62 protein-coding genes (1 of these 62 running past the window's edge) are annotated in these 54,569 nt (G+C 67.0%); 35 read left to right on the top strand and 27 right to left on the bottom strand.

The genetic code is table 11. The annotated features are described in order from the left end of the window. Positions 1-252: 252 nt before the first annotated feature. The 4 genes from V6D00_15430 to V6D00_15445 all read left to right on the top strand — a co-directional run bounded on the left by V6D00_15430 (position 253) and on the right by V6D00_15445 (position 3,220). A complete protein-coding gene (locus V6D00_15430) occupies positions 253-1,710 on the top strand; it encodes a sugar transferase (GenBank protein ID HEY9900568.1) in 1,458 nt (485 codons plus the stop codon). Between the two features lie 74 nt (positions 1,711-1,784). Continuing rightward, complete coding sequence (locus V6D00_15435) at positions 1,785-2,219, top strand: excisionase family DNA-binding protein (protein ID HEY9900569.1); 435 nt, start codon at positions 1,785-1,787, stop codon at positions 2,217-2,219. Between the two features lie 343 nt (positions 2,220-2,562). Then, entirely contained in the window at positions 2,563-2,820 is a 258-nt protein-coding gene (locus V6D00_15440) for an AbrB/MazE/SpoVT family DNA-binding domain-containing protein (protein ID HEY9900570.1), read from the top strand. Beyond that, positions 2,798-3,220 carry a type II toxin-antitoxin system VapC family toxin gene (locus V6D00_15445; GenBank protein ID HEY9900571.1) on the top strand — a complete coding sequence of 141 codons (423 nt, stop codon included), beginning with the start codon at positions 2,798-2,800 and terminating at the stop codon, positions 3,218-3,220. The genes V6D00_15440 and V6D00_15445 overlap by 23 nt, the downstream gene beginning before the upstream one ends. A 17-nt stretch (positions 3,221-3,237) precedes the next feature. On the opposite strand, the gene V6D00_15450 is transcribed toward V6D00_15445, so the two are convergent. Genes V6D00_15450 through V6D00_15460 form a run of 3 tightly spaced genes read right to left on the bottom strand, consistent with a single transcriptional unit; the run spans position 3,238 to position 4,873 of the window. Continuing rightward, positions 3,238-4,332, bottom strand: coding sequence for a hypothetical protein (locus V6D00_15450; GenBank protein ID HEY9900572.1), 1,095 nt, complete (start codon positions 4,330-4,332; stop codon positions 3,238-3,240). Positions 4,333-4,338: 6 nt separating this feature from the next. After that, positions 4,339-4,620, bottom strand: coding sequence for a type II toxin-antitoxin system RelE/ParE family toxin (locus V6D00_15455; GenBank protein ID HEY9900573.1), 282 nt, complete (start codon positions 4,618-4,620; stop codon positions 4,339-4,341). Further along, positions 4,613-4,873 (bottom strand): hypothetical protein, encoded by a 261-nt coding sequence (locus V6D00_15460; protein ID HEY9900574.1) that lies wholly within the window; start codon positions 4,871-4,873, stop codon positions 4,613-4,615. Before V6D00_15460 ends, V6D00_15455 begins: the two co-directional genes overlap by 8 nt. 151 nt (positions 4,874-5,024) lie before the next feature. Between V6D00_15460 and V6D00_15465 the strand changes: the two genes are divergently transcribed. From V6D00_15465 to V6D00_15475, 3 genes are read left to right on the top strand one after another with little or no spacing between them, the layout of a single operon-like run. Next, positions 5,025-5,210, top strand: coding sequence for a hypothetical protein (locus V6D00_15465; GenBank protein HEY9900575.1), 186 nt, complete (start codon positions 5,025-5,027; stop codon positions 5,208-5,210). Positions 5,211-5,264: 54 nt separating this feature from the next. Then, positions 5,265-5,519 (top strand): type II toxin-antitoxin system HicA family toxin, encoded by a 255-nt coding sequence (locus V6D00_15470; GenBank protein HEY9900576.1) that lies wholly within the window; start codon positions 5,265-5,267, stop codon positions 5,517-5,519. After that, a complete protein-coding gene (locus V6D00_15475; protein HEY9900577.1) occupies positions 5,519-5,890 on the top strand; it encodes a type II toxin-antitoxin system HicB family antitoxin in 372 nt (123 codons plus the stop codon). Before V6D00_15470 ends, V6D00_15475 begins: the two co-directional genes overlap by 1 nt. A 76-nt stretch (positions 5,891-5,966) precedes the next feature. On the opposite strand, the gene V6D00_15480 is transcribed toward V6D00_15475, so the two are convergent. After that, positions 5,967-6,356, bottom strand: coding sequence for a type II toxin-antitoxin system death-on-curing family toxin (locus V6D00_15480; protein ID HEY9900578.1), 390 nt, complete (start codon positions 6,354-6,356; stop codon positions 5,967-5,969). Further along, complete coding sequence (locus V6D00_15485; protein ID HEY9900579.1) at positions 6,353-6,580, bottom strand: AbrB/MazE/SpoVT family DNA-binding domain-containing protein; 228 nt, start codon at positions 6,578-6,580, stop codon at positions 6,353-6,355. Before V6D00_15485 ends, V6D00_15480 begins: the two co-directional genes overlap by 4 nt. 195 nt (positions 6,581-6,775) lie before the next feature. Between V6D00_15485 and smc the strand changes: the two genes are divergently transcribed. The 3 genes from smc to scpB are packed head-to-tail and all read left to right on the top strand — an operon-like array spanning position 6,776 to position 11,569. After that, positions 6,776-10,267 (top strand): chromosome segregation protein SMC, encoded by a 3,492-nt coding sequence (gene smc / locus V6D00_15490; protein ID HEY9900580.1) that lies wholly within the window; start codon positions 6,776-6,778, stop codon positions 10,265-10,267. After that, on the top strand, positions 10,258-11,040 hold the full coding sequence (locus V6D00_15495) for a segregation/condensation protein A (GenBank protein ID HEY9900581.1): 783 nt from the start codon (positions 10,258-10,260) through the stop codon (positions 11,038-11,040). The genes smc and V6D00_15495 overlap by 10 nt, the downstream gene beginning before the upstream one ends. Then, positions 11,018-11,569, top strand: coding sequence for an SMC-Scp complex subunit ScpB (scpB, locus tag V6D00_15500; GenBank protein HEY9900582.1), 552 nt, complete (start codon positions 11,018-11,020; stop codon positions 11,567-11,569). Before V6D00_15495 ends, scpB begins: the two co-directional genes overlap by 23 nt. A gap of 136 nt (positions 11,570-11,705) precedes the next feature. Here the strand turns inward: scpB and V6D00_15505 are convergent, their stop codons facing one another. After that, on the bottom strand, positions 11,706-12,380 hold the full coding sequence (locus V6D00_15505; GenBank protein ID HEY9900583.1) for a YkgJ family cysteine cluster protein: 675 nt from the start codon (positions 12,378-12,380) through the stop codon (positions 11,706-11,708). Positions 12,381-12,485: 105 nt separating this feature from the next. Between V6D00_15505 and V6D00_15510 the strand changes: the two genes are divergently transcribed. Next, positions 12,486-13,427: an alpha/beta hydrolase gene (locus tag V6D00_15510; GenBank protein ID HEY9900584.1), complete on the top strand. Its 942-nt coding sequence runs from the start codon at positions 12,486-12,488 to the stop codon at positions 13,425-13,427. 6 nt (positions 13,428-13,433) lie between these two features. On the opposite strand, the gene V6D00_15515 is transcribed toward V6D00_15510, so the two are convergent. From V6D00_15515 to hemC, 4 genes are all read right to left on the bottom strand, one after another. Beyond that, positions 13,434-13,802, bottom strand: a complete 369-nt coding sequence (locus tag V6D00_15515) for a hypothetical protein (GenBank protein ID HEY9900585.1) — start codon at positions 13,800-13,802, stop codon at positions 13,434-13,436. Beyond that, positions 13,803-14,327 carry a hypothetical protein gene (locus tag V6D00_15520; GenBank protein ID HEY9900586.1) on the bottom strand — a complete coding sequence of 175 codons (525 nt, stop codon included), beginning with the start codon at positions 14,325-14,327 and terminating at the stop codon, positions 13,803-13,805. A 78-nt stretch (positions 14,328-14,405) separates the two neighbouring features. Further along, a complete protein-coding gene (locus tag V6D00_15525; GenBank protein HEY9900587.1) occupies positions 14,406-15,173 on the bottom strand; it encodes a uroporphyrinogen-III synthase in 768 nt (255 codons plus the stop codon). Positions 15,174-15,231: 58 nt separating this feature from the next. Beyond that, entirely contained in the window at positions 15,232-16,158 is a 927-nt protein-coding gene (hemC, locus tag V6D00_15530) for a hydroxymethylbilane synthase (GenBank protein ID HEY9900588.1), read from the bottom strand. Positions 16,159-16,280: 122 nt separating this feature from the next. Here hemC and V6D00_15535 point away from each other — a divergent pair, with 122 nt between their 5' ends. Then, positions 16,281-16,697: a hypothetical protein gene (locus V6D00_15535; GenBank protein ID HEY9900589.1), complete on the top strand. Its 417-nt coding sequence runs from the start codon at positions 16,281-16,283 to the stop codon at positions 16,695-16,697. Here the strand turns inward: V6D00_15535 and V6D00_15540 are convergent. The 5 genes from V6D00_15540 to V6D00_15560 all read right to left on the bottom strand — a co-directional run bounded on the left by V6D00_15540 (position 16,694) and on the right by V6D00_15560 (position 20,781). After that, positions 16,694-16,993, bottom strand: coding sequence for a late competence development ComFB family protein (locus V6D00_15540; GenBank protein ID HEY9900590.1), 300 nt, complete (start codon positions 16,991-16,993; stop codon positions 16,694-16,696). The genes V6D00_15535 and V6D00_15540 overlap by 4 nt on opposite strands. 48 nt (positions 16,994-17,041) lie before the next feature. Then, entirely contained in the window at positions 17,042-18,019 is a 978-nt protein-coding gene (locus V6D00_15545) for a bifunctional riboflavin kinase/FAD synthetase (GenBank protein ID HEY9900591.1), read from the bottom strand. A gap of 47 nt (positions 18,020-18,066) precedes the next feature. Further along, on the bottom strand, positions 18,067-18,918 hold the full coding sequence (gene aroE, locus V6D00_15550) for a shikimate dehydrogenase (GenBank protein HEY9900592.1): 852 nt from the start codon (positions 18,916-18,918) through the stop codon (positions 18,067-18,069). Continuing rightward, entirely contained in the window at positions 18,911-19,192 is a 282-nt protein-coding gene (locus V6D00_15555) for a hypothetical protein (GenBank protein ID HEY9900593.1), read from the bottom strand. The genes aroE and V6D00_15555 overlap by 8 nt, the downstream gene beginning before the upstream one ends. Positions 19,193-19,287: 95 nt before the next feature. After that, positions 19,288-20,781, bottom strand: coding sequence for a hypothetical protein (locus V6D00_15560; GenBank protein HEY9900594.1), 1,494 nt, complete (start codon positions 20,779-20,781; stop codon positions 19,288-19,290). 153 nt (positions 20,782-20,934) lie between these two features. Here V6D00_15560 and V6D00_15565 point away from each other — a divergent pair, with 153 nt between their 5' ends. Beyond that, positions 20,935-21,423 carry a rhodanese-like domain-containing protein gene (locus V6D00_15565; GenBank protein ID HEY9900595.1) on the top strand — a complete coding sequence of 163 codons (489 nt, stop codon included), beginning with the start codon at positions 20,935-20,937 and terminating at the stop codon, positions 21,421-21,423. Here V6D00_15565 and purB read toward each other — a convergent pair. Both purB and V6D00_15575 read right to left on the bottom strand, forming a co-directional pair. Next, positions 21,420-22,820, bottom strand: a complete 1,401-nt coding sequence (gene purB / locus V6D00_15570) for an adenylosuccinate lyase (protein HEY9900596.1) — start codon at positions 22,818-22,820, stop codon at positions 21,420-21,422. The two genes, V6D00_15565 and purB, sit on opposite strands and share 4 nt — an antisense overlap. Continuing rightward, positions 22,817-23,236, bottom strand: a complete 420-nt coding sequence (locus V6D00_15575; protein HEY9900597.1) for a hypothetical protein — start codon at positions 23,234-23,236, stop codon at positions 22,817-22,819. The genes purB and V6D00_15575 overlap by 4 nt, the downstream gene beginning before the upstream one ends. A gap of 129 nt (positions 23,237-23,365) precedes the next feature. On the opposite strand from V6D00_15575, the gene V6D00_15580 reads away from it, so the two are divergent. After that, positions 23,366-24,643, top strand: coding sequence for a HAMP domain-containing sensor histidine kinase (locus V6D00_15580; protein ID HEY9900598.1), 1,278 nt, complete (start codon positions 23,366-23,368; stop codon positions 24,641-24,643). A gap of 163 nt (positions 24,644-24,806) precedes the next feature. Here V6D00_15580 and V6D00_15585 read toward each other — a convergent pair whose 3' ends face one another. From V6D00_15585 to dnaA, 4 genes are all read right to left on the bottom strand, one after another. Continuing rightward, positions 24,807-25,376: a hypothetical protein gene (locus V6D00_15585; GenBank protein ID HEY9900599.1), complete on the bottom strand. Its 570-nt coding sequence runs from the start codon at positions 25,374-25,376 to the stop codon at positions 24,807-24,809. A 96-nt stretch (positions 25,377-25,472) separates the two neighbouring features. Further along, the gene (gene recF, locus V6D00_15590; GenBank protein ID HEY9900600.1) at positions 25,473-26,591 is read right to left on the bottom strand and encodes a DNA replication/repair protein RecF; all 1,119 of its coding nucleotides are present in this window, start codon (positions 26,589-26,591) and stop codon (positions 25,473-25,475) included. Positions 26,592-26,675: 84 nt separating this feature from the next. Next, the gene (dnaN, locus tag V6D00_15595; GenBank protein HEY9900601.1) at positions 26,676-27,779 is read right to left on the bottom strand and encodes a DNA polymerase III subunit beta; all 1,104 of its coding nucleotides are present in this window, start codon (positions 27,777-27,779) and stop codon (positions 26,676-26,678) included. 883 nt (positions 27,780-28,662) lie between these two features. Next, positions 28,663-30,021, bottom strand: a complete 1,359-nt coding sequence (gene dnaA, locus V6D00_15600) for a chromosomal replication initiator protein DnaA (GenBank protein HEY9900602.1) — start codon at positions 30,019-30,021, stop codon at positions 28,663-28,665. A 1,010-nt stretch (positions 30,022-31,031) separates the two neighbouring features. On the opposite strand from dnaA, the gene rpmH reads away from it, so the two are divergent. The 8 genes from rpmH to V6D00_15640 all read left to right on the top strand — a co-directional run bounded on the left by rpmH (position 31,032) and on the right by V6D00_15640 (position 36,572). Further along, positions 31,032-31,181, top strand: coding sequence for a 50S ribosomal protein L34 (gene rpmH, locus V6D00_15605; GenBank protein HEY9900603.1), 150 nt, complete (start codon positions 31,032-31,034; stop codon positions 31,179-31,181). Between the two features lie 20 nt (positions 31,182-31,201). Next, the gene (gene rnpA / locus V6D00_15610) at positions 31,202-31,579 is read left to right on the top strand and encodes a ribonuclease P protein component (protein ID HEY9900604.1); all 378 of its coding nucleotides are present in this window, start codon (positions 31,202-31,204) and stop codon (positions 31,577-31,579) included. Between the two features lie 25 nt (positions 31,580-31,604). Beyond that, positions 31,605-31,865 carry a membrane protein insertion efficiency factor YidD gene (gene yidD, locus V6D00_15615; protein ID HEY9900605.1) on the top strand — a complete coding sequence of 87 codons (261 nt, stop codon included), beginning with the start codon at positions 31,605-31,607 and terminating at the stop codon, positions 31,863-31,865. Beyond that, positions 31,862-32,644: a YidC/Oxa1 family membrane protein insertase gene (locus V6D00_15620; protein ID HEY9900606.1), complete on the top strand. Its 783-nt coding sequence runs from the start codon at positions 31,862-31,864 to the stop codon at positions 32,642-32,644. Before yidD ends, V6D00_15620 begins: the two co-directional genes overlap by 4 nt. A gap of 25 nt (positions 32,645-32,669) precedes the next feature. Next, positions 32,670-33,281, top strand: a complete 612-nt coding sequence (locus V6D00_15625) for a R3H domain-containing nucleic acid-binding protein (protein HEY9900607.1) — start codon at positions 32,670-32,672, stop codon at positions 33,279-33,281. A 7-nt stretch (positions 33,282-33,288) separates the two neighbouring features. Continuing rightward, the gene (gene mnmE / locus V6D00_15630; GenBank protein ID HEY9900608.1) at positions 33,289-34,683 is read left to right on the top strand and encodes a tRNA uridine-5-carboxymethylaminomethyl(34) synthesis GTPase MnmE; all 1,395 of its coding nucleotides are present in this window, start codon (positions 33,289-33,291) and stop codon (positions 34,681-34,683) included. A gap of 271 nt (positions 34,684-34,954) precedes the next feature. Beyond that, positions 34,955-35,698, top strand: coding sequence for a sigma-70 family RNA polymerase sigma factor (locus V6D00_15635; protein HEY9900609.1), 744 nt, complete (start codon positions 34,955-34,957; stop codon positions 35,696-35,698). Positions 35,699-35,837: 139 nt separating this feature from the next. Next, positions 35,838-36,572: a C39 family peptidase gene (locus V6D00_15640; protein HEY9900610.1), complete on the top strand. Its 735-nt coding sequence runs from the start codon at positions 35,838-35,840 to the stop codon at positions 36,570-36,572. A gap of 3 nt (positions 36,573-36,575) precedes the next feature. On the opposite strand, the gene V6D00_15645 is transcribed toward V6D00_15640, so the two are convergent. The 3 genes from V6D00_15645 to V6D00_15655 all read right to left on the bottom strand — a co-directional run bounded on the left by V6D00_15645 (position 36,576) and on the right by V6D00_15655 (position 38,350). Beyond that, positions 36,576-37,508, bottom strand: coding sequence for a mechanosensitive ion channel family protein (locus V6D00_15645; GenBank protein ID HEY9900611.1), 933 nt, complete (start codon positions 37,506-37,508; stop codon positions 36,576-36,578). Between the two features lie 77 nt (positions 37,509-37,585). Further along, positions 37,586-38,122 carry a hypothetical protein gene (locus V6D00_15650; protein HEY9900612.1) on the bottom strand — a complete coding sequence of 179 codons (537 nt, stop codon included), beginning with the start codon at positions 38,120-38,122 and terminating at the stop codon, positions 37,586-37,588. Positions 38,123-38,128: 6 nt separating this feature from the next. Next, positions 38,129-38,350, bottom strand: coding sequence for a hypothetical protein (locus tag V6D00_15655; protein HEY9900613.1), 222 nt, complete (start codon positions 38,348-38,350; stop codon positions 38,129-38,131). A 113-nt stretch (positions 38,351-38,463) separates the two neighbouring features. On the opposite strand from V6D00_15655, the gene V6D00_15660 reads away from it, so the two are divergent. The 3 genes from V6D00_15660 to V6D00_15670 all read left to right on the top strand — a co-directional run bounded on the left by V6D00_15660 (position 38,464) and on the right by V6D00_15670 (position 40,334). Then, on the top strand, positions 38,464-39,378 hold the full coding sequence (locus V6D00_15660) for a hypothetical protein (GenBank protein HEY9900614.1): 915 nt from the start codon (positions 38,464-38,466) through the stop codon (positions 39,376-39,378). A gap of 172 nt (positions 39,379-39,550) precedes the next feature. After that, positions 39,551-39,925, top strand: coding sequence for a helix-turn-helix transcriptional regulator (locus V6D00_15665; protein ID HEY9900615.1), 375 nt, complete (start codon positions 39,551-39,553; stop codon positions 39,923-39,925). Beyond that, on the top strand, positions 39,918-40,334 hold the full coding sequence (locus tag V6D00_15670) for a putative toxin-antitoxin system toxin component, PIN family (GenBank protein ID HEY9900616.1): 417 nt from the start codon (positions 39,918-39,920) through the stop codon (positions 40,332-40,334). The genes V6D00_15665 and V6D00_15670 overlap by 8 nt, the downstream gene beginning before the upstream one ends. Before the next feature lie 48 nt (positions 40,335-40,382). Here the strand turns inward: V6D00_15670 and V6D00_15675 are convergent, their stop codons facing one another. After that, positions 40,383-41,630 carry a S8 family peptidase gene (locus tag V6D00_15675; GenBank protein ID HEY9900617.1) on the bottom strand — a complete coding sequence of 416 codons (1,248 nt, stop codon included), beginning with the start codon at positions 41,628-41,630 and terminating at the stop codon, positions 40,383-40,385. A 214-nt stretch (positions 41,631-41,844) separates the two neighbouring features. On the opposite strand from V6D00_15675, the gene hutU reads away from it, so the two are divergent. From hutU to V6D00_15725, 10 genes are all read left to right on the top strand, one after another. After that, complete coding sequence (hutU, locus tag V6D00_15680; GenBank protein HEY9900618.1) at positions 41,845-43,554, top strand: urocanate hydratase; 1,710 nt, start codon at positions 41,845-41,847, stop codon at positions 43,552-43,554. Between the two features lies 1 nt (position 43,555). Continuing rightward, on the top strand, positions 43,556-44,857 hold the full coding sequence (gene hutI / locus V6D00_15685) for an imidazolonepropionase (GenBank protein ID HEY9900619.1): 1,302 nt from the start codon (positions 43,556-43,558) through the stop codon (positions 44,855-44,857). A gap of 22 nt (positions 44,858-44,879) precedes the next feature. Next, a complete protein-coding gene (gene ftcD / locus V6D00_15690; GenBank protein HEY9900620.1) occupies positions 44,880-45,815 on the top strand; it encodes a glutamate formimidoyltransferase in 936 nt (311 codons plus the stop codon). After that, entirely contained in the window at positions 45,808-46,470 is a 663-nt protein-coding gene (locus V6D00_15695; GenBank protein ID HEY9900621.1) for a cyclodeaminase/cyclohydrolase family protein, read from the top strand. Before ftcD ends, V6D00_15695 begins: the two co-directional genes overlap by 8 nt. Before the next feature lie 14 nt (positions 46,471-46,484). Beyond that, a complete protein-coding gene (gene hutH / locus V6D00_15700; protein ID HEY9900622.1) occupies positions 46,485-48,032 on the top strand; it encodes a histidine ammonia-lyase in 1,548 nt (515 codons plus the stop codon). A gap of 3 nt (positions 48,033-48,035) precedes the next feature. Continuing rightward, entirely contained in the window at positions 48,036-48,734 is a 699-nt protein-coding gene (locus tag V6D00_15705; GenBank protein ID HEY9900623.1) for an N-acetylmannosamine-6-phosphate 2-epimerase, read from the top strand. Then, positions 48,715-49,683, top strand: coding sequence for an ROK family protein (locus V6D00_15710; protein ID HEY9900624.1), 969 nt, complete (start codon positions 48,715-48,717; stop codon positions 49,681-49,683). The genes V6D00_15705 and V6D00_15710 overlap by 20 nt, the downstream gene beginning before the upstream one ends. Before the next feature lies 1 nt (position 49,684). Continuing rightward, positions 49,685-51,058 carry an AMIN domain-containing protein gene (locus V6D00_15715; GenBank protein ID HEY9900625.1) on the top strand — a complete coding sequence of 458 codons (1,374 nt, stop codon included), beginning with the start codon at positions 49,685-49,687 and terminating at the stop codon, positions 51,056-51,058. 168 nt (positions 51,059-51,226) lie between these two features. After that, the gene (locus tag V6D00_15720) at positions 51,227-51,541 is read left to right on the top strand and encodes a type II toxin-antitoxin system RelE/ParE family toxin (GenBank protein HEY9900626.1); all 315 of its coding nucleotides are present in this window, start codon (positions 51,227-51,229) and stop codon (positions 51,539-51,541) included. Beyond that, positions 51,432-51,722 carry a HigA family addiction module antitoxin gene (locus V6D00_15725; GenBank protein HEY9900627.1) on the top strand — a complete coding sequence of 97 codons (291 nt, stop codon included), beginning with the start codon at positions 51,432-51,434 and terminating at the stop codon, positions 51,720-51,722. The genes V6D00_15720 and V6D00_15725 overlap by 110 nt, the downstream gene beginning before the upstream one ends. A gap of 42 nt (positions 51,723-51,764) precedes the next feature. On the opposite strand, the gene V6D00_15730 is transcribed toward V6D00_15725, so the two are convergent. Together V6D00_15730 and V6D00_15735 are read right to left on the bottom strand one after the other, a co-directional pair. After that, positions 51,765-53,948, bottom strand: a complete 2,184-nt coding sequence (locus V6D00_15730; protein ID HEY9900628.1) for a cyclic nucleotide-binding domain-containing protein — start codon at positions 53,946-53,948, stop codon at positions 51,765-51,767. Positions 53,949-54,036: 88 nt separating this feature from the next. Next, on the bottom strand, positions 54,037-54,569 hold the end of the coding sequence (locus V6D00_15735; GenBank protein ID HEY9900629.1) for an alpha-amylase family protein. 1,762 nt of this gene lie beyond the right edge of the window; 533 of the gene's 2,295 nt are visible here — the last part of the coding sequence; the start codon falls outside the window, past its right edge; its stop codon occupies positions 54,037-54,039.

Here is a 54,569-nt window from a genome sequence, read left to right on the forward strand (position 1 = left end):
TTCAGGGGAGGAGATTCGCCCAGACCCCATTCTTCACGGACTCATCACGAACTCACGACGCTACGCTCGGCCCGAAGCGCCCATGGCAAGCGCTCCTCGGGAATGTTTAACTATATAATATCAATGAGAGTGAATAATATAAGCAAATACCACTACATCGCCTCTAAGCAAGGGAGCGCATAGGATAGCGGCTCGCATGGGTATTGATCCTGTGGTTCTTCCTCACCCTCGGCCAAGGACCTCCGAGCACCGATGAATTCCCTTCTCAAGCAAGACGTCCGCCACCCCGCCCCGACCAAGCTGCCGAGGCGGCTCTCGCGCACCCTGTACCGCAGGCTTCGCGTGGCGATCCTGGCCCTGCTCGACATGGGCCTGCTGGCCGCTTCGGTCGTCGTGGCCCACGCGGTGCGATCCACGCTCTTCGTCACCTGGTTCGGACCCCCGAGCCTCGATCTCGCGCAGCGCCTCAGGCTCTTCCCCGTCTACTGGGTCATCCAGGCCCTGCTCTTCTCGCAGGTCGGGCTCTACGGGGCGGGCGATCGCAGGCGAAACCTCCTCGCCATCCTGAAGGGAGTCTCGCTGGGCGCCCTCATCCTCTACCTGGGCAGCCGCATCTATCCCCCCCACGCCCACCCCAGCTTCCTCGTGCTGCTCTGGACCTTCAGCTTCGCCCTCGTCGCCCTCGGCCGGATCGGCATCGACCACCTGCTTCAAGCCCTGCGCATGGGCGGCTTCGCGCTGAGCCACAGCCTGGTCATCGGGAAGGACGAGCAGGCGATCATGCTCTTCCATCGCCTGAAGCGCCCCTCCTATCACCTGCTGGGGCAGGTCTACCCGGGCCACCTGAAAGCCCCGATGCACGACGGCTACATGGGGGGCATCAATCACCTCGAGGCGATCCTCGAGCGCCATCACGTGCACGAGATCCTCCTGGCCGAGGACATGCCCGCCAGGGAGCGCGCCGAGGTCCTGGACGCGTGCATGAAGTTCGGAGTGCCCCTGCGGGTCGCCCTCTCGGGCTTCACGAACACCACCAACCCGATCGCCCTTCAGACCCACAACGGCCACGGGGTGCTCGAGGTGGTCCAGCCGCGGCTGCGCATCTCCCAGTTCGCGCTCAAGCGCGCCTTCGACGTCTCGGCGACCACCCTCGGCATCGTGGCGCTCAGCCCGTTCCTGCTCCTGATCGCCCTTGCGATCAAGCTCGACTCGCCAGGCCCCGTCCTGTTCAAGCAGCAGCGCGTGACCGTCAAGGGCCGGACCTTCTGGATGTACAAGTTCCGCAGCATGCGCGTGAACGCCGAGGCCGAGCTCGACAAGATCGTCCACCTCAACGAGCGCAAGGACGTCCTCATGTTCAAGATGGATCGCGACCCGCGGGTGACCCGCCTGGGCCGCCTCCTGCGCCGCACCAGCCTGGACGAGCTGCCCCAGCTGATCAACGTCCTGCGCGGCGAGATGAGCCTGGTCGGGCCGCGCCCGCCCCTGCCCCGCGAGGTGGAGCTCTACAGCCCCCACCACCGCCAGCGGCTGGAGGTCCTGCCGGGCCTCACCGGCATGTGGCAGGTCTCGGGGCGCAGCGACATCACCGACTTCGAAGAGGTGGTGCGCCTCGACCTCTCCTACATCCGGAACTGGTCCCTCTGGCTCGACTTCCAGATCCTCTTCAAGACCATCCCCGCGGTGCTCCAGTCCAGGGGCGCCCGCTAGTTTTTCGAATATTGCGATTATTTTGATATGCTGATACAGTGAACTCCCACCCCGTTCACCGAGAGGACGAGCCCATGAGCAAGCCCGCCATGACGGAACCGATTCTCGCGCCCGAGCAAGAGCACGATGCGCTCCAGGGCATGGTGAAAATCCTTGAGTTCCCGGTGCGCCCCAAGCTCGTGGGCCCGGATGGCACCGCCCATGAGTTGACCGAGACCGTCTACGAGGTGCTCACCAACCTGGTCGCCCTGCTGGCCGCCGGCAAGGCCGTGACGGTCATGCCTTATGATCAGGAGCTCACCTCGCAACAGGCAGCCGATATCCTGGGCGTATCACGGCCCCACTTCATCAAGTTGCTGGACGAGCGAAAGATTCCCTACACCAAGACCGGCACGCACCGGCGAATCAGGTTCGTCGATGTCCTGAACCTCAAGCATCAACGCAACGCGGATCGATTCCGAGGGCTCGACGAGCTCGAGAAGCTCGGCCAGGACCTGGAGCTCTACTGAGCGGTGTCTGCCTTCCTGGTCGTCCTGGACACCTGCGTCCTGTACCCGTCGCTCGTCCGGAACATCCTGTCTCGCTAACGAGAACCGCTTCGTTGGTTGAGCCAGGCTCGGGAAAAGACATCGGAAACGTGGTACCCGCCATCTGCTTTCAGTTCGATGAGTTCCCGCTCCTTCAGGCGTTGCAGTGCCCGCTGGACCATCGTTCCAGATTATACAAATAAGCGTTACGCTGTTTTGTATAATCAACAACCATCAAGCGTGGGACCGAGTCCGACTTGTAAATCGAAAAATCGCCTTGTAGAATTGGCATATCTCCACTCATCGGAAAAGCAGAGGAGGGGCCATGCACTCCACCGTCTCGAAACGCGGCCAGACCGTCGTTCCCGCCGAGCTTCGCCGAAAGTACGGCATCGACGAGGGCAGCGTCCTCGCCTGGGTCGAAACCCCGCAGGGAATCCGCGTGCTCCCGCTCCCGGCGGACCCCCTCAAGGCCTTCCGGGGCAGCGGCCGGGGCCTCGGCACCGTCGCCGACTTCCTCGCCGAGAGGCAGGCCGAGACGGCGAGAGAGGAAGAAACCCTTGAGCCCCCGCTTCGTCCTTGACACCTCGGCCATCCTCGCCCTGTTCCACGACGAACCGGGCGCAGATCGCGTCGAGGGGATCATCAGGGACGCCGCCCGGCAAGCCTGCCACGTCGCGATCGCAGGCGTCAGCCTGCTCGAGGTCTATTACCGGGTCTACCGCCTCAAGGGCGAGGAGGCGGCGCTCGAGCACTACCTCTGGCTCCGGCAGTTGCCGCTCGAGGTCCGCTCGGATCTCTCCGAGCGCTGGCTCCTGGAATCAGGTCGCATGAAGGCCCGGCACCCCATGTCGCTCGCGGATGCCCAGATCGCCGCCCTCGCGGTACTGCTCGACGCGACGCTCGTCCACAAGGACCCCGAGTTCGAGCCACTCACGGACATCCGGCAGGAGGCCCTGCCCCTCAAGCCGAAAAAGGGCTGAAAACTCGAACCCTGCGGCTATTCCCGCCAGGCTCCGAGGTGGCGCCGGATGTAATCGGGCGTCAGGCGGTACCACCCCGCGCCCGCCTCGGGCTCGGGCCACAGGACCGTCGCCCCCTGCGGTGCGGTCGCCCGGTAATCCACCTCGAAAAAGCCGGGAGCCTCGACCCGCACAGGCCGCGGATCGCTCCGCCGCCCCGGCCCCAGGAAAGTGGTGAGGCTCGCCCTCAGCTGGTTACCGAAGTCGCTGCGGTAATACCCCAGCTCGACCGCCGAGCGCGGGAACAGGCGCCCGAAGACCAGGGACACGGCCCGGTCCCCGGCCGGGTAGAAGCCGCCCCCCCCTCGCACGTAGGTATCCGCCCAGGGCAGGCGATACTCCAAGCTCGCAACAGCCGAAGGCACCAGCGACGTGACCAGCGTGCCGCGCAGGTTCCAGCGCCAGGCGCCCTCACCGAGCAGACCCGCAAGCTCTCCCTGGGCCCCATGGCGCTCGGCGCTCCAGCGCCCGATGGACCAGGCACCATCGATGCCGGGAGCCACCGGATGGTGGCCACCCAGCAGCAAGAAGGTCGGGGTGGCGTCCCATGTGGGGTAGAACTGCACCTGCAGGCGCCCCAGGGCATGCCAGCCCGGAGCGATCTGGGAGCGAGCGGTGCTGTTGATGAAGCCCTTCAGGTGATCGGAGAAGAAGTAGCCGGGAGTGATGGCCAGCTCCGGACGCCAGGTGGATGAATTCTCGAGCGCGGCAGGCGCAGAGGGCGGCGTGAGGTCGAAGGCGAGCTGCCCGGCGAACGCCACCTCGGAAGCCCGTTGCGCGCGGAAATCACGATAGCCGTCCGCAGGAAACGAGACCCCCATGATCGAGAGCCGCTCTCTGAGGGGCACCAGTTCGATCGTCTTGGAGCCCGGCGCGGCCTCTGCCGCCATCCGGGCGACCTGCGCGAGCCCGTCGCTGGCATCGAGCGATCTCCGGTCCTCGAAGAACACGACGGTGCGATCGCCTTTGGTCTCGACGGCCACGTTCTCGAAGCCATCGGCGACCAGGCGCGAAGCCAGATCCGGAATGGGGGCGATCGAGAGGGTCGCGGCGCTCAGCAAGGCAGGAAGCATGTCAGTTCAATCTCGGTAGGCTTCCCGACGATGTGCAACCTTCAAGACCGTGACGAGTAACTGGTGGCCATCCTGCTCGAATCGAACACGATACACACCGGCTCGCAAACGCCATTGATTTGCCTTGCCTGATAGCTTCTTCAAATCGGACTGTCGAGGCTGATCGGGAGCGTTCAGCTCAAACACCAGGCGATCGAGCGCCCGGATAATCCGAAGCTGATCCTGTTTTTTCAAAGGGCCGAACTGCTTATCCGCGACGCCAGAAAAAACATACGTCCAGCTAGACAAGACCGTACTTCCGCTTCAGGTCGTCCGCGGAAATGACATCACCCCGTCGGGCTGCCTGCTGGGCTTCCTCGACTTCCAGATCCTCTTCCGGAGTCGTGGGCTCGTCATCGTAGGGGGCCTCGGCCAGGATACGCGGCAAGGCCGACTCGCGCCTCCGCTTGTCGGCCAAGAACTCGATGAAGTCCACCACCTGGCTGATCATGGGCTCAGGCAAGTTTTCCAGCAAACTCAAAAGCTTGTCCCTGGCCGTCATCGCTTCGCTCCTCTCGCCACGTCTCGCTCCTCCGCATCATATACCCCCTGGCACCTGGCCTCAAGGACGATTCATTTCCGAAGAAGCAACAATATTTGATATAATAATACTATATAATTATTGAATCAATAAACACGGAAGGGAGGCTCTGATGCGCACGTACTGGCTGCAGTATCTCCTCAACCTTGTCCTGCCCCTCGCCCTGATCTTCTTCGCCTGGGGCTGCGGCGGGGTCGCCATCCAGGTGGACGCGCCCCACAAGACCCCACCTCCGACCAAGATCAAGAAGCCCCGCCCGACGCCGAGCCCCACCGCAAAACCTGCGCAACCTCGCTGACCCTCATACGCCCTGCATCGATTGATCTAATATCAGAAAGTGATATCATTGCAGATGAACAGCAAGCAACGTCGCACCCTTCAAGCCGTCTATGAGACGCCGGAGCGACCGGATATCGCCTGGTCGGATATCGAGTCTCTCCTGAAAGCGTGTGGGGCAGTCATCACCGAAGGTCGCGGTTCACGGGTGCGCATCTCGCTTCGGGGACAGTTGGCGACCTTCCATCGCCCGCATCCGCAACGTGAAACGGAAAAAGGGGCCGTGAGGGCGATGAGGCGCTTTCTGGAGCAAGCGGGGATCTCACCATGATGAAACCTTACAAGGGCTACGAGGCCGTCATCGACTTCGACGACGACGCCGGCCTCTTCTACGGCGAGGTGCTCAACCTCCGAGACGTGGTGACCTTCCAGGGAACGACGGTGGAGGAGCTGCGCCAGGCCTTCCGCGAGTCCGTGGACGACTACCTCGAGTTCTGCGCCGCGGAGGGCAAGGAGCCCGATAAGCCCTTCTCGGGGCAATTCCTCGTCCGCACGAGCCCCGACGTGCACCGCCGGATCTCGACGGCCGCCCAGCGCGCAGGCAAGAGCCTGAACGCCTGGGTCGCCGAGAACCTCGCGACGGTCGCCGAGCGCACCCTCGCGGAAACGACCTACCGACCCAAACGGAAACAAGAAGGCTAAGGGCGCCTAACAAAAATATCCTACGAGCCGCCCACGGCGGCCAACAGTCGAAACATGCCTGGTTTTGTTAGATGCTCTAACCCGCCAGAAGCCGAACGTTCTCTCGGAGAAAAGCAACTACCGCTTCTTCGGTCCAATCGGGCTCGCTGCATCGCTCCAAGAAACTCGCCAGCGTATCGTTGTCGCAGACGATCTCCCGACCATTCTCCTGGAGGAGCACGTCGGTCGCCACGGCGGCGATTCGCTTGTTCCCATCGTTGAAGGCGTGGTTCTTGGCGAGGCCGAACATCAAGGCCCCTGCCTGAGTCACCACCCCTTCGTAGTGGGCCTTGAAGCGCGGTCGATTGACCGCGCTCTCCAGCAACGAGAGGCTCTTCACACCAGGCACGCCGCCGTGCAACTCCAGCAAGCGCGAATGGAGGCCTTCGACCTCGTCGACCTCCAGGTAAACAGGAGATTCGCTCACTTAGCGAGCCGCTCCAGGGCAGGGCCGAATTTCTCCACGGTGCGATCCAGAGCCTTCTCCAGGCTCGGACGCAGCTTGGGCCGCATCTCCACCGGGACCAGCTCGAGGACGCTCCCGCGGCGACGGATCATGACCTCGTCTCCCTGCTTGAGGCCGAGCGCGAGCAACTCAGCAGGCGGCAACGCGACCGTCAGGGAGTTTCCGTTCTTGGCGATCTTCGGCATTCGACGACCCTCCTCATCACTCCCGGATTATCGCACCGTACATCATGTACGTACAGTAAGAACAGCTTAAGTACCGCCGGCTCCACAAAATTTCACACCCGTGCGCGGCGCCACAGCCCCCGGCGCGATAAAATGGTACATTCGCGCCGCCGAGATCCTGCCAAGGGGCGGGGTTGAGGCGATCCCGAGGCTGGAATGCGCATCAAAGAGATCGAGATCGACAACTTCAAGAGCTTCGGCAAGCCCACCAAGATCCCCTTCTTGGCGGGCTTCACGGCCATCAGCGGCCCCAACGGCTCGGGCAAGAGCAACATCATCGACTCGGTCCTGTTCTGCCTGGGCCTCTCCAACTCGCGCACCATGCGCGCCGAGAAGCTCACCGACCTCATCAACATCAACAACAACCGCCGCGAGGCCAAGGTCACCATCCGCTTCGGCGGCGAGACCGAGGCCGAGACCATCGAGGTCGCCCGCCGCCTTCGCGAGAGCGACAACGGCTACCAGAGCACCTACTACCTCAACGGCAAGGCCTGCACCCTCACCGAGCTGCACGACACGCTCGCCATGCACAACGTCAGCCCCAACGGCTACAACGTCGTCATGCAGGGGGACGTCACCCGCATCGTCACCATGACCCCCACCGAGCGCCGCAAGATCATCGACGAGATCGCGGGCGTGGCCGAGTTCGACAGCCGCGTCAACCTCGCCACCAAGGAGCTCGACAAGGTCAACGAGCAGGAGGACAAGAGCGCCCTGATCCTCGGCGAGATCGCCGAGCGCCTCGTCCAGCTCCAGAGCGAGCGCGACCACGCCCTCAAGTACCAGACCATCCGCACCGAGCGCGATCGCCTCGAGGCCCTCACCAAGCTCTCGGTCGCCTGGGACATGCGTCAGAAGATCGCGGGCCTCCTGGACGTGGTCTCGGCCGCCGACGAGCGCCAGGGCACCATCCAGGCCACCATCGACGAGGCCAAGGCCGTCGTCGCGGCGCGCCAGGCCGAGTACGCCGAGCTGTCCTCGGCGATCCAGCAGAAGGGCGAGGACGAGCTCCTGAGCCTCCAGGCCCAGCTCGAGGAGACCAAGGGCCAGATCGAGCGCGAGAAGAGCGGCCGCGAGTACCTCGAGCAGCAGAAGTTCGAGGCCGATCGCCTCGAGCGCCGAGATCTCGAGAGCATCGAGCGCCACCGCGCCAAGCTCGAGGACCTCGCGCACCGCCAGACCGAGGCCGGCGAGCGCAAGACGCGCCACCAACAGGACCTGAGCGGCGCCCAGAAGACCTGGCAGGAGGCCCACGAGGAGCTCTCGAGCCTCTACGCGACCAACGAGGACACCGCCAAGAAGGGTACCGAGCTGCGCCGCGAGCTCAACGAGGTCAAGGACAAGTACAACGAGCTGTGGCGCGAGAAGGTCCGCATCGAGGACGCCAGCCACCGCTCGGGCGACAAGCTCGAGACCTGGAAGAACGAGCTGGCGACCCACCGCGAGGCGATCAAGGGCCTCGACAAGGAAGCCATCGACCTGCAGGCCGAGGTCAACGACTACCAGGAGAGCATCCAGGACTACGAGAAGGAGCGCGCGCACATCGCCGAGCGCTACGCCCAGGCCCAGGCCTCGGTCGAAGAGCTGAGCCGCGGAACCGACAAGGCCCGCGACGCCTACTTCCGCGCGGACGCCACCTTCAAGGCCGCCGGGGAGGGCTCCTTCGGCCGCGCCGTCGAGGCGGTCCTCTCGGCCGGGCTCAAGGGCGTGCACGGCACCCTGGCGCAGCTGGGCGAGGTCGATCCCCAGTACACCCAGGCCCTCGAGATCGCGGCCGGCGCCAAGCTGCGCAACGTCGTGGTGGACGACGACAGCGTCGCCTCTCGCGGCATCGAGATCCTCAAGAGCAACCGGGCGGGCCGCGCCACCTTCCTGCCCCTCAACAAGCTCAACCCGCCCAGGCGCCTGATGCCCACCGGCGAACCCGGCTTCATCGGGTACGCCGTCAACCTCGTCAAGTTCGACGCCAGGTACGCCGCCGCCTTCCACTTCGCCTTCGGCGAGACGCTCGTCGTCCGCGACATGGCCAGCGCCCGTCCACACATCGGACGCTACCGCATGGTCACCCTCGAGGGCGACCTGCTGGAGCGCTCGGGTGCCATGACCGGCGGCTCGGACGGCAAGGGGTCGGGCCTGCGCTTCACCGCGAGCCTCGCCAAGGACCTCGAGGAGGCCAAGCGCGCCTTCGACTCGGCCGTCTCCAAGCTGACCCACCAGAAGGCCGTCATGGAGGCGATCGCCCAGGACGCCGAGAAGGCCAAGGAGCAGCAGCGGCACTGGCAGGACCAGATCCGCGGCAAGCAGTTCGAGCTCCAGGACCGCACCCGCAGGCTCCAGGCCCTGAAGGACCAGATCCTTGCCCTCGAGAGCCAGATCACCATCGAGGAGTCCGAGTCCGAGGGGATCGAGGAGCGGCTCGAGAAGCTGCAGGAGCAGCTGTTCGTCTTCGAGGACCGGCAGAACCAGCTGGAGCTCGAGATCTCGGACATCGACGAGCTCCTGGACAACGAGCGGGTCGCGGAGCTTTCGAGCCTGGTCAACAGCCACGACTTCAACGTCAAGCGGCTGGAGGGCCTGATCAACAACTGCGAGCACGAGCTCAAGGGCATCCAGCTCGAGAGCGAAAGCAGCACCGAGGCCATCGCCCAGATCCAGATCGAGGTGGACCGGCGAAAGGAAGAGTTCGTCACCATCGCCCAGAAGGTCGCCAACAGCGAGGAGACCCTCAAGGCCTGCCTGGACAAGCTCAGCGCCCTGGAGCGCCAGCGCGACGCCCTGCGCGATCGCATCGGCAGCCTCCAGCTCGAGCGCGAGCGCAAGGCCGAGGAGGTCCGGGTCGCCGAGCGCAAGGTCAGCGATCGCGAGCGCGAGCTGGAGCGCCTGCTCGAAGGGGTCTCGGCCACCCGCGAGCAGATCGCCTCCCTGCAGCCCCAGCTCCAGGCCATGGAGGACGACCTCTGGCTTAACGGAATCGAGCCGCCAAAGGAGCAGCCCGCCGAGCAGTCCACCGAGGAGCTCAAGCGCCAGATCGTCCGGCTCGAGGGCCGCATGCGCGACATGGAGCCCGTCAACATGCTCGCCATCGAGTCCTTCGACCGCGAGGCGGCGCGCCAGGCCGACCTGCAGGAGAAGGTGAGCAAGCTGCGCGAGGAGCGCCTCACCATCCTCGAACGCATCGACGAGATCGCCGCCCAGAAGAAGGCCAGCTTCATGAAGGCCTACGACCAGATGGCCGTCAACTTCGCCGAGATCTTCGCCGAGCTGGCCGCGGGCACGGGCCACCTCCACCTCGAGAACCCGGAGGATCCCTTCGACGGGGGCCTCATCATCCGCGCGCAGCCAAAGGACAAGAAGATGCAGCGCCTGGAGGCCATGAGCGGCGGCGAGAAGTCCCTGACGGCCCTCGCCTTCCTCTTCTCGTTCCAGCGCTACATGCCCGCCCCCTTCTACGCCTTCGACGAGGTGGACGCGGCCCTGGACGGGGTCAACGCCGAGCGCCTGGCCGTCATGATCCAGAAGCAGACCACCCACGCCCAGTGCATCGTCATCTCGCACCGGCGCCCCATGCTGGAGCGCTCGGACCAGACCATCGGCATCTCGGCGCGCACCGACGGCGCCACGCGGGTCCTGGGGGTCAAATGGAGCTAGAGGACGCGAACCAGCCCGAGGTCACTCCCTTCGACATCGTCACGTCGAACAACAAGGGGATCGAGATCCTGGTCGAGCTCGCCAAGTCCGGCCAGATCGACCCCTGGCACATCGACGTGGTCGACGTGACCGACAAGTACCTCAGGACCCTCGACGTGACCCGGGAGACGGACCTGCGCCTCTCGGGGCGGGCCCTCTTCTACGCCGCGGTCCTGCTGCGCCTCAAGAGCGAGGCCCTGGAGGAGGAAGAGGAGGTCGAGGACCTCTTCGGCGACGACACGGTCGACTACGACGACGACGGCGACCAGCTCGTGATCCGGCCGCCGGCCAACATCCTCGATCGGGCCATCGCGCGGCGCAACAGCGCCAAGCAGCCCCGCAAGCGCGCCACCACCCTGGTGGAACTGATCGCCGAGCTGCAGCGCCTGGAGGCCCTGGAGCGCGAGGGGGCGCTTTCCGCCGACAACGCCATGCGGCGCAGCCGGAGCACCCCGGAGGAGAACCGCCAGAACGTCATCAACATGACCCACGAAGAGGACGTGGAGGGCGACATCGAGCACCTCTCGGCCCTGTTGGGCGAGTGGCTCACGGACAGCGGGATCCTCACCCTCGCGGGCGTGCTCGACCAGTGCCCGGATCCGCGCGGGGCCTTCCTGGCGCTGCTCTTCCTCGATTCGCGTGGTAAGATCACGCTCCACCAAGACGATTTCTACCAGGAAGTCACGATCCATCCGGAGGAGACGATCTCCCATGGCCAAGACCGCGCGGCGTAAAGCCTACGCCGAGCTCACCGCTCACGACCTCAAGCCCCACGTCGAAGCCGCCCTCTTCGCGACCAACAAGCCCCTCTCGCTGGACGAGCTGGTCGAGCTGACGGGCGAGGGCAAGCGCAAGCTGCAGAACGCGGTCAACATGCTGATCGCCGACTACCAGAGCCGCGAGGGCACCGCCCTCGAGATCGACCAGTCCGACGCCGGCTGGATGATCGCGGTCAAGACGACCTACTCCAAGGTGGTCGAGCAGATCGTGCCCATGGAGCTCAGCCAGGGCGCGCTGAGGACCCTGTCGCTGGTCGCCGCCAAGCAGCCGATCATCCAGACGGACCTGATCCAGCTGCGGGGCTCGAGCGCCTACGATCACCTCAAGGAGCTGCTGGAGCAGGGCCTGATCGAGAAGATCCCCCAGGGCCGCTCGTTCAACCTCAAGACCACCCCGCGCTTCGCGGAGTACTTCAAGCTGGACAAGGAGCTGGTGGCAACCCACCTCTCCAACCTGAACCCCGACGACCTGAAATCCGAATAACAGATCCCCCGCCCCCCGGTGGGGCGGGGTTGAGCGTCTAACAAAACTGTTCCATCAAGCCGCTTACAGCGGCCATACCCAACAAATGCCTGGTTTTGTTAGGCGCGAGAGGGGTGGGGGGATCTAATCAAGTTCCTTACTGGTTCTCGGCCCACCGCAAGAGCCACAGGGGCATCGGCGCCACCCGGGCCCCGGGCTCGAGCTCCTCGAGCTTCTGGTAGAAAACCTCGACCGGAGCCAGGGTCAGGGTCTCCTCCCCGAGCACCGTCAGCTCCTGGATGAAGGCCGGGCCGAACGTCTGGCAGATCAGCATCGTCGGTTGCTGGCCGAGGGTCACCCCGAAGCTCCCGTAGGCGCGGCAGACCACGGGCCGCACCTCGTACACCCCGCACCGGCCCTCCTCGTCGAGGAACGCGCAGCGCACCGGCAGGCCCTCGTGCGGGGCCCCTTCCTCTCCGAACTCGGAGCCGGCCCAGAAGGCCGAAAGCGCTTCGAGCTGCGCCCGGTGGGGCGCGTACACGGCCCGGGCCTGCTCCTTGAGCGCCTCGCGAACCTCGATCGAGAGGGTGGAATCCAGGTGCCGCGCGATCGCCCGCCATTCCAGCTCGGACACCCTGAAGAGGATCTCCTCGCAGCAGTGGCTGCAGCCCGCCTTGCAGGGCAAGGTCGGGTAGGCCTGGGAGAAGGCGAAACAGAGGTAGTCCAGGACCGTGTAGAGGTCATCCCACTGGCCGCTCTGGCCCACGTTGCCGACCTTGTCGAGCAGCTGGCGGCTTTGGCGGATGACGGTTTTCAGGTGCGCGGCGTCCATCCCGCCAGTCTGCCAGCGATGGCCCGAAGCGTCAACGCTGCCCGGCGTGGCCGATACCGCTCGCTCGTACGTTGCATTGCCCGGGATCCGACCTATAATCGGACCATGAACGCGCAGACGATCGAAAAGGGCTTCAATCCTTATCGGTGGATCGCCACGACGCTGGCCAGCACGTTTCACTACGACCTGGACCCCACGCGCCGCCTCGTCACCCCCGAGCCGGCCGACCTTCACACCACCGAACACCTCGTGCTCACCCCCGGCGACTGCCGGATCCCCGGCATGCTCTTCCGCCCCAAGGCGGCGAGCGGCCAGGCCGTGCTGCTGGGCCACGGGACGGGGGCGGACCTGCTCCTGCCCAACTATCGCCTGATCGAGACCATGCTCGCGCGCGGCATCACCGTCATGACCTTCGAGCTGGACGGCCACGGCGACAATCCCCGGCCCCTGGGCTATCCCTCGTGCCTGGGGTGCGTTCCCCTGGTCCTCTCGCACCTGCGCCGGCTCGAGGGGGTCGACCCCGATCGGATCGGCTACCTGGGCATGAGCCTGGGCAGCGTCATGGGGCTGCACGCGGCCTTCGAGGCCCCCTGGCTCAAGGCCATGGTCCTCATCGCCACCCCGCTCAAGGTCGAGCTTTCCGAGCGATCGCGCCTCGCCGAGGCCCTCGGGCTCCTGCACCCGACCCTCGTGCCGACCCTCACCGAGGCCTCGGTCGATCACCTGCTCGGCATCCTGATGAACCCGGTGCGCTTCGACGACGAGAAGGCCTATTCCCTCCTGGACCGGGAGTGCTACGAGTCGGTGGGCAAGCTGATCGAGGCGCTCGACCCGCTCGCCAAGGCCAGCGAGCTCTCGGCCATCCCGACGCGGCTGATCCACGGCGAGTGGGACAACGTCGTGCCCCTGGAGACGGCTTACCGGCTGCTCGATGCCCTTCCCGGCCCGGCTGACCTGGTCACCATCCCGCGCAAGAACCACCTGACCCTGCTCTTCCACCAGCCGACCGCGATCGCCGCCTGCGAGTGGTTCGAGGAGCACCTCTAACCTACGCTAGCGCGGCCCGAGTTCGTAACCGGGCGCCTCTGCCCACAGCCGCCGAACGTCGACCCCGGTCTTGCGCGTGAGGGCCTCCAGGTGGCGGGTGATCTCCGCCTCGTCCAGCTCCAGCTTCGGCTCGACCACGCTCATCAGCTCGGGAACCGGAAGGCCCGTCTCGGCATGAAGCTCGGAATAGGTGGCTCCGTTCTCGATGCGCTTGGCCAGCCACACCTGGAAGGCCCGCATGATGGGCTCGACGCTCAGCGTCTCCAGGAGCTTCGATTTGGAGTGGGCCTCGGTGGACCTGGCGAGGACATCGAGGATCTTGTTGATGCGCGGATCCGAGAAGCGGACCTGCACGGTCGGAATGCGCGACGGCATTTAACTTCTCCCTTCCATTCGAGCGGCATGCACCGCCAGCAGAGCCAGGGGCTCATGGGCCAGCAGCATTGAGATGTGCCGCCCCTGTACCAGCGCCTTGATCTTCGAAACGGCGACCATCGGATCCTCCTCGAGCCTGATGGTGCGCATGGCCAACCAGAGAGGAACGCTCATCACCGGCAAGCCCTTCTTCACCGCCCACTGGTAGGCCTTCGTCTCGTCGATGAGCGGGATCAAATCTCCCATCTGCTCGGTGGCCAGGCTCAAGACCGCCTTTTCACCTGCATGAAACTCGGGAATCAGGGGGCCCCCCGGATCCAGCGCGCGCGCCGTTCCGGAGAGGAGCGCCAGCTGCAGGGCCTGCCCGGAAACCGAGCTCGGGGTACGATCGCCCACTCCGAGCTCGTCGCTGACGGCGCGCGTGACCGTCACGTCGAATTCGGAAAGCAGCTCCGGATGGGCCCGTACCATGCCGGCATGAACCCAGAAAGAGGTATCGACCGAGGCGATTTCCCGCTTTGCCATGGCCTCATCATAGGCGAATCCGATTCACCTTTCAACAAGAAAGTGAATAATAGTGATTCACCTGACGTTCTCGAGGCGTCAGTTCGCCCGTGCGATCGCCTCCAGCAAGCCAGCAAGCCCCGGCTCCCGCGCCTCGCAGCCGACCTCGTACCCGCTCTGCCGGATCGCCCGCGCGGTCGAGGGGCCGATCGCCGCCAGCCGCACCGTCGAGGGCACCCGCTCGGGCGCGATCGCCTCGAGAAGCTCGATCCAGGTCGAGGGGCTGGTCAGGGCGATCCAGTCGATCCCGCCGTGCCGCAGGGCCTCTTTCAGGCGCCCGGCCTCCTCGGCATCCATCCCCGGAACCGTCCGGTACGCGACGGGATCCTCCACCCGGGCTCCGGCCTCGCGCAGCAGGGTCGCGAGCGTCTGGCTGGCGCGATCGCCCCGCGGGAAGATGAAGCGCTTGTCGTGCAGGTCCTCCTCGGCGCGCAGGGCCTCGGCGAGCCCCACGGCGGTCGCCACCTTCGGCACCAGGTGCGCCGGATGGCCCTGAGAAGCCAGGGCCTCGGCCGTGCGATCGCCCACCGCCGCGACCCTGAGCGTCGAGGGCATGCGCGCCCCGCGCTCGCGCAGGCGCGCGAAGAAGGCCTCCACCGCGTTCACGCTGGTGAAGGCCGCCCAGGCATAGGCGTCGAGCGTATCGAGGGCCGCATCGAGCGGGGCCCGGTCCCCGGGCGGGGAAATGGCGATGGTCGGCATCACCCGCACCTCGGCCCCCAGGGCCTCGAGGCCCGAAACCAGCTCGGCGGCCTGCTCGCGGGGCCGGGTCACCAGGACCCGGCGACCCTCCAGAGGTCGCACCATTTATCCCCGCCCCCCGGTGGGGCGGGGAGTAAGAATCCAAGAACCCCGCATCGGATGATCACACCGTGCGCATGGCGAGCAGCTCGTGCCCGCCCAGCTCCAGCAGCTCCTGGCCCAGGGTCTCGCCGAGCACCTCGGGCTTGGCCATGGGGCCTTCCAGGGTGCGGCGGATCAGGCGCGAGCCGTCCGGGGCCGCCACCACGCCCTCCAGGTGGAGGTGATCCCCGAAGAGGCGGCCGTGGGCCCCGATGGGCGCCTGGCAGCCGCCCTGCATGGTCCGAAGCAGGGCGCGCTCGGCCACCACCGCCGCGCGGGTGCTCGCGTCGTCCAGCCGCGCGACGATCTCGGCGAGCGCGGCGTCGTCGGCGCGCAGCTCGACGGCGACCGCCCCCTGCGAGACCGCAGGCAGGCACACCCCCATGGGGATGCGGGCGGTGATGCGCTCTTCCCAGCCGAGGCGGATCAGGCCCGCCGCCGCCAGCACGATCGCATCCAGGTCCTGGTGCTCCAGCTTGGAAAGGCGGGTGTCCAGGTTGCCGCGCAGGTCCTCGAAGCGCCAGGTGGGGTTGTGGTGCCTGAGCTGGGCCACGCGGCGGATGCTGCCCGTGCCGATGCGGGCGCCGTCGGGCAGGTCGTGGATCGAGGCGTGCTTGAGCGAGACCATCACGTCGTGGGCGTCCTCGCGCGGCATGAAGGCCCCGAGCATGAGGTGGGGAGGCACGGAGCTCGGCATGTCCTTGCCCGAGTGGACGGCGATGTCGACCCGACCCTCAAAGAGGGCCGCCTCCAGCTCCGCCACGAAGACGCCCTGGCCGCCCACCGCCGCGAGCGGCACGTCCTGGCGGCGATCGCCCTCGGTCCGGATGATCTCGATGTCGCACGAGATTTCCGGGGCCACCGCGCACAGGCGGCTGATGACCCAGTTGGCCTGCCAGAGCGCCAGCGCGCTCCCCCGGGTCCCTACCTTGATTCGACGGCCTTGCATGAAAAATCCTCGCTAGAAGGGGGGTTTGATCCAGTCTAGCAAGGGCGCCCGGCGCCGTAAACGTCTCGTTCGCTCCGTTTGGCGCGCCCGGCCAGGGGTATGGATCGCGCAGGAGGACACGGATGCGATCGAAGCGCCCCGCAAAAGTCGAGCAGATCCCCTGCCTGAGCCGTCCGCGCCCCCCCCGGCCCGCATCCGGCGGCAAGGGAAAGATCCTGCTGAGGATGGACGCCGCCGCATGGGGGCGCGCCACCCGCTTCGACCTGGAGCGCCAGGGCTACGCCGTCACCAGCGTGCCCAGGCTGGACGCCGCGACGATCGCGCGCCACTCGCCCGACGCGATCCTCTTCTTCGCCCAGGCGCACGAGGCCCCGGAGGCGCTCGCGCAGCTGCCCCGGGGGATGACCGTGATCGTGGCGAGCGTGGGGGAGGCCCCTGCGGCGCACGTCGAGGCGCTGGCCGAGGCGCGGGGCTACCGGATGCTGCACAGCCGCTACGGGCCCTGCCTTCACCAGGTCATGGGCGCCCTGTCGAACTAGTCGCCGAGCACCCTCAGCACGCCGCGCGCGCGCGCGTGACGCGGCCGGGCGCTGATCATCTGGATCGCCCAGGACACGCAGTACTCCACGTCCGCCCGCAGGGAGGCCGCCGTGGCCTCCAGGTAGCCGTTCATGGCCCCCGACTCGTCCACGATGTAGCGCGGGGGCAGGTTGTTGAGGGCGAAGGCCATCATGTCGACGCGGCAGCGATCGCAGGCGCAAGCATCCGGCGACCGAACGATCAGCTCGGCCAGGGCGGCCTCGACCTGGTCTTCCATGACGTTGTGTAACTTCACGGCATGAACTCCCTAGCGAAAGTTTCCTCGGGAAATCATACCAGAGAACTAGGCGCGGGGGACCCCCGAGGCTCCGAGCAATTCGGCGGCCCGGGTCACGTCGGCGCGGATCTGGGAGACCAGGGCGTCGATGGAGGTGAAGGCCTGCTCAGGGCGCAGGCGGTGCACCAGCTCCAGGGTCATGGCGCGGTCGTAGAGATCGCCCGCGTAATCGAGCAGGTGCGCCTCGATGCGGAGCTGCGGCGGATCGAAGGTCGGGCGCATCCCCAGGTTGACCACGCAGGGGTTCGAGCGGCCATCCCAGCGGGCGTTGCCGGCGTAGACGCCGTAGGCGGGCAGGAGCTTCTGCGGATCGGCCGAGACGTTGGCGGTCGGGAAGCCCAGCAGGCGCCCGCGCTGATCGCCCTTCACCACCGGGCCCGAGAGGGAATAGGGACGCCCGAGCAGGTGGTTCGCCTCCTCGACGTGGCCGGTGGCGAGCAGCTTGCGGATCCGCGAGCTCGAGACGGGGGCGCCGTCCAGGGTGCAGGGCGGAACGACCGTCACCGAGAAGCCGTGATCGGGACCGAGGGCCTGCAGGGTCTCGACGTTGCCCGACTGCTGATGCCCGAAGGCGAAGTTGTAGCCGACCACCACGTGCCGCGCCGCGAGCTGCTCGGCCAGGATGCGGCGGATGAACTCGCGCGCGTCGATCCCGGAGAAGGCCGGGGTGAAGTGGGCCCCGATCACGACGTCCACGCCGAGCTCGGCCAAGAGAGCCTGCTTCTCGTCCCAGGTGGTGATGAGCGGCACCGGGAAGTCGGGCCGCAGCACCGCGCGCGGGTGCCCCACGAAGGTGAAGACGACGCAGGGCAGGCCCTCGCGCGCGGCGATCGCCTTGGCCCGGGCGATGACGGCCCGGTGGCCCTGATGGATCCCGTCGAACATCCCGATGGCGACGACAGAGGGGATGGAAGGGCGCTCGAGCGCCAGATCGGGGTAGTGAAGGAAGATGGTTTCCACGGGACGTCCCTTGAATTGGGTCATGAACGGCTCCCCATTATACCCGGATTGAGCCGCTCGGCGCTTCCGCACTAACCACGGGTTTCGTCCAGCGCGCCGAGCCAGACTTCGAGCGGGACGCGCGCGCCGGTCCAGCGCTCGAAGGCCGCCGAGGCCTGGGCCGCGAGCATGACCAGGCCGCTGCGGGCCGTCAGGCCGCGCGCGCGGGCATCCTGGACCAGGCGGGTCGCCGCCGGGCGATAGACCAGATCGACCACGGCCGAGCCCGCGCCGAGCAGGTCGACCTGCTCGGGGCTCAGGGGGCTGCGATCGCCGTCGGGGTACATGCCGACCGGGGTGGTGTTGACCACCAGGGCCGCCTCGCCCAGGTGCTCGGCGAGCGCCTCCCAGGGGATCTCGCGGTAGCAAGTCGCGCCGAAGGCCCGAGCGAAGCTCTCCACCAGGTCCCGCGAGGCCCCCTCTCGCCGCACCGCGAAGACGACCTCGCGCGCGCCCTGCTCGCCCAGGACGTCCGCGACCGCGCGGGCCGAGCCGCCCGCCCCCAGCACCAGCACCTTCCGACCCGCGACCGGCAGGCCCTCGATCAGGGCCTCGAAGCCGGCCGTGTCGGTGTTGTCGCCCACGAGGCGATCGCCGTCCCAGAAGAGGGTGTTGACCGCCCCCACCCGCCGGGCGCGCGAGGTGAGATCGTCCAGCAAGGGGATCACCGCCTCCTTGTGGGGGAGGGTGACGTTGAGGCCCCGGATGCGCCAGGCGCGCACGGCGCGCACGGCATCCTCCACGCGCTCGCTTGGGGTGGGCAGGGCCAGGTAGACGCCGTCGAGGCCGGCATGGGCCAGGGCCGAGCGGTGCAGGCGCGGCGAGAGGGTGTGGCCCAGCGGATGGCCGATCAGGCCCAGCAGGAAGGTGTGGGCATCAGGCATGGAGGGCGATGAAGTAGAGGAACATGCCGGCTGCCGTGGCCGAGAGGGCCACGTAGGGCAGGCGCTTCTCGGGCTTGATGAGCGGCGCGTCGAAGAGCATGCGATAGAGGCCGGGGCCCGCGAGCAGCATCGTCGTCAAGCCGATGAGCGCCGTCTCGGCCAGCCCGAGCTCGGGCCGGATCAGGCCGATCAAGGCCCTCACCACGAGCGAGGCCAGCATGATCGACGCCAGGTAGGCGTTGCCGCGGGCCTTCTCGCTCAACATCAGGTTCATGCAGGCTTGCTCCTTCTCGTGGACGGGGGACACGGGCTTTGTACCCTCCCCCCCCGTTCGAGAAGCTTAAAAAATCTAAACGTTCGAATCCTCGGCTAGGGCGCGGCCTTCACCGCCGCCGCCGAGTCGCGGAACACGCCGCCCACCTCGCGGACCTTGGCGATCGCGCCCGAGGCCGTCTGGCCGATTTCCCTGGCCGCCTCGACCGGGTGCAGCACCGCCTGCTCGAGGGCCGCGGCCGCGCCGTAGACCGTGTTCGAGACGAAGAGCATCCCCTCGCCGAGGGCCGAGCCCGCGGCCCGGGCGGTGTCGACGGGGTGCAGGACGGTGTTGGCCGCGGCGACGCCGACCTTCTTGAGGGCGGGCCCCATCGAGTGCCCGAAGTCGTAGGCCGCGAGGCCCAGCTGGAGGAAGGAGGCGCCGATGTAGGCCGTGCGAAGGGCGGCGGTCCCGGGGATGAGCCAGGAAGCGAGCTTGAGGCCGTCGAGGCCGACGTTCAGGATCGCCCGGGCCTTGTCCCAGCCGCCGGCGTTCGGATCCGAGAAGACGTGCTTGAGCTTGACCCCGTCGGCGACGAGCATCCCCATGTCCGCCACCGGCGAGAGCACCCGCATGAAGCGGGTGAACCACGCGCCCGCCTTGGCGAGGACGCCCACGCCCTGCAGGCGGCCCATGACCCCGCCGAACAGGCGGCTGCCGGCGGCGAGCTCGCCCAGGCTCGTCAGCGAGAGGCGCACGCCCTCGACGCCCTGGATGGTGCCGGCGGTCGCGCGCGACAGGTCGGCGAGCGCGTCGACCTTCTGGTCCCGGGTGGCGCCCTGGTCCGCCAGGGTGTCCCTGAGGCGGTCGTAGGTGGTGCCGACGCTCTTCACCATGGTGGGCACGGCGACGACGCCGAGGACGAGGCCCGCGCCGGTGCCGGCCACCTGGGCGGCCTTCAGGACGCCGGGGCTGAGCACCTCATCGACCTTGCCCAAAAAGCGCACGAGGCCCGAGTCGCGCATCTCGCTGGTCATGCGCTGGTAGGTGGGGTTCGAGAGGTAGTGGGCGTCGGCCGCCTTGATGGCGTTGATGGCGCCCTGCTGGTGGCGCACGTAGATCGAGGCGCTCTGGGTGGCGCGCGCGGTGGCGGCGAGCTTGAGGGCGCTGGTCGCGCTGGGGTCGGCGAGCACCCGCTGCAGCTCGGCGAGGTCGCGGGCGGCGGCGGCCTGCGAGCGCGAGAGGTCGGCGAAGGCGCCGGCGGTGTCGGTCACCGTCGTGATGCCGACGAAGGCCTTGCCCGCAGCCGCCTGGTTGCCGCGGCCGAGGACGGTGTTCATCTCCTTGCCCAGCTTGTCGACGGTCTTGAGGGTGTTGCCCAGGTCCCGCGAGGCGTCCGCCAGCGAGACGGGGCGGGTGGCCGCGTTCGAGACGGCGCTGTCGAGGTTGGTGACGACCGACCCGGTGCGCACGAAGGTGTCGCGGAGCATGTTGCTCGAGTTGAGGAGCGCCTCGCCCTGCGAGCCCGCCAGCCAGCTGGCCGGCTTCGCGCCGCCGAGCGCCGCGACGCGGCGGGGCTGCTGGTTGATCGAGGCGAGCGAGACGGCCATGGGATCCTCCGAGCGAGGGGTGCCATGTCCTTGTCGGTCAATAAGCCGTCAATTCGGTAAGGAGCAGCCTAATGGAGCCCTAAATTTAGGTGAAAAAAGGCCGCTCGGTCGCACCGATGGACAGCCGAGGCGGGCTGGGGTATATCAAGGGGCATGTCGAACCCACTTTCCAGACCCCGCCTCACGGCCCGACGGGCCGCAGGCGCCGCCCTGCTCGCCGTTCTCGTGCTGGCGGGCGCCTACGGCTTGACGCGCCTGGGCGCGATCAAGACGGTGATGGGCCTCTTCTCGCCCATGCCGGCCCAGGAGGAGGCGCTCGACGCGCCGCGAATCACGGTCGAAGAAGCCAGGAAGCTCGAGGGGGCGCTCCTCGTGGACGTGCGCGGCGCGGGCCCCTACGATCAGGAGCACATCATCGGGGCGATCTGCGTCCCCAACCACGAGCTCGAGAAGTCCCTCGGCAAGCTCCCCAAAGAGAAAGCGATCGTCTGCTACTGCAGCTGTCCCAACGACCACCTGAGCCTGGTGGCGGCGAGCAAGCTGATCAAGCAGCACGGCTACCCCCGGGCCTACGCCCTGGAAGGCGGCCTTCCCAGGTGGAAGCAGCTGGGCTACCCCATGGTGACGAGCGCTCGCCCTTAGGCCTTCAGCTCTTCGAGCAGCTTCTCGCTCGCCGCGATCCCGATGTCCGCGAGCCGCTCGGCATACCCCGTGAAGCCCTCGGGCCTCAGGGCCTTGAGCCGCGAACGGGTCGTCTCGTCCATCTCGAGCCGGTCGATCAGCGTGTGCAGCACCTCCATGGTCACCGCCTCGCCGCGAGTCGTCTCCTTGAGCGCCTCGTAGGGGGCCGGGTGGCCCTGGGCGCGCAGGATGGTCTGGATGGCCTCGGCGAGCACCTCGGGATGATCGGAAAGGTCGCCGGCGACCCGATCGCCGTCGAGCGCGAGCCGCTCGAGACCCTTGACGGTGCTCCGGTAGGCCAGGAGCGCATAGCCCCACGCCACCCCCACGTTGCGCAGCACCGTCGAGTCCGACAGGTCGCGCTGCAGGCGGCTCTTCGGCAGCTTGTCCGCCATGAACCCCAGGAGGGCGTTGGAGAGCCCCAGGTTGCCCTCGCTGTTCTCGAAGTCGATCGGGTTGACCTTGTGCGGCATGGCGCTGGAGCCGACCTCGGCGGCCACCGGGCGCTGGCGGAAGTAGCCGTCCGAGATGTAGCGCCACATGTCCTGGTCCAGGTCCAGGAGGATGTTGTGGATCCGGCGCAGCTGGTCGAAGAGCTCGGCGGTCCGGTCGTGGGGCTCGATCTGGGTGGTGATCATGTTGGGCAGCAGGTCCAGCTGCGAGACGAAGTGGCCCGAGAAGGCGAGCCAGTCGAACTTCGGGTAGGCCGCGACCAGCGCCCCGAAGGTCCCGGTGGCGCCGTTGAGCTTGCCGTACAGCCGGAAGTCCTTGAGGGTCACGAGCTCCCCTTCGAGGCGCGACAGGAAGACCGCGAGCTCCTTGCCCACGGTGGTGGGGCTCGCCGGCTGGCCGTGGGTGCGCGAGAGCATGGGGACGGCCTTGGTGGCCTTCGCCAGGCCGACCAGGGCCGAGAGCACCTCGCCGAGGGCGGGCAGCATGACGTCCTGGAGGGCGTCGCGCAGCATGCAGGCGTAGGCGAGGTTGTTGGTGTCCTCCGAGGTCAGGCCGAAGTGGACCTTCTCGATCTCGTTCTCGAAGCCCGGGAACTCGCGGAGGCGATCCTTGAGGAAGTACTCGACCGCCTTGACGTCGTGGTTGATCTTTTGCTCGATCGCCTTGATGGCCCGGGCGTCCGCTTCCGAGAAGCCGGCGTAGATCCCGCGCAGGCGCTCGAAGGCGTCCACCGGGAAGACGCGGCCCACGTCCGTGCCGTAGATGGCGCCCAGAAGCGCGATCAGATACTCGACCTCGACCATGACCCGGTAGCGGTTGAGGGCGAACTCCGAGAAGTAGTCCGAAAGGGCGCCGACCTTGGCGGCATAGCGCCCGTCGAGCGGAGAGAGAGCTCTAAGATTCATGATCGTCCTTCTTGCTGATTGAGGCGGGCTTGCCGCAAAATCCGGCCCAGGCCGTAGCCGACCAGGCTCACCACCGTCCCCAGCAGCCACAGGGCTGCGATCCCGCCGAGCATCCGGGAGCGCTCCATCCCGGCGACCCATGCGAAGTAGCCACCCGCGACGAGGGCCACCGGCAGGGCCGCGATCGCGATCGCCCCCATGCGCCCGGGCTTCTCGCTCAGCCCGATGGCGAGGCCCCCCAGCACCCAGGGAAGCCCGACCGCGCGGAAGCAGCCGTAGGCGTAGGCGACCAGCCACGCGACGAGCGGCTGGTGGGTCCTCTCGAGCGCCGCCGAGAAGTCCTGGATTCCGAAGGGGGCGCCCACGAGCAGCTGGACCAGCACGGCGCGGGCGAAGAGGGTGAGCAGTGAAGCCATCACGTGTTAAAACTCCAAGTCCCACGATGATCGCAACTGAAGCGAGCGCCTGTCAAGGCAAAGCGAGCGAGGTTTGCCCCGGCGCGATCGGACCCGGTAGAATCGGGGCGGGAAAGGAAGAAGCCATCAATGGAGCACCCGACGTCACCCGGTTCTGCGGTCTCGGCGCTCGAGCGCGAGGTCAAGCTGCGCCAGCGCGCCGAGATCCTGCTCAAGGTCGCCAAGGCCATGCGCTCGGATCTCGATCTGCCGGCGGTCCTCCAGGACGCGGTGGACGTGACCTGGCAGTTCCTGCAGCCCGACTTCGCGGGGCTCTTCCTGGTGGACGGGGCGCGCCACTTCACCCTCTCGGCGAGCGTCGAGCTCACGCCCATCCACGCCGAGACCCGCTGGCCCATGGTCCAGGAGGAGAGCTTCCTGACGCGAACCCTGGTCCAGGGCAGCCCCGTCTCGCTGGTCCGGTTCGCCCAGGAGGCCATGACCCTCCCCGAGGCCGCCTTCTTCCAGCCCGACGCCGCGACCTGCTGCTCGGCCATCCCGATCATGCACCAGGGCACCCCCAGCGGCGTGCTGGTGCTGCTGTGGCGCCACCCCGACCACGACCACCAGGAGGACGACCACGAGCTTCTGATCGGGATCGCGGAGCTGATCGCGCTGGCCATCGAGAACCAGCGCCTCATCCAGCGCGAGGCCACCATCCACTCCGAGAAGATCCTCGCCGAGGAGATCGCCAAGGAGCGCGAGGCCCTGATCCGCCAGATCGTGCACGATCTGCGCAACGCGACCCAGGCGATCAGCCTGGTCAACGAGGAGCTCGAGCTCGCCGCTCCCGACAACCCCACCGTCCTCCACGGGGTCTCGGCCATCGATCGCCAGATCACCTTCATCTCCAACTTCCTCAAGGAGAAGATCCACCGCATCAAGGGCAACCAGGGCGAGGCCCGCGAGCGCCTGACGGCGATCGCCCCCATGCTCGATAGCCTGGCCGAGCGCTTCAGCCCGCGCTTCGCCGAGCGCCGGCAGACCTTCGCGTGGGTGAGCGCCGAGGAGGGGGTGCAGGTCCCCATGGCCGAGGAGGTGTTCGAGCGGATGCTCGCGCACCTCCTGGACAACGCCAACAAGTACGCCCCCGAGCTCGCGCACGTGAAGCTGTGGTGCGCCCTCTCGGACGGCTGGGCGACCCTCTACGTCTCGAACACCGGGCCGGGCATCCCCATCGAGGACCAGGCCCGCATCGAGCAGCCGGGGTTCCGCGGGCGCCACGACGTGCCGGGCGAGGGCATGGGGCTGGCCGAGGTCAAGCAGCTCGTCACCGCCCACAGCGGCCTCTTCGGGCTGACCAGCCGGGCGGGGGCGGGCAGCACCTTCTACGTCACCCTTCCCACCACCCAGTGGGGCCGGGCCTGAATCCCCGCCCCCCGGCGGGGAGAAAAAAGACGACGCCCGGAACCACGAGGGATTCCGGGCGTCGTCTTGGCAGTCGAGGAAGACCCCCTTCCGCCGTTCAGGAATTCCATGCTAACCCATCTCCAGGAAGGGAGCAAAGGTAGTCGCGAAAGAGCCGCTGGCGCTAATCTCCGCCCTGGTCGTACTGCGCGAAGCCGTAGGAATCCAGCGAGTGGCGATCGATCTTGGTGAAGACCAGGGCCGTGACCGACGCGACGCTGCCCTTGCGAAGGGCGCGGGAGGCCGCCTCGAGGGTGCTGCCCGAGCAATAGATGCCGTCGATCAGGAGGATCCGCTTCTCCTTGACCGCATCGGGGCTGCTGACGTTCATCCCGCCGCGCGAGCCGTCCACCGAGCGCTCCGAGTACTCCGAGATGAGGCCGTAGCGGTTGAGGATGCCGATGGCCCGCGGGATGTTGGTCAGCTGGCTGATCCAGTCCACCAGGAGCGACGAGGGGTCGTAGTCGGAGAGCACCCGGCTGGAAGGCACCGGCACCAGAAGGTCGATGTCCTTGATCTCGGGCGTCGCCAGGATGAAGGCCTGCGCCCAGCGCGCCAGGCTATCGACCAGGTACCACTGCTTTCGGTACTGGTAGCGATAGATCGCCTCGCCGAGCAGGGTCCGGGCGCCATCGGGCTGGTTGTAGGTGTGGATGGCGTAGCCCGCGTCCCAGTCACCCTGCAATGCGATCATGGCGCACCCCCCTCTTCGCTCCGGCAAGCCTCTCGACTCTAAATCGGAAGCAAGCGAGCCAACAGGAAAGGATCGCCAAATTATTTTGTGCAGGCCCTAGTACGCCTTCACGAAGGGCTTCACCGCCCCCCGGTGGACCGAGAAGATGGCGGCCTCGTCGATCCAGGCGGCGGTGAAGTCGCTGAGGTGGGTGCTGGTGACGAAGGTCTGGACGTCGGATCCGATCGCGGCCAACAGGGCATTCTGGCGGCGGATGTCGAGCTCGGCGAGCACGTCGTCGAGCAGCAAGAGCGGCGGCTCGCCCAGGTCCTGGCGGAACACGTCCAGCTCCGAGAGCTTGAGCGCGAGCACCACCGTGCGCTGCTGGCCCTGAGAGGCGTAGGCCCGGGCGTCATGGCCGTCGATGCTCAGCCATAGATCGTCCCGGTGCGGGCCGCTCAGGGTCTGGCCGCGGGCGATCTCCTTGGCGCGGTTCTCCTTCAGCTCGAAGAGGAAGGCGGCCTCGTAGTCCCTTGCGTGACCCTGCAGGTCCACCGAGGGGACCAGCCGGATGCCAAGCTCCTCGTTGCCCTTTGCGATCTCGCGGTGCCAGTGGACCGCGCGCGGCGTGAGCTTCTCGACGAGCTCCTCGCGCTTGCGCCACAGCAGGACGGCGTAGTGGGCGAGCTGCTCGTCCCAGATGGAGAGCTGATCGGCCGGGGCTCCTTCCGCGATCTGGCGCAGGACGTTGTTGCGCTGGGTCAGGACCCGGTTGTACTGGTGCAGGGCCTGGTAGTAGGTGGGCGCCAGCTGCATCAGGATGCCGTCCAGGTAGCGCCGGCGATCGGCGGGGGCTCCCTTGACCAGTTGCAGGTCGCTGGCCGCGAACAGCACGACCATGACCCGGCCCAGCAAATCCGAGACCCGGCGCTGGTAGGCGCCGTCCACGCGCACGGCGCGGCGCCCGTTGGCCTTGAACAGCATGTCGATGCCGGTGGGGCCCACCTCCCGCTCGCTGAGCGAGCGGATGATGGCGGCGTCCTGGTGCCAGCGGATCAGCTCCTGCTCCTTGCTGGTGAAGGGCGAGCTGCCGGTCGCCAGGATGGCGATCGCCTCGAGCAGGTTGGTCTTGCCCTGGGCGTTGTCCCCGAGAAAGATGGTCTTGTGCCGGTCGAAGACAAGCTCCAGCTCGGCGTAGTTGCGGAAATTCTCGAGGCACAAGGATTTGAGGAACATGGCTCCATTATAGCGCCCGCGGCTATTGCGTAAGAAAGCGCGGGGCCCCTGTCGGGACCCCGCGTCGAGGCTGATGAATCGCGCTTAGCTGCGGATGGGCATCAGGATGCAGGAGTAGGTCGGATCCTCGGTGCTCTGCACCAGCGCGGGCGCCAGGGGCCCGTTGAGCGAGAGCTTGACGGTCTCGCCCTCGAGGACCTTGAGCGAGTCGAGCATGTAGGTCGCGTTGAAGGCGATCTTCACGTCCTCGCCGTCGAACTCGACGGGCAGGTGCTCGTCGCCCTCGCCGAGGTCCGCGGCGTTGGCCTGCAGGTGCAGGTCGCCCGCCTTGAAGTTGAGGTTGACGACCTTGGCCTCGCGCTCGGAGGCCATGATGCTGACGCGCTCGACCGCGCTCTGGAGCAGGTGGCGGTCGATCAGGATCTCGTAGCTGAAGGAGCTCGGGATGATCTGGCCGTAGGGGGGGAACTGACCGTCGATCAGGCGCGACGTCAGGTAGCGATCGCCCACCGAGAAGAGGATCTGGTTCTGGACCACCGCCGCGTTGACCGTCTCGGAGTCGGCGCCGCTCAGGAGGCGCGCGAGCTCCGCCATGGCGCGGGCCGGCACGATGACCTTGAGCTCGCCATGGGCGCCCACGTCCCACTTGCGCCACGCCAGGCGGTAGCCGTCGGTGGCGACCACCTCGAGCACGCCGCCCGAGAGCTGGAGGTAGAGGCCGCTGATGACGCTCTTGTCGTCCTTGGCCGCGGCGAACGAGGTCTGGCGGATGCCCTTGGCGAGCTGATCGCCCGCCAGCTGGACCATGGTCGCGGCCGGGCTGAGCTCGGGCAGCTTGGGGAACTCGTCGGCGGGCAGGCTGGGCAGGACGAAGCGCGAGCGGGCGCACTGGACGGTGGCGCGGACGTCGTCGTTGCCGACTGAGAAGGCCACGTCGCTGTTGGGCAGCTTGTTGATGATCTCGGAGAGCTGCCGCGCGGCCAGGGTGATGGCGCCCGAGGTCTGGACGTGGGCGGGCACGCGGGCCTCGATGCCGACCTCGAGGTCGGTCGCGGTGATCTTGAGGCTGTCGCCCTCGGTCGCGATCAGGATGTTGCTCAGGATGGGCAGGGGCCCCCGGCTCGCGACGGCGCGCTGAACCGCTTGAATGCCCTTGGAAAAGTCGTCACGCGTGCAAGTGAACTCCATTGCTTCTCCTGAATCTCCCGTCTTCCGGTGAGTATCGAGATCGTCCGAACCAAAATTCTAACCGATTTTCCTGCGCTTGGTAAGGGCGAACGCCCATCTCGAGGGGTTTTTCGGGCTTGCTTGATCGATCGTTTAACGGATCCCCCAGAGATCAATAAATCGATCCCGTAATAGTAGGGGGAGTGGAACATGGGGATAAGTGCCGGATCCCAGGCCAGGACGCGGATCGAGGGAGTGGACCGCGGAGTGGGGAAGTCGCCGAGTTGTCCCCAGGCCCGAACCCCAGGGAACCGAGCAGCGATCATGTTCACTCCTTGTCCACAGGCTGGAAGGGCCTTATCCCATGGCTTTCAACAGGCCTCAAACCCGCGTGACAACTCCGTCTTGGAGAATCTATCAACATGTTCTCCACAGGCCATTTATCCCCATGACCCCGGAAACGAAGCAGGAGCGGCAGATCATGCCGGATCGCCCCCATGAGTTATCCCCAGGATCCAGGGAGGATCTCCGGGGTCTTCCCCTCCCCTTCCGCTCCTTATCCCCAGGGTTCTGCACAGCCGTCCCCAGCTTATCCACAGAAAGTCCCTTCACTTGTCCACACCATGGGGAAAGGTTGTCCACACGACCTCGGAAGGGAGCGGATAACCCCCGTCCAAACTTCAAATTTGGACACGATCGCCTCAAAGGCAGTAGACAAGCGAGTCGCAGCGATTTATCGAACAGGGGTTTCAATTTGCGATCTCCCCCGAAAACGCTTGACAGCCATGGGCTCCGCTCCAAATCCCCAAGTTATCCCCAGGGTTATCCACAGCCCCCCTGTTGATAAGCAAAAAAATATCCCCTCCCCCGAAGGGGAAGGGAAGTGGGTGAATCGGCGCTTCGGCTAGCCCTTGATCTGGGCCGTCAGGTGCTGCAACTCGGCCACCAGGGTGGCATTGCTGGCGAGGGCCAGCTTGATCTTCTCGTGGCCGTGCATGACCGTCGAGTGGTCGCGGCCGCCGAACTCGGCGCCGATCTTGGGGAAGGAGGACTCCGTCAGCTCCCGCGAGAGGTAGATCGCGATCTGGCGTGCCCAGGCGACGTCCTTGGTGCGGCGGCTGCCGATCAAATCGCCCACGCTGAGGTGGAAATGCTCGGCGACGATCTCCTGGATCCGATCCAGGGTGATCGGCTTGCGGACCACGTTGCCCAGGATCTGCATGGCCAGATCCACGCTCGGGGGGGTGTTGTTGAGCGACGAGTAGGCCATCAGGCGGATGAAGGCGCCCTCGAGCTCGCGCACGTTGCTGCGGTAGTTGGAGGCGATGTAGCTCAAGACCTCGTAGTCCACCACCAGCCCGTCCGAGTCGGCCTTCTTCTCGAGAATCGCGATTCGCGTCTCGAGATCCGGCGCCTGGATGTCGGTGATGAGGCCCCACTCGAAGCGGCTGCGCAGGCGATCCTCGAGCGCGGAGATCTCCTTGGGCGGGCGATCGCTCGACAGGATGATCTGCTTGCCGGCCTCGTGCAGGGCGTTGAAGGTGTGGAAGAACTCTTCCTGGGTGCGCTCCTTGCCCTGGATGAACTGGATGTCGTCGATGAGCAGGAGGTCGATGTTGCGGTAGCGCGCCCTGAACTCGGCCATCCGATCCTCGCGGATCGAGTTGATCAGCTCGTTGGTGAACTTCTCGCTCGAGAGGTAGGCGACCTTGACCCGGGGGTTCTGCGCGAGCATGAAGTGCCCGATCGCGTGCATGAGGTGGGTCTTGCCGAGCCCGACGCCGCCGTAGATGAACAGGGGGTTGTAGGCCTTGGCCGGGTTCTCCGCCACGGCCAGGGCCGCCGCGTGGGCGAAGCGGCTGTGGTTGCCGACGACGAACGAGGTGAAGGTGTACTTGGGATTCAGGATCCCGTACGAAGGCTGGGGCGGAGGGCTCGCCTCGCGGGCCTGGGGCACCACCGAGGTCGCCACCGGCGGGAGATCGATCGCGTCGTCGGGAGCCGCCGGCTTATTTTCCGAGGAAGCCGCGATCGTGAAGGCGAGCCGGTACTCGGTGCCGCATGCTTCGGCCAGCGCGACGCTGAACTCGGACATGTTGCGGTGGATCCAGTCACGGGCGAAGGCGTTGGGGGTTTCGACGATCAGGGTCTGATCGTCGAGGGTGAGCACCCGGGTGGGCTTCACGAGCGTCTCGAAACTCGTCTTGCTCAGGCGGTCCCGCAGGATGGCCAACGTCTGTTGCCAAAGTTCTTCTGCCTGCATTCGGTTCGCGGTCAACCTTCCCAAGATACGGCACGGGGGCTTTGCAAGATCGATCAGTCTACCTCCGAAACTGCTGCTCGGCTAGAGATCGATGCTTGAAGATTTCCCTTTCCCAGAGGGAGCGCCCTTTTTCCGGGCCTCTCGATCTTATTTTTACCGATCCCTGGGAGATCAATAAAACGATCCCGTAATAGTAGGGGGAGTGGAACATGGGGATAAGTGCCGGATCCCAGGCCAGGACAGGGATCGAGGGAGTGGACCGTGGAGTGGGAAAGTCGCCGAGTTGTCCCCAGGCCCGAACCCCCGGGAATCACGAAGCGATCATGTTCACTCCTTGTCCACAGCCTGGAAGGGCCTTATCCCATGGCTTTCAACAGGCCCTGAAGCCGCGTGACAACTCCATCTTGGAGGATTTATCAACATGTTCTCCACAGGCCAGTTATCCCCATGAGCCCGAAAACGAAGCAGGAGCGACGGATCATGCCGGAGCGGTTCCCCATGTTTTCCACAGGTCCCCTGGAGGATCTCCGGACTCTTCCCCTCCTCTTCCGCTCCTTGTCCCCAGGGTTCTGCACAGCCGTCCCCAGCTTATCCACAGAAAGTCCCTTCACTTGTCCACACCATGGGGAGAAGTTGTCCACACGACCTCGGAAGGGAGCGGATAACCCCCGTCCAAACTTCAAATTTGGACACGATCGCCTCAAAGGCAGTAGACAAGCGAATCGCAGCGATTTATCGAACAGGGGTTTTAATTTGCGATCGACCCCGAAAACCCTTGACAGCCATGGGCCCCGCTCCAAATCCCCAAGTTATCCCCAGGGTTATCCACAGCCCCCCTGTTGAAAACTTGGAGATTGAACGTGCGATCGATGCCTCAAGCAGTTGATCGATCCTTAATCGCGTGATAAACTCGCGGTGATTGACGAGGCCTCTGGCCCTCGCCATTAGGAGTTTGAACGCCCCGCGGGACCCGCTCGTCCAGGGGTTGTCTGCAAAAGGGGATCACGAAGATGGCTCAACAAGCACTGACCTTCCGCCACGGTGGCAAGAAGCGCAAGCGCGCCAAGACTCACGGCTTCCTGGTGCGCATGAGCACCAAGAACGGCCGTCGCGTCATCAAGGCGCGTCGCGCCAAGGGCCGCGCCCGCATCGCGGGCTAAATCCGGCGCCGTATCGCCTCGTGCTTCCCTCGGGTGCTCGCCTTCGTCGGGCCGGTGAATTCCGCGCCACTTACGACGGAGGACGTGCCTATCCTGACGCCCTGGCGGTGCTACACGTCCAAGCCCTTTCGGACCGGCCTGACATCTGTCAGGTCGGTTTCTCGGTAGGGAAGAAAGTCGGCAACTCCGTCGTGCGCAACCGGGTCAAGCGTCGGTTGCGGGCGATCGTCGCCGAGCTCCTGCCCGAGATCGCCCCCGGCCACCGGCTCATCCTCAGGGCCCGCAGCCGTGCTGCAGAGGCGGACTTCGAGGCCCTCGAGACGGCGGTGATACGTCTTCTCGATCGAGCCGCGCTTCGTCCTCGCTCGGTTGTGGACAAGCCGGAGACGGCCCCATAGACTTTGAGGGTTGCTGGAGGGAGCGATGGAAGTGGTGAAAGCGATAAGGGCCTTGGTGGTCGGCGCGCTGAGCGTGCTGATCCGGGTTTATCAGCTCTTCTCCCGGATGACGCCCAGGCGCTGCCGGTACCACCCCACCTGTTCGCAATACGCGCTCGAGGCCATCACCGGGCACGGCCCGCTAAAAGGTCTCTTGCTCGCAATCTGGCGCCTCCTGAGGTGCCACCCCTGGACCCCAGGGGGTTATGATCCGGTGCCCAAGGCACCGTTTAGGAGATCCGAGTGAACCCGATCGACTTTCTAAGCCACCAGATGATGATCCCGATCCTCAATGCGTTCTACTCGTTCACGCATTCGTACGGGATGGCGATCATCCTCCTGACGGTGACCATCAAGGCGGCGCTCTTCCCGCTGACGGCCAAGCAGTTCAAGGCCAGCCGCCAGATGCAGGCCCTCCAGCCCAAGCTGGTGGAGCTGCAGGCCAAGTACAAGGACAAGCCCGAAGAGCTCCAGGCCAAGATGATGGAGTTCTACAAGGACCACAACGCGAACCCCTTCAGCAGCTGCCTGCCCTTGCTGATCCAGATGCCCTTCCTGTTCGCGCTCTACTCGTCGCTCGGCAACAAGGATTTCCAGGCCCAGATCGCCCACAAGAGCTTCCTGTTCATCCAGAACCTCGCGGCGGTCGGCGTCCTGCCGGGCAAGGACCACGCCGGGGTGGCCCACGGCCTGCTCTGGGACAACCTGATCCTGGTCATCTTCTTCGGCATCTCGACCTACGTGATGCAGAAGACCATGACCACCAACCCCGACGACCCCATGCAGAAGCAGATGCTGACCATGATGCCCGTCATGATGACCGTCATGTTCCTCTTCTTCCCCCTGCCGTCGGGCATTTTGCTCTACATCGCCGTCTCCAACCTCATCACCCTGGCCCAGAACATCCTCCTGATGCGGGCCAACCCCGTGAGCGCGGCGGGTCCTTCGGTCCCGGCCTCCAAGGCCGTGATCGACACCACCCCCACGATCGTCAAGGACGACTCCTCCAAGGGCGACAAGAAGTAAGAAGCAGTAAAGAGAGGCTCCAAAGGTGGAACAGATCGAGCACGTCGCAAAGACTTATCAGCAGGCCCTCGACGAGGCCCTCGACATCCTGCAGCGCGAACCCGAGGAGGTCGACATCGAGGTCCTCGAGGAGGGCCCGAAGGGCACCAAGCTTCGCCTGGTCGTGAGGCCCGAGTTCGACGAGGCGCAGGACTGGCTGCTCGACATCCTCGACGAGATGGAGCTCGACTGCTCGGTGGGCCTGATCTTCGACGAGGAGGCGATCACCTTCCACATCGAGACCGAGGACGACGCGGGGATGCTGATCGGCCGCAAGGGCCAGACCCTGGACGCCCTCCAGTACCTCCTCAACGTCGCCTACGGCCCCAGGATCGGCAAGCGCCTGATCGTGGACGTCCACGACTACCGCAAGCGCCATCACGAGAAGCTGGTGGAGCAGGCGCTCGAGGCGGTCGATCGCGTCCGGGAGACGGGCCGCTCGCTGCGCATGGCGCCCATGAGCGCCGCCGACCGCAAGGTCGTCCACAACGAGATCCTGGCCTTCCCCGACATGGAGACCGGAAGCCAGGGCGAGGAGCCCCACCGCTACGTGGTGGTCCACCTCAAGCGCGCGGGGGCCCCGCGTCGCGGCTACTGAGCCCTCGATGCTCCCGTTCGACACCATCTGCGCCATCGCGACCCCGCCGGGCACCGGCGGGGTCGGTATCATTCGGATCAGCGGGCCCGAGAGCCTCGACATCGGCCAGGCCCTTTTCCGCCGATCGGGGGATCGCGCGCTCGATCCAACCCTGGCCGAGGGAACGGGACGCTCGCTTCACGTGGGCCGGATCGTGGATCCGCTCTCGGGAGAGACCCTCGACGAGGTCGTCATGCTGGTCTTCCGGGCGCCCCACTCCTACACCACCGAGGACGTGGTCGAGATCCAGTGCCACGCGGGACCGGCGGTCGTGCAGCGCCTGCTCGTCGCGGTGCTCGCGCAAGGCGCTCGCCTCGCGGCGCCGGGCGAGTTCACCAAGCGCGCCTTCCTCGGGGGACGAATCGATTTGACCCGGGCCGAGGCGATCGCCGACGTGACCAGCGCGCGCACCGAGCGCGCCCTCTCCACGGCCCTCGGGCAGCTGGAGGGACGGCTCGCCCAGGCGACCGCGGCCCTGCGGGATCCCATCAAGCTCCTGCTTGCCGAGCTGGAGGCCTCCATCGACTTCCCGGACGAGATCGATCCGCCGGGTGAGGAGCGAATGGCCGAGACCCTCTCGGCCCTCATCACCGAGGCCCGGCGCCTGCTTTCCACCGCCGAGGGGGGGCGCCTGCTGCGCGAGGGGGCGACGCTCGCCATCGTGGGCCGGCCCAACGTGGGCAAGTCGAGCCTGCTGAACGCGCTGCTGCAGGCCGAGCGCGCCATCGTGACCGACGTCGCGGGCACCACCCGCGACGTGCTGGAGGCGGGCCTTTCCGTCAAGGGAGTGCCCTTCCGGGTGCTGGACACGGCCGGCATCCGCGAGCAGGGGGCCGACGTGGTGGAGCGCCTCGGCATCGCGCGCTCGAAAGAGGCCCTCTCGAAGGCCGACGTACGCCTGGTGGTGCTGGACGCACGGACGGGCCTCGGTCCCGACGATTTCGAGATCCTGGAGACGGCGCGAGCGGCGGGGCCTACCGTGGTGGCGCTGAACAAGATCGATCTCCAGGATCTCGGCGCGATCCCCGAGATCGCCCTGCCTGAGGGCGTTTCTGCCAAGCGGATCTCGGCGGCGACCGGGGCGGGACTGGCGGATCTGGAACAAGCGATATATGATTTGACCTTGGGGGCGGCGTTGTCGCCGATCGCCTCGGTCGCGATCAACGCGCGGCACCAGTCCGCGCTCGCGCGCGCCGGCGAGAGCCTGGAACGGGCCCTCGAGAGCGTCGATCACCGGATGCCGGCCGACTTCGTCGCGATCGATCTGCGGGCCGCCATGGAGGCCCTGGGCGAGATCACCGGCGAGGACCTCAAGGAAGAGGTGATCGATCACATCTTCGCGCGCTTCTGCGTGGGAAAATGATTAGCAAGCAAGGGTTATCCCTCGTTTGCTTGATTTTGATAGTAACGAGGGGGTTTTACCCCATTCCTGGTGGAAGTTGCTGATAATTGCGCCTTTTTTACAATTCGTAAAGAGTGGCGCAGCATAAGGCCGAAATCATTCTGTTATACTTTTTGAGAAATTCATTCAAGACAAGGCTGATGCACCTTGTACCCTTCTCAGAAACGTCGGCCCGATCTAGCAAGCAATCCGCCATCCGCTATCGGCATCCTTGAGCGACCGGAGGTTATGCGTGGAAACTACTCGTAAGTGGTCGTTGACCCCGAAGGAACGTGAGAGACTCGTCCACGAGTTCATTCCCCTGGTGAAGAAGATTGCGCGCGGTCTCGCCCGCCGCAGCACCGATCCCGTCGAGGATCTGATCCAGGTCGGTTCCATCGGCCTCCTGGAGGCCATCGACCGCTACGAGCTTGGCCACAACACCGAGTTCAAGACCTACGCCGTCCACTACATCACCGGCCACATCCGCCACTACCTGCGCGATCGCCAGAACCTCCTGCGCGGCCCCCGCGCCCTCCAGGAGCTCTCCTACCGCCTCAGCGTCGTGACCGCCAACCTCTCGCACGAGCTCGGCCGCGAGCCGACCAACCAGGAGCTGGCCGATCTCCTCGAGATCACCGTCCACCAGATCGACGAGGTCAAGCAGTACGACAACCGCGTCTCGGTCTACTGGCTCGACCAGGAGGGCCGCGGCGACGACGACGACACCCGCACCCTGCTGGACACCCTGATGGATCCGCGCTCGCAGCGCGACGGCCAGGGCGACCTGGACGAGCGTCTCCTGCTCAAGGAGGCCATGGGCCGCCTTTCCAAGCAGCAGCAGGAGCTGCTCGAGATGCGCTACTTCCAGGACATGACCCAGGCCGAGGTCGCCCGCCGGCTCGGCGTCTCCCAGATGGAGATCTGCCGCCGCCTCAAGCGCGCTGTCAAGCAGCTGCAGAACATCCTCTGCCCGCCGACCCCCGCCCAGGCGTAACGCTGGCAACCCGCCCGGCCCCCCTTGAAAGGGGGGCTTTTTTCATGGTTTTTTGGGTGAACATTAGCGCAAGCTTAACGGTCGAATAACCGTCCTCGCGACGGGATCGGGCGATAACTCCAGAAGAGGAGGAACGCCCATGTCTGTTGCGAGGCTCGGATCCTACGGTCAGATTCTTCAGACGCTGCGCCAGCTGCTGGCCGCCGCGCCGAGCCAGTCGCGCCCGGGCACGCCCTCGACGAGCGCCAGTCCTTCCGCCTCGCCCCTGGGCCGCGACGTCTTCATCTCCTCGTTCTCCTTGCCCGCGGCTCCGAAGGCGCCTCTCTCGGCCGATCCCAACACCTTCTTCATCAGCCAGGTCCTCGATTCGCGCTGGAACCCCAACGCCACCGACGGCAACACCAACTGCGGACCGGCGAGCCTCGCCATGGCCCTCAAGGCCGTGGGCCTCAAGCCGGCCGGCCTGGTCGACGCCACCAACTCCGAGGCCTGGATCGACCGGACCCGCATGGCGATGGAAGGCGACATGGACGATTTCAAGCTGACGTCGGACGACGACGTGATGCGCGGGGCGCTCGCGAGCGGCGCCCAGGCCGAGAAGGTCTACGGGCTGGCGGGAGTCGAGGCCGCGATCGCCCAGGGCAAGCCCGTGGTGCTCGCGGGCAACCCGGTGGCCTACGCGGGACGCTTCGCCGAGCGCCAGTACGCCAAGTTCGACGGGGGCCACTTCATCCTGGTGACGGGCATCCAGGGCGATAAGGTCAGCATCAACGATCCCCAGTCGCGGGTCGGCAGCCTCACCATCTCTCGCGCGGAGCTCTCGCGCTACATGGCCTACCAGGGCTGGAACGTGGGCGTGGCGGTCTCGAAGTAGGCTTCAGCCCTCTTCGCCCCTAGGGGCGAGGACCTGAACGGGGGAGGCCTCACCCGGCACGACCCTCAGGACCCGCTGCGGGAACGGGATCTCGATGCCCTCCCGCTCGAAGGCGACCTTGAGGCGGCGGCGCCACTCGCTCGCGATCGACCACTGCTGCAGCGGCGCGGTCTTCATGATGACCCGCAGGCGGATGCTGGAGTCCTCGAAGGCCTGGATGCCCTGGATCTCGGGCGCCTCCAGGACGTCGTTCGGCCGCTCGGTGCGCAGCTTCATCCCTTCTTCCACCATGACGTTCAGGACGTGGTCGACGTCGGCGTCGTAGGCCACGCCGATCTCGAGGACGGCGCGGGCCCACTCCTTGGAGCGGTTGGAGACGATCTTGATGCTGCCGTTGGGGATGGTGATGAGCTCGCCTGCGGTGTTGCGCAGCTGGGTGATGCGCAGGTTCATGCGCTCGACCAGGCCGCTCTTGCCGTCGACGTCCACCACGTCGCCCACCCCGTACTGGTCCTCGAACAGGATGAAGAAGCCCGAGATCACGTCCTTGACGAGGCTCTGGGCGCCGAAGCCGACCGCGAGCCCCACCACCCCGGCGCTCGCCAGGATCGGCGTGATGTTGATGCCGACGGCCGAGAGCAGCGAGAGGGCGGTCGCGAAGAGGACCACGGCCCGCAGGGTGCTGCGCAGGATGCTGGTCAGCGTCAGGCTGCGCTGGGTGCGGCGCGGGCTCTGATCGGCGCGCGAGGACTCCTGCAGGGCGCCCTGCACCCGGTCGATCAGGGCGGTGCCGAAGCGCAGGGCCACGAAGGCGACCAGGATCGTGACGAGCATGCCGATGCCGTGGGTGGTGACCCAGGCGAGGGCGGCCTCGTCGAGGCGATCGATGGCGCGGGGCAGCGTGGCGAGGGATGAGGCTGAAATCGTTCCTGGCATGGCCCCTTTGTACCCCTCGGGCGCGAGGTTATGCGCCGAGCGAGCATCCGCGGCTCGGCGGGAGTCCATTCTCTGGACTAGAAGGTCAGCGCCAGCCTTCCGCCGATCTCGGTGAGGGTGCCCGCGTAGGGCGCGCCGGGATTCCGGCTGAGGCCGTAGACCGGGCCCTGGGCCACGTGGAGGTCCACCTCGGCCAGTCCCAGGTCCAGGGCGATGCCCGCCTGCGGCATGTAGCCGTAGGGGTTGCCCGTGACGTAGCTCGGCTGCTGGAAGGGGACGGCGTAGTGGCCGACGATTCCCGCGTAGGGGGTCAAAGGGCCCAGGGGCAGCTCGAAGTTCGCGCTCGCCTGGCCGACTCCGTAGGTGTAGGTTTCCCCCCGGCCGTCCTTGAGGTAGGCGCCGCCCGCCTCGAAGCGCAGCTTGAAGAAGCGGGTGGGGCCCCCGAACCAGATGAGCGGGACGAAGGCGCCGCGCGCCTCGACGGCGTCGCTGCCCGCCGTGAGGGCGAGCGAGCGATAGCCGACGGGCAGGGTGTAGCGCAGCTCCGCGCTGGCGGGCGCGCCGAGCGCGCTCACCAGGGCGATCGCGAGGGCCCCCGCGGCCAGGCGCTTCATGGCGCGCTAGAACCGCTCGAGGTGGTAGACGACCATGGTGGGCTCGTTGGGCGTCTCGGTGACGTCCTTCTTGACGATGCGGTACTTGCCGGCCGGCTTGGTCGTCATGTCCAGGTCCTCCAGGTTGACGAGGTTGCCGATCTTGCCGCCGAAGTCGAGCTCGAGCTCGTACTTGCCCTCATCCCCCTTGAACATGATGATGGCGCGGGTGTCCTTGAGCTGAGGCATGAAGTCCGTCCTGTGTGCGTGGTGGGGCGTCGACGGCCACCATCATAGCAAAGGGGCGCGATCGCGGTCGAGATCGGATGACCGGAACCTGCCGAGTCCAATATGCTTGTATTTTGCTGATCCTGCAGCTGCTGCGCTTGCAGCCGCCGCAGGTGTCGGGCGAGTGGCATCCGAGCTTGATCAAGGGGGCGGCGATCGCCGCGCGGATCCGCGCGAGCAACGGGGCGATCCCGGGCGCCATCACGACGGGCACGATCATGGACCAGCTCGGCGGCGCGCAGCCCATCTATGCGCCCACCCGTGTCCTGGTGCGTCTGAGAAATCCGAACGGTACACCCCATGTCCTGCCGCAACAGGATGGGAGGTCGGTGCGTCCGATTGACCGTGATGGCGATGGCATGGCTGATGGTACCGTATTCGATTCGAGTATGAGTAGCGGCTACTTTCAAGGTATTCGCTTGTCCGATCCGATTTCGGCCAGCAACTATACGATTTATCCGGGAGGCTCCGAAATCGAGCTCGGCAACATCCCCCCTGGTAGTTATCGGCTGTCTTATGGAACTGAATGGGATCGTTATTCGAATCGGCCCTGGATCGTGTATCCGGTGAATCGTGTTGCAACGGTGAGTGTGCTACCGAATAGCAATCCAGTCATTGATATTCACCTGATCGATGTCTCGAAGCCTGTTTCCGTTGAAGCCACCGGCAGTTTCAGCAGCGCGGGTGTATACGATGCCATGAGCTATGACTGGCACCGCTTCGCGACGGCGCCGAATCTGGTTTACCGCATCTCCTACGATGCATCTCAGTACGGCTCGGGCGGTGCGCAAAAGCTCATGATTTTCGATATGAGCGGCACCCAGCTCTTCCAGAGCGACGCCGCGACGGATTCCTACACGTTTGCCTCGGCGGCAAGCAACAGCCTCTACGTCTATACGCCCTACGGGAATACCCTCGTGGATGTGACGACCGAGACCCTAGGCGCCAACCAGTCCCTCTACAACGCGACCATCCAGTACGGCCAGTAGGTCTTCAACAACGGGACAAGGGTGGAGCCTCATCTCGGGGTTCCACCCTTGCCTTGTTCTCCTTGCTCGGAGGCATGGATCTTGACGCCTGAATTTATTCCTTATAGGGTATAAAATTAGTAGTAAGGTTCGGCTCGTGGGAGGATTTGCCATGGCTGTGAGAGTGACGCCAATGCTTGCAGTGCTGCGGGCCAAGAAGGGCCGGATCAGCCAGACTGAACTCTCTCGCCAAACGGGGATCACCCAGAAGCAGCTGAGCGCCCTCGAGAGCGGGAAGACCAAGGGGATCGAGTTCTCGACCCTGGCGAAGCTCTGCGACTTCTTCGGCTGCACGCCCAACGACTTGCTTGCCATCGAGCAAGAAGAACCCCTCACCCCGGCGGAACTCGCCGAGGCAGACGCGCTCATCGCCCGAAGCCTGGCACGGGCGATGGGACAAGGTGCCCAGTCGCCCGAGGTGATCTGGGAGCGATTCGAGTTGACCCGATCGCGGATCGCCGCCGAAGCGGAAAAAGTGAGCGAGCCGGGCGATCGCAAGCGTGCTTGAGGTTGTCCTCGATACCTCGGTCTTCACGGCAGCCCTCATGAGCCCGAACCGCGAGAGCGCGCCGAACCGGATCCTGGATGCCTGGCGTGGGGGGCGCTTCACGCTGGTGATGGCGCCGCAGCTCCTGCGCGAACTCGTCGCGACGCTGCGTCGCAGACGGATCCCGGACGAAGTCCTGGAGGATCTGGTGGAGGCCATCGGCCTGGTGGCGCTGCATATCCCCGGGAGTTACGTGGCGACCCGCCTCGATGCCATCGATCCAGCGGACAACATGTTCCTGGCTGCTGCAATCGAGGGCCATGCCGATTACCTGGTGAGCCTGGATCGGCACTTGCTGCACCTCAAGCACTATCACGGCTCGCAGATCCGCACACCGGCCCTGTTCTTACGACAGTTGAACCGTCCATGAAAAGAGCGGGCAGCCAAAATGGGCCGCCCGCTCTTTGATCGATGAAATTTACTTCGAGACGGCCTGGAAGGCGTCGATGCGGCCGTTGCCGAAGTACTTGTCGAAGCCCTTGTCGCCCAGATCGGCGGTGCTCGCCTCGACGAGCTTCTTCACCTCGGCAGGCGCCATGCCGGGGTGCTGGCTGCGAACCAGGCCGCAGAGGCCGGCGACCAGAGGAGCCGCCATCGAGGTGCCCGAGAGGCTCGCGTAGCCGTCCTTGCCGCCGTTGATGCTCACCGGGTAGCGGGGGAAGGTCGCGAGGATGTCGGTGCCGGGGGCCGAGACGCTCATCCAGTCGCCGAAGTTCGAGAAGGTGGAGCGGGTGTCGCCCTTGGCGGTCGAGCCCACGGCGATGACGCCGGGGAAGGCGGCGGGGAAGCGCTTGCGCTCGATGTTGTTGTTGCCCATGGTGGCGACGATGACCACGTTCTTGCTCAGGGCGTAGGCGACGGCCTTGCCGAGGGTCTCGTTCTCCTCGTAGAAGCCGAGGCTCATGTTGATGACGTCGGCGCCGTGGTCGGCGGCCCAGATGATGCCGTCCGAGACCGAGGCGGCCGAGCCGGTGCCGTCGCCGAGGACCTTGACGGGCATGATCTTGCTGTTGGCGGCGAGGCCCGCGACGCCCACGCCGTTGTTGGTCGAGGCGGCGGCGATACCCGCCACGTGGGTGCCGTGGCCCACGTCGTCCTTGGGCGCCTGGCCGGGGGTCACCGCGTTGTAGCCGGCGACGAGCTTGTCCTTGAGGTCGGGGTGGTCCAGATCGAGGCCCGAGTCGACGATGGCGATCGTGACCTTGTCGCTGCCCATGGTCTTATCCCAGGCGGTGTTGGCGTTCACGGTGTCGAGGGCGTACTGCGAGCCGCGCGAGGGGTCGTTGACCTTGACCTCGTCCATCAACAGGGCGCGGTCGAGCTCGGCGCTGGCGACCGCGGCGTCGCGCTTGAGCTTGCTGACGAAGGCCTCGGGGTCGCCCGAGATGGTGACGATGGCCGAGCCGATCGAGGAGAGCGAGCGCTTGACCTTGACGCCGTTGCGGCGCTCGAAGGCCGAGAGGTCGGTCGCGCGGGTCTTGAAGGAGACGAGGACCTGCTTCTTGGAGACGCCGTCGGCGCGGAACTCGGCGGGGTTGAGGCGCACCGGGCTCTGGACGCCCGAGGTCGAGGTCTTCGTGATCGCGTCGCCGCCGAAGCCGCAGCCGGTCAGGCCCATGGTGACCGAGGTGATGCCAGCGAGGGCGATGAGAAGCTTCTTTTGCACGTCGACTCCTTCAAGTTTCAGTAAACGCGAGCGGGGGCGGCGGGCTCCGCCCTGGTTGGTTAAATTATACGATAAAGTTGGCTTAAACTTGCTTTAATTTTCCGGGTTTTTTCCCGGAGCCAGCCGGGGCGCCTCGGGGCCGGCCTCGCCTTGCTGCGAAAGCCGTGCGATCGTACAATGGCCCTGCTTTCCAAACGTGTTGAGGTGCCCCTTCATGTCGACCGCCACGCCGACCCATTCCACCGAGCTCGCCGAGCTGCTCGCGGGCAAGACGCGCATCCCCCTTCGCGCCCCGCGCGGCACCCAGCTCAACTGCAAGGGCTGGGTCCAGGAGGCCGCCCTGCGGATGATGCTCAACAACCTCGATCCCGAGGTGGCCGAGCACCCCGACGAGCTGGTGGTCTACGGCGGCTCCGGCAAGGCGGCCCGCAACTGGGAGAGCCTGCGCGCGATCGCCCGCACCCTCACGACCCTCGAAAACGACGAGACCCTGCTCGTCCAGTCCGGCAAGCCGGTCGGCGTCTTCCGCTCGCACCCGGATGCCCCCCGCGTGCTGATCGCCAACTCCAACCTGGTGCCCGCCTGGGCAAACTGGGAGCACTTCCGCAGGCTCGAGGCCGAGGGCCTCATGATGTTCGGGCAGATGACCGCGGGCAGCTGGATCTACATCGGCACCCAGGGCATCCTCCAGGGCACCTACGAGACCTTCGCCGCCTTGGCCCGCAAGCACTTCGGCGGCACCCTCAAGGGCAAGCTGACCGTCACCGCGGGCCTCGGCGGCATGGGCGGCGCCCAGCCCCTCTCGGTCACCATGAACGAGGGCGTGGTCATCGCCATCGAGATCGACCCCACCCGCATCCAGCGCCGCATCGAGAAGGGCTACTGCGAGATGGTCGCCGAGTCCCTCGACGAGGCCCTCGCCCAGGCCCAGGGCGCCATCGACGCCGGCATCCCCCGCTCGATCGCGCTTCTGGGCAACGTCGCCGAGATCATGCCGGAGTTCCTCAAGCGCGGGATCGTCCCCGACGTGGTGACCGACCAGACCTCGGCCCACGATCCGCTCAACGGCTACATCCCCATCGGCCACACCCTAGAGACCGCAGCCAGCCTGCGGACCTCGGACCCCGAGGCCTACCTCGAGGCCTCGCGCGAGTCCATGGCGATCCACGTCCGCGCCATCCTCGAGCTCCAGAAGAAGGGCGCCGTCGCCTTCGACTACGGCAACAACCTCAGGCAGGTGGCCAAGGACCGCGGCGTCTCGAACGCCTTCGACTACCCCGGCTTCGTGCCCGCCTACATCCGGCCCCTGTTCTGCGAGGGCAAGGGCCCCTTCCGCTGGGCGGCCCTCTCGGGTGATCCTGCGGACATCGCGCGGATCGATGCGCTCATCCTCGAGGAGTTCGCCGACAACGAGGAGCTCTGCCGCTGGATCAAGCTCGCCGGCGAGCAGGTGCAGTTCCAGGGCCTGCCCGCGCGCATCTGCTGGCTGGGCTACGGCGATCGCGAGCGCCTGGGCCGCCTCATCAACGGCCTGGTCGCCAAGGGCGAGGTCTCGGCCCCCATCGTCATCGGCCGTGACCACCTGGACTGCGGCTCGGTCGCGAGCCCCAACCGCGAGACCGAGGCCATGAAGGACGGCACCGACGCCGTCTCGGACTGGGTCTTCCTCAACGCCATGATCAACGCGGTGGGCGGCGCCAGCTGGGTCAGCCTTCACCACGGCGGCGGGGTGGGCATCGGCTACTCGCAGCACGCGGGAATGGTCATCGTCGCCGACGGCACCGCCCAGGCCGACGCGCGCCTCTCGCGCGTCCTCACCTCGGACCCCGGCATGGGCGTCATCCGCCACGCGGACGCGGGCTACCCCGAGGCGATCGCCTGCGCCGAGGCCAAGGGCGTGCGCCTGCCCATGCGGGAGGCCTAGGGTGAGAGACGCTTCCACCTTCCACGCGGACCTGGTCGTCCGCAACGCCGTCCAGCTCGTCACCGTCTCGGGCAGCGGCCGCCCCCGCAGCGGCCACCAGCAGGGGCACCTCGCCATCATCCCCGACGGGGCGGTCGCGATCGCGGGCGGCGAGATCATCGCCGTCGGCACCACCGACGAGATCATGACCAGCGGCGCGGTCGACTCCGACACCATGGAGATGGACGCCCGCGGCTGCGTCGTCACCCCCGGCCTGATCGACTCCCACACCCACCTGGTCTACGGCGGCAGCCGCGAGCGCGAGTTCGAGCTGCGCGCCCGGGGCGCCACCTACAACGAGATCATGGCCTCGGGCGGCGGCATCTACTCGACGGTGCGCAAGACCCGCGAGGCCTCCTTCGAGACCCTCTACCGCACCGCCGAGCGCCACCTCTCGACCATGCTCGCCTACGGCACGACCACCGTCGAGGCCAAGAGCGGCTACGGCCTCGACTTCGACACCGAGCTCAAGCAGCTCGAGGTGCTCGAGAAGCTCAACCGTCTCCAGCCCATCGACGTGGTGTCGACCTTCATGGGGGCCCACGCGGTGCCCGAGGGCCAGGACGCCGACGCCTACGTCGAGTGGCTCTGCGCCGAGGCCATCCCCCGCATCTCGATCCGCGGCCTGGCGAGGTTCTGCGACGTGTTCTGCGAGCAGGGGGTCTTCACCCCCGAGCAGACCGCCAAGATCCTGCGCGCCGCCCAGCGGCAGGGCCTGGGCGCCAAGCTGCACGCCGACGAGCTGTGCGACACCGGCGGGGCCATGCTCGCCGCCGAGCTCGGAGCCGTCTCGGCCGATCACCTCCACTGCGCCAACGAAGAGGGCCTCGCCGCCATGGCCAAGAAGGGCGTCGTCGCGACGCTGTTGCCCGGCACGGCGGTCTTTTTGGGCATGCGCGAGCACGCCAAGGCCCGCCGCATGGTCGAGCTGGGCGTCCCGGTGGCGCTCGCGACCGACTTCAACCCAGGCTCGTGCTTCAGCGAGTCCATGAGCCTGATGATGTCGTTCGCCTGCACCCAGCTCAAGCTCACCCCCGCCGAGGCCCTCGTCGCCTCGACCATCAACGCGGCGCACGCCGTCTCGCGCGGCCACCACATCGGCAGCCTGGAGGTCGGCAAGCAGGGCGACCTGGTCCTCTGGGACGCCGACGATTACCGCATGATCCCCTACCACATGGGCGTGAACCTCGTGAAGACGGTCGTCAAGCGAGGCAAGGTCGTCCACCGGGCCGCAGGCCTCAGCGTCAAGACCGTCGAAGTCTAGAAGAGAAAGGTTGCCAGTTTCAATGTCGAAGCTGATCGAGTGCGTTCCAAACTTCAGCGAAGGCCGTCGCCCCGAGGTGATCGAGGCCGTCTGCCAGGCCGTTTCAAGCATCCCCGGCGTGATCCTGCTCGACAGGTCGAGCGACTACGACCACAACCGCACGGTGCTGACCCTGGTCGGCTCGCCTGACGGCCTCAAGGCCGCCGTGCTCGCTCTCTACGAGGCGGCGATCAAGAACATCGACCTGCGCGAGCACCAGGGCGAGCACCCCCGCATGGGCGCGGTGGACGTGGTGCCCTTCATCCCCATCCGCAACGCCTCGATGGAGGACTGCGTGGCCCTCTCCAAGGAGATCGCCGCCCTGGTCTCCGATCGCTTCGACGTGCCCATGTTCCTCTACGCCGAGGCCGCTTCCGACCCCAACCGCAAGGTGCTCGCCGCCATCCGCAAGGGCGAGTTCGAGGGCATGGCCAGCAAGATGCAGGATCAGGCCTGGAAGCCCGACTTCGGCCCCGGCGAGCCCCACCCCAGCGCCGGGGTCTCGGCCATCGGCGCGCGCTTCTTCCTGGTCGCCTACAACCTCCAGCTCGACACGCCCGACCTCAAGGTCGCCCAGGCGATCGCCAAGGCCGTACGCGCCAGCTCCGGCGGCCTGATGAACGTCCAGGGCATGGGCGTCTTCTTGGCCGATCGCAACCAGGCCCAGGTCTCCATGAACCTCCTCAACTACGAGAAGACCCCCCTCCACCGCGTCCAGGAGCTGGTCAAGGCCGAGGCCGCCCGCTACGGCGCCCGGGTCATGAGCGCCGAGATCGTCGGGCTCATCCCCCAGGCGGCGCTGCTCGAGGCCGCCGCCTACTACCTGCAGGTGGAGAACTGGAACCCCAACCTCGTGCTGGAGAACGCCATGCTCGACAAGGCCAGCCAGCAATCGAACGGAGCGACCGCCCATGTCTAACGCCTCACTCAGCGCCAAGCCCCTCGTCGAGCTCCCCGTCAACGACTTCCTCAGGCGCCTCGCGGGCTCGGACCCCACCCCCGGCGGCGGCAGCGCCTCGGCCCTCTCGGGCGCCGTCGCGGCTTCCCTGGTCTCCATGGTGGGCGGCCTGACCACGGGCCGCGCGGGCTTCGAGGAGGTCGCCGAGACCATCGAGATCATGGTCGAGCAGGGCCACCAGATCGCAGGGGTCCTGGGTGCCGCGGTGGACCGCGACGCCGCGGCCTACGACCAGGTGACGGCGGCCTTCAAGCTGCCCAAGGCCACCGACGCGGAGAAGACCGCGCGCTCGCAGGCCATCCAGGCGGCCATGACCCATGCGGCCGACGTGCCCTTCGAGGTGGCCGAGGAGTGCCTCGCCGCGGCGGAGCTCGCCATGATCGCCCTCGAGAAGGGCAACCCCAACGCCACCTCGGACGCGGCGGTGGCCCTGCTGCATGCGCTGACCGGCCTCGAGGGCGCCGTCCTCAACGTCGCCATCAACCTGGACTCGATCAAGGACGCGGCCTACGTGAGCGAGAAGACCAGCGAGATCAAGCGCCTCGTGACGCGCTCCGAGGAGCTCCGAACCGCCGGCTGGCAGATCATCCGCGAGCGCTTCCAGGCCCTGGGCTAGAACAAGAGGATTCCATGGCGACCATCACCGACCAGCTTCCTATCACCCTCGACGGCGAGAGCCTCCGCGTCGAGGACGTCGTGCGCGTGGCCCGCGACCGCGCCACCGTCTCTCTGTCCGAGGCCTCCATGGCCCGGGTCGAGGAGTCCCGCGCCTACGTGGATGCCCTGATCGCCGAGGAGCGCGTGGTCTACGGCATCACCACGGGCTTCGGCTACTTCAAGGAGCGGCGGATCGGCCCGGAGGCCGTCGAGCAGCTCCAGCACAACCTGATCGTGAGCCACTCGGCCGGCGTGGGCGAGCCCCTGGGCGTCGAGACCGTGCGCGCCATGCTCCTCTTGCGGGCCAACGCGCTCGCCAAGGGCTACTCGGGCGTGCGCCCCGGCACCCTGCGCCTTCTGGTCGAGATGCTCAACCGCGGCGTCCACCCCCGCATCCCCTCGCAGGGCTCGGTCGGCGCGAGCGGCGACCTCTCGCCCCTGAGTCACCTGGCGCTCGTCATGATCGGCGAGGGCGAGGCCGAGCTCGAAGGCAAGGTCCTGCCGGGGGCCGAGGCCCTCTCGTTGGTGGGCCTCGGCCCCATCAAGCTCGGCGCCAAGGAAGGCCTGGCCCTCATCAACGGCACCCAGGCCATGACGGCGCTGGGGGCGCTGACCCTCTCGCGCTCGCGCTCGCTCGCCAAGCTCGCCGACGTGGCCTGCGGCATGACCGTCGAGGCGACCCTCGGCTCGCCCCGCGCCTACCTGCCGCACTTCCACGCCCTGCGCCCCCACCCGGGCCAGCAGGCGAGCGCGCGGAACATGACGCGCCTGACCGAGCTGAGCGAGCTGGTCGCCTCCCACGCGGGCTGCGACCAGGTCCAGGACGCCTACTCGCTGCGCTGCGCGCCCCAGGTCCACGGCGCGAGCCGCGACGCCATCGACTACGGCGAGAAGGTCGTCTCCATCGAGCTCAACTCGGCAACCGACAACCCGCTCATCTTCGCCGACCGGGACGAGGTGCTGACGGGCGGCCACTTCCACGGCCAGCCGGTGGCGCTCGCCATGGACTTCCTCGCGATCGCCCTCTCGGAGCTCGCCAACATCTCGGAGCGCCGCATCGAGCGCCTGGTCAACGCCACCTACTCCAACGGCCTGCCCATGTTCCTCGCCGAGGAGGGCGGCCTCAACTCGGGCTACATGGTCGCCCAGTACACGGCGGCGTCGCTGGTGAGCGAGAACAAGGTGCTGGCCCACCCGGCCTCGGTCGACTCCATCCCGACCTCGGCCGGGCAGGAGGACCACGTCAGCATGGGCACCACCTCGGCCCGCAAGGCCGTCAACGTCTGCGACAACGCCGAGCGGGTGCTCGCCATCGAGTTCCTGTGCGCCGCCCAGGCCCTGGACTTCCGCAAGATCCCGGCGGGCACGGGCAGCGCCGCGGCCTACAAGGCGATCCGCGAGGCGGTGCCCTACCTCGCCGCGGATCGGGTCGTTTCCAAGGACATCGAGGCCATGGTGGCCCTCATGCGGGACGGCTCGCTGCTCGCCGCGGTCGAGGCGGCCTGCGGGGAGCTGGAGTAAGCCGTGCCGACGGTGCGCGATCGCCTCAAGGGAGGCCTGATCGTCTCATGCCAGGCGGGCCACGAGGAGCCGCTTCATGGCTCGGCCATCATGGCCGCCATGGCGCGCGCGGCCGCCCAGAGCGGAGCCGTGGCCATCCGGGCCGAGGGCCCCTCGGACATCAAGGCGATCCGCGCGGCGGTGGACCTGCCCATCGTCGGGCTCTACAAGATCCGCAAGCCCGAGTGGGAGGTCTACATCACCCCGACCTTCGAGTCGGCCAAGGAGGTCGCCGAGGCGGGCGCCGATCTCATCGCGATCGACGCCACGACCGAGGTGCGCCCCGACGGGCTGAGCCTCGAAGAGACGATCCGGCGCATCAAGAAAGAGCTCGGCCGGCCGGTCTTCGCCGACGTCTCCACCCTCGAGGAGGGCCTGCGGGCCGAGGCCCTGGGGGCTGACGTGGTCGGCACGACCCTTTCCGGGTACACTCCCCAGAGCCCCAGGCAGGACGGGCCTGACTGGCGCCTCCTGGGCGATCTGACGCGTCGCCTTGCGATCCCCGTGATCATGGAGGGCCGCATCTGGGAGCCCGCCGAGGCGCGGCAGGCCATCGAGCGCGGAGCCTGGGCCGTGGTGGTGGGCTCCGCCATCACCCGTCCGCAGCTGATCACCGATCGCTTCTTGAAGGAGATGGGCCGCCATGGCAACCAACCTCGCTGACGCCTACGCCCTCGGCCTCGACCTGGGAGGCACCAAGATCCTCGCCGGCCTGGTGGACGGCGATGGGCGGGTGCACGCCGAGTGGCGCCTGCCGACCCCGACCGAGGGCGGAGGAGCGGCCATCCTGGCGGCCCTGGTGGAGGGGGTCGGCACCCTCAAGGCCGAGCTTTCCAGCGAGCAGCGCGCGCGGCTCATCGGCGTGGGCGTGAGCAGCGCCGGCCAGGTCAACCATGCGACCGGCGTGGTCGAGTACTGCACCCCCAACCTGCCCGGCTGGTCGGGGACCCCCGTGGTCGAGGCCCTGGAGCGGGCCCAGGGCATTCGGGCCTGCGCGGACAACGACGCCAACTGTGCGGCCTTCGGCGAGTACTGGGTGGGCGCCGGCAAGGGCGTCCAGAACCTGGTGGCCCTCACCATCGGGACGGGCCTGGGCGGCGGGATCATCGCCAACGGGGAGCTGGTGCGCGGCGCGCGCGGCGGCGGGGCCGAGATCGGCCACTTCCTCCTGGTGCCGGACGGCCTGCCCTGCAACTGCGGCCAGAACGGCTGCATCGAGTCCTACGTCTCCGGCACGGCCCTCGCCAGGGCCGCGGCGCGCTCGGGCCACTGGACCCCCTCGCCCTCGAGCCATCAGATCTTCGAGATGGCTCGCTCGGGCGATGCGCATGCGCTGGGCCTGGTGCGGGAGATGGCGCGAAACCTGGCCATGGGGATCGTCACGATCATCGCCTTCCTCGATCCCGAGCGGATCGTGGTGGGCGGCGGCGTCAGCGAGCAGGCCGATCTGTTCCTGCCCCTGGTGCGCGAGCAGATCCCCGGGCTGTACGGCGAGCGCGGCTGGGACACCTCGGCGCTGGTGCCGGCGGCTCTCGGCCCCCGCGCCGGCATGATCGGGGCGGCGGGTCAGGCCTTAGCGCGCTTCGGCGCCGCCAAGACGGCGGTCTGCTAACTTGAGGCGTTTCCTGCTGGCGCTGGTCCTCGCCGGAGCCACTCCCCTTCCCGCCTTCGCCGCGGCCTCCTACGTGGGGGCCGTGCGCTACGACGACGCGACGCGCACCTTCACCATCGAGACCAGCGGCACCCCCCTGGTCCAGACCAAGCGCCTGATCAACCCCGATCGCCTGGTCATCGACGTGCGCGACGCGGCCCTCGCCGTGACGGCCCCGCGCGAGCAGACGATCACCAGCCGCCGGATCCGGGGCTTCTCGGTCTCTCAGGTGACGGGCACCCCCGAGATCGTGCGCGTGGTGGTCGAGCTGCAGCCCAAGGTCGAGCCCCTGATCGCGGTGCGGCAGTCGCCGGGTCGCGTCATCATCGCCTTCGAGCAGCCTCCGGTCCCCAAGGGGGAGCGCGAGCTCGAGACCCTGCCGCCCGCGTCGGAAAACGTGCGCCTGCCGGCGCCCCAGGTGGTCGCGCTGCCGAGCGCGCCGCCCCTGCCCGCCGGGCCCGTCGTCGTGCCACCCCCGCCCGAGGCCCCGTCGCCCCGGCCGGACGAGGCGATCAAGACGAGCGCCCCGCAGGCCGCGATCGCCTCCCCGGCTCCCGAGCGCCCGATCGCTCCTGTCGTCTGGACCGGCAAGCCCGCCCCCTCGCCGTCGCCCGCTTGGCAGCGCCCCGCCCTGGAGCCCATCACGGTGGGGCCGGCCGAGGAGCCCGAGAAGGCCGAGAAGGAGGCCGCCAAGGTGGAGTGGGGCTTCGGCTCCACGGTCATGCTGCGCTGGCAGCAGCTCGAGGCCCTCGACGACTACGGGGCCGAGGCGGGGCCCGTCTTCGCCTACCCCGCGGGGATCAACGGGGTGGAGGTGCGCCACTGGGTCACGCCATGGCTCGGCTTCGGCCTCGACTCGCGCCTCTTGAACTACGACATGGCCGCCGAGGGCGTGAGCCTCAACCGCACCGATCTGATGATCCTGCCGGCCCTGGTCGCGCGGTATCCCTTGCTCGACGGTCGCGTCGAGCCCACCCTGCACCTGGGCTACATGGCGCGCCACATCACCGCCTACTCCCACACCCTGGGGGCGGCCCTGCCCTTCTCGCCCACCCAGTTCCACCACGGCTATGCGCTGGGCCTTGGGGGGCGCTTGCGCCTGTTGCCCGCCCTCTCCCTTCAGCTGGACTACCAGCTGCTGCCCAGCGTCGGCGGGAACCTCTTCCAGGGCTTCGGGAGCGTCTTCCCCCTGTCCCAGAGCCGCTACACCGCCGAGGTCATGATCGACGTGGGGCCGGGCTACCTCTCGATGGGCTACGCGGGCGACGCCGCCCGGGGGAGCAGCTATTCCCAGTTCATCAACGGGCTTCTCGCCGGGGCGGGGTGGCGCTACTGAGCGAGGTCCTCACTTCACGTTCTCCGCTCTCTATTGCGCTGGGCGTTTTTCGTAATCGTCTTTTCGTATGATTCAGGGCTTCAGGGACAAAGATACCGAGCGTATCTTCAACCGTTATTTCTCGGGAGGCTCGAAGGCATCAAGCGTCAAGCACTCAAGAAGCTCTTGATGGTGGATGCCGCGATTTCGCTCGATGCTTTGCTCGTTCCGCCGGGGAATCGCCTCGAGGCCCTGCAAGGCGATCGCCAAGGAGAGCACAGCATCCGGATCAACGATCAGTGGCATGGTTGTTTCGTTTGGCGGGACGGCAACGCCTATGAGGTCGAGATCTGTGATTATCACGAGGGAGGCCGACATGAGCAGCAGCAAGACGATGGCGCCGATCCATCCGGGAAAGATCCTGCTCGAGGAGTTCCTGGAGCCGCTGGGGATCAGCCAGAACCGCTTGGCCCTCGCCGCCGGCATCCCCGCTCCGCGCATTAACGCGATCGTCAAGGGCAAGCGCGGGATCACCGCCGACACCGCGCTGCGGATCGGTCGGTTCTTCGGGACGGGGCCGGAGTTCTGGATGAACCTCCAGAGCCGCTACGATCTCGAGGTCCAGAGGGATCAACTCGGCGAGCGCCTGATCCAGGAGGTTCATCCGCTCGCGGTCGCCGGCTGAACGCGAGGGGACTCTCGTCCATGACCGGGAACACGACAGGTATTAGACCGCGGGCAGGTAGCGGCGCTGCTGGGCCAGCTCCCGCAGGGCCGAGAGGACCTGCGGATGCTTGTTGCCGATGCTCCGGATGTCCTGGGGCGACAGCTTGAGCAGGGTGCAGGGCTCGAGGGTGCGCACCGTGGCCGAGCGCTTCGGCGTGAAGCCGCCCGCGACCCCCTCGCCGAAGAGGTCGTTCTCGCGCAGCACCGGCGCCTCGGCCAGGTCCGGGTTCTCGACCCGCAGGCTCCCGCTCACGACCAGGTAGCACGCGTCGTCGTCGGCGGAGCCCGCCCGGATCACCACCTGCTCGGGCCCCATCTGCACCTGCTGGAGGCGAAGGGAGAAGGCGTTGAGGGTGTAGGCGTCCAGCCCCGAGAAGACCGCGCTGCGCGCCATGGCCCGGCGGTTCTCCCACAGGCGGCGCAGGCGATCGCTCAAGAGCTCGCGGCCCTCGCCTGCGGCCAGGGCGTCCTCGCCCGCGAGCATGGCCCGGAAGGTCCCCCCCGGGATCGCGAGCAGCCGGCCCGGCGTGGTGGCGAGCACCGTGGCGGCACGCTTGCCGGCCGCGTCGAGCAGGGCCTGCTCGCCGAAGAAGTCGCCCGCGCGCAGCTGCGCGACGGTGGCGCCGTTCATCAGGACGTCGAAGAAGCCGTGGGTGACCAGGTAGAAGCAGCCGTCCTCGGCCGCGCTCCCCTGCTTGATGACGACCTCGCCGGCGGCGCTCTCGCGCATGCTGGCTTCCGAGGCGAAGCGCTCCGTCCACGCGCCGGGGTCGCTCAGGTGCCAGGAATCGAGGGTGCGGCCGATCTTTCCGGCGTTACGAGCGGCCGCGCCGAGGTTTCCCAGTTCGAACAGCTGCAGGGGCTGCGCCAGTTCGAAGCGCTCCTCGTACTGCGAGGGCAGGGTGTGGCGGTGCGCCAGCACCAGGTTGTCGTGGTCCTCCAGGTGAAGGAAGTCCTCGATGTAGCCGTGGATGGTGGCCTCGCCCGCGTCCACGATCACCTTCCGGCCCCTCAGGAGGGCCTCGAGCGACGCGAAGCGCGCCTCGTCGATGACGCCCTTCTGCCGCATGTCGATGAGCTGGCGGCGGCCCGCCGTGTCGCTGGTGATGACCAGCTCCTCGCCCGCGACCGCGACGGTGACCCCGACGCAGGGCACCGAGTGGCAGGCGTCGTGGAAGTCGAGGCGGGCGCCGTCGAGGAAGAGGGGCGTGCCGGGGACGACCTCGCGGAAGCGGAAGAAGCTCGTCACCGCGCCCTCGTCGATGTCGAGGATGGCCGCGAGCTTGATCGAGAGGCAGGCCCAGACCTCGCGGGTGGTGAAGAGATCGATGGGCTCGTTCGCGCGGGCGAAGGCCATCAGGTCCCCGGTGTGGTCGTCGTGGATGTGCGAGATGAAGATGCCCCGGATCTGCTCGACCCCCACCCCGAAGCGCTCCAGGGTGCGGTGGACGTAGGGCGAGCAATCGATGAGGTAGTGGGCGCCGTCGAGGGTCATCAGGTAGCTGGTGCTGGGGGCCACGTGCTGGAAGGCGCCCGCCGCCCCCAGGATGCGCACCGAGAAGGGCTCCGAGGAGGCGAGCTCCGACACCTCGGGGATGGTCCAGGCCGGCCCCTGCAGGGCGACGTCGGAGAGGTCCACCACGACCTCCTCGCCGTTCTCGCGCACCGCGTAGCGCTGGGCGCCCAGGCGCTCGATCACCGTGTCGCCGAACGACGCCAGGCCCGAGGCGTCCCAGGCGCGCGAGTCGAGGAAGCGATCGGTCGGGATGATCGCCCCGCTCCTGTCCTTCAGGGCGAAGTAGTCGCACTCGCGCTTGAGCATGGCCGCGCGAACGGGGTCCAGCTCGCGCGAGAGCACCTCGGGGGTCATGCCCAGCAGCGAGATGTCCATGAGCCGCGAAGCGCGCAAGACCTGGCTCTCGGTGCCCACGAAGGCCAGGGGCTCCTTGACCGACAGGGTCTCGAAGTCGAAGTTGCGGTTGAAGAAGACGTGGCCGAAGAAAAGGAACTCGGGCACCATCTGGGGCAGGCGATCGCGCAGGACGGCGTCGGTGAAGACGACCACGTTCGGCCAGGCGAGCCCGGCACGCATGAGGTGCTGGTGGATCTCGGGAAACGTGCCCAGGAGGATCCGATGCGATTGGGTCGCGACGTAGGCGGCGCCAGGGAATCGAACGACATGCATGGGGCGGGGGCTCCTTTCCCGAGACTATTCTACCCAGCTTGGCTGAAAGAATGCCAAGAGTCGTTCACGTGTCGGTGAGCGGCGCGCTTCAAGCATCCGCCAGGTGCAGGAGGAGCACGTCGCCTCCCATCATGTGCCCCGAGAGGTGAGCGTCCCAGGTGGCCTTCGAGCCAAGGTACGAGAACTGCTGGGTGATGCGATCCGCCTGATAGCCCTCGGGCAGGCTCATGGTGAAGTCCCGGGCCTCGCCGCGGTTGATCAGCGCCAGGAGCGTGCCCTCGGGGGTCCTGCGCAGGACGGGCTCCAGGCCCAAGAGGGGCCGGGTCAGGGGCTTCACGCCGAGCTGCACCAGGAGGCTCGAGACGAAGCTGACCACCGACTGCTTGCGCGCCGGATCGTCCAGGTAGTAGCCGGGGCTGTCCAGGATGGGGCCGAGCAGGGTGCCCACGAAGGCGGAGGTGCCGGCGCCCACCGGCGCCATGTAGCCGACCGGGGCCTTCATGTAGTTGAGGAGCTCGGTGCCTCCCGGCGGCACCGTCACGTAGCTCACCATCCGCGCGCACCAGACCTTGCCGCCGTAGAGGCTGTCGGTGAGCCACACCCCGGCGCGGGTCGCGTGCT

This window comes from Pantanalinema sp., from assembly GCA_036704125.1.
Taxonomy (GTDB): Bacteria; Cyanobacteriota; Sericytochromatia; order S15B-MN24; family UBA4093; genus JAGIBK01.

Coding starts and splice junctions, on each gene's coding strand:
- dnaN (HEY9900601.1), bottom strand. CDS start 27,779: ATGGAGTTCACTTGCACGCGTGACGACTTTTCCAAGGGCATTCAAGCG.
- scpB (HEY9900582.1), top strand. CDS start 11,018: ATGGCCAAGACCGCGCGGCGTAAAGCCTACGCCGAGCTCACCGCTCAC.
- hemC (HEY9900588.1), bottom strand. CDS start 16,158: ATGCAAGGCCGTCGAATCAAGGTAGGGACCCGGGGGAGCGCGCTGGCG.
- V6D00_15475 (HEY9900577.1), top strand. CDS start 5,519: ATGAAACCTTACAAGGGCTACGAGGCCGTCATCGACTTCGACGACGAC.
- V6D00_15650 (HEY9900612.1), bottom strand. CDS start 38,122: ATGAAGCGCCTGGCCGCGGGGGCCCTCGCGATCGCCCTGGTGAGCGCG.
- V6D00_15485 (HEY9900579.1), bottom strand. CDS start 6,580: ATGCCGAAGATCGCCAAGAACGGAAACTCCCTGACGGTCGCGTTGCCG.
- V6D00_15510 (HEY9900584.1), top strand. CDS start 12,486: ATGAACGCGCAGACGATCGAAAAGGGCTTCAATCCTTATCGGTGGATC.
- V6D00_15640 (HEY9900610.1), top strand. CDS start 35,838: ATGTCTGTTGCGAGGCTCGGATCCTACGGTCAGATTCTTCAGACGCTG.
- V6D00_15720 (HEY9900626.1), top strand. CDS start 51,227: ATGGTGGATGCCGCGATTTCGCTCGATGCTTTGCTCGTTCCGCCGGGG.
- V6D00_15470 (HEY9900576.1), top strand. CDS start 5,265: ATGAACAGCAAGCAACGTCGCACCCTTCAAGCCGTCTATGAGACGCCG.
- purB (HEY9900596.1), bottom strand. CDS start 22,820: ATGAATCTTAGAGCTCTCTCTCCGCTCGACGGGCGCTATGCCGCCAAG.
- V6D00_15535 (HEY9900589.1), top strand. CDS start 16,281: ATGCGATCGAAGCGCCCCGCAAAAGTCGAGCAGATCCCCTGCCTGAGC.
- V6D00_15440 (HEY9900570.1), top strand. CDS start 2,563: ATGCACTCCACCGTCTCGAAACGCGGCCAGACCGTCGTTCCCGCCGAG.
- V6D00_15580 (HEY9900598.1), top strand. CDS start 23,366: ATGGAGCACCCGACGTCACCCGGTTCTGCGGTCTCGGCGCTCGAGCGC.
- V6D00_15460 (HEY9900574.1), bottom strand. CDS start 4,873: ATGACGGCCAGGGACAAGCTTTTGAGTTTGCTGGAAAACTTGCCTGAG.
- V6D00_15545 (HEY9900591.1), bottom strand. CDS start 18,019: ATGACCCAATTCAAGGGACGTCCCGTGGAAACCATCTTCCTTCACTAC.
- V6D00_15725 (HEY9900627.1), top strand. CDS start 51,432: ATGGCGCCGATCCATCCGGGAAAGATCCTGCTCGAGGAGTTCCTGGAG.
- V6D00_15560 (HEY9900594.1), bottom strand. CDS start 20,781: ATGGCCGTCTCGCTCGCCTCGATCAACCAGCAGCCCCGCCGCGTCGCG.
- dnaA (HEY9900602.1), bottom strand. CDS start 30,021: ATGCAGGCAGAAGAACTTTGGCAACAGACGTTGGCCATCCTGCGGGAC.
- V6D00_15555 (HEY9900593.1), bottom strand. CDS start 19,192: ATGAACCTGATGTTGAGCGAGAAGGCCCGCGGCAACGCCTACCTGGCG.
- V6D00_15565 (HEY9900595.1), top strand. CDS start 20,935: ATGTCGAACCCACTTTCCAGACCCCGCCTCACGGCCCGACGGGCCGCA.
- mnmE (HEY9900608.1), top strand. CDS start 33,289: ATGCTCCCGTTCGACACCATCTGCGCCATCGCGACCCCGCCGGGCACC.
- V6D00_15465 (HEY9900575.1), top strand. CDS start 5,025: ATGCGCACGTACTGGCTGCAGTATCTCCTCAACCTTGTCCTGCCCCTC.
- V6D00_15575 (HEY9900597.1), bottom strand. CDS start 23,236: ATGGCTTCACTGCTCACCCTCTTCGCCCGCGCCGTGCTGGTCCAGCTG.
- rpmH (HEY9900603.1), top strand. CDS start 31,032: ATGGCTCAACAAGCACTGACCTTCCGCCACGGTGGCAAGAAGCGCAAG.
- yidD (HEY9900605.1), top strand. CDS start 31,605: ATGGAAGTGGTGAAAGCGATAAGGGCCTTGGTGGTCGGCGCGCTGAGC.
- V6D00_15515 (HEY9900585.1), bottom strand. CDS start 13,802: ATGCCGTCGCGCATTCCGACCGTGCAGGTCCGCTTCTCGGATCCGCGC.
- V6D00_15435 (HEY9900569.1), top strand. CDS start 1,785: ATGAGCAAGCCCGCCATGACGGAACCGATTCTCGCGCCCGAGCAAGAG.
- V6D00_15450 (HEY9900572.1), bottom strand. CDS start 4,332: ATGCTTCCTGCCTTGCTGAGCGCCGCGACCCTCTCGATCGCCCCCATT.
- V6D00_15695 (HEY9900621.1), top strand. CDS start 45,808: ATGTCTAACGCCTCACTCAGCGCCAAGCCCCTCGTCGAGCTCCCCGTC.
- smc (HEY9900580.1), top strand. CDS start 6,776: ATGCGCATCAAAGAGATCGAGATCGACAACTTCAAGAGCTTCGGCAAG.
- V6D00_15665 (HEY9900615.1), top strand. CDS start 39,551: ATGCTTGCAGTGCTGCGGGCCAAGAAGGGCCGGATCAGCCAGACTGAA.
- aroE (HEY9900592.1), bottom strand. CDS start 18,918: ATGCCTGATGCCCACACCTTCCTGCTGGGCCTGATCGGCCATCCGCTG.
- V6D00_15585 (HEY9900599.1), bottom strand. CDS start 25,376: ATGATCGCATTGCAGGGTGACTGGGACGCGGGCTACGCCATCCACACC.
- V6D00_15645 (HEY9900611.1), bottom strand. CDS start 37,508: ATGCCAGGAACGATTTCAGCCTCATCCCTCGCCACGCTGCCCCGCGCC.
- V6D00_15495 (HEY9900581.1), top strand. CDS start 10,258: ATGGAGCTAGAGGACGCGAACCAGCCCGAGGTCACTCCCTTCGACATC.
- V6D00_15655 (HEY9900613.1), bottom strand. CDS start 38,350: ATGCCTCAGCTCAAGGACACCCGCGCCATCATCATGTTCAAGGGGGAT.
- V6D00_15730 (HEY9900628.1), bottom strand. CDS start 53,948: ATGCATGTCGTTCGATTCCCTGGCGCCGCCTACGTCGCGACCCAATCG.
- recF (HEY9900600.1), bottom strand. CDS start 26,591: ATGTTCCTCAAATCCTTGTGCCTCGAGAATTTCCGCAACTACGCCGAG.
- hutH (HEY9900622.1), top strand. CDS start 46,485: ATGGCGACCATCACCGACCAGCTTCCTATCACCCTCGACGGCGAGAGC.
- V6D00_15430 (HEY9900568.1), top strand. CDS start 253: ATGAATTCCCTTCTCAAGCAAGACGTCCGCCACCCCGCCCCGACCAAG.
- V6D00_15525 (HEY9900587.1), bottom strand. CDS start 15,173: ATGGTGCGACCTCTGGAGGGTCGCCGGGTCCTGGTGACCCGGCCCCGC.
- ftcD (HEY9900620.1), top strand. CDS start 44,880: ATGTCGAAGCTGATCGAGTGCGTTCCAAACTTCAGCGAAGGCCGTCGC.
- V6D00_15505 (HEY9900583.1), bottom strand. CDS start 12,380: ATGGACGCCGCGCACCTGAAAACCGTCATCCGCCAAAGCCGCCAGCTG.
- V6D00_15520 (HEY9900586.1), bottom strand. CDS start 14,327: ATGGCAAAGCGGGAAATCGCCTCGGTCGATACCTCTTTCTGGGTTCAT.
- hutU (HEY9900618.1), top strand. CDS start 41,845: ATGTCGACCGCCACGCCGACCCATTCCACCGAGCTCGCCGAGCTGCTC.
- V6D00_15710 (HEY9900624.1), top strand. CDS start 48,715: ATGGCAACCAACCTCGCTGACGCCTACGCCCTCGGCCTCGACCTGGGA.